Below are 56,507 nucleotides of genomic sequence, written 5' to 3'. Positions count from 1 at the left end.
TGGGCCCGGCGAAATTGTCGCGGCGATAGAGCAGGCGATCCGGGGTGGCGATCTTCTCCGCCCAGTCGGTCACATGCGGCGCGCGCAGCCGGCCGATCAATTCGGCCATGGCCGGATCGGGCTTGAGCAGCTCGGAATAGACAGGCAGCAGATGATATCTGACGTCGCCGACCTTGCCCTTCTCGAGCGCGAGATCGAGCACGCCAAGAAACTTCCCGTTGGAGCCGGCATTGGTGACGAGCGTGGTGCCGCCGGCATTGGTCACGGCAATCGGCTGCGGCACGGCGTCATGGGTATGGCCGCCAAGGATGACGTCGATGCCGGTGACGCGGCTTGCGAGCTTGAGATCGACGTCCATGCCGTTGTGCGAGAGCAGGATGACCGCATCGACCTTGTCGGTGCTGCGCAGGCCGTCGACGTGTTTCTGCAGCTCTTCCTCGCGGATGCCGAAGGTCCAGTCGGGCGTGAAGCGCTTGGGATGCGCGATCGGCACATAGGGAAACGCCTGGCCGATGATCGCGACGCGATGGCTGCCGAGCTCCTTGATCACCGAGGGCTTGAACACGCGCCCGCTGGCCTTGTCGAAGGCGGGCGCATCGTTGAACGCGGCTTCCTCGGTGAGGAAAACGTTCTGCGCCAGAAACTCGCCCTTGAAGCGCTCGAGATTGTCGCGCAGCGCCTGCTCGCCATAGGTGAATTCCCAATGGCCGGTCATCGCCTCGATGCCGAGCAGGTTGGCGACCTCGACCATGTCGCGGCCCTGCATGGTGTTGGCAAGCCCGGTGCCCTGCCAGAGATCGCCACCGTCGACGAGCACCGAGCGCTTCTCGCCGGCATCGCCGCGCAAACGGTCGATCAGCGTCTTCAGATGGGCAAAGCCGCCGAGCTTGCCGAAGCGGCCCGCGGACTTCTCGAACTCGAAGCAGGTGAAGGCGTAGGCATCGGCGCTGTCGGACCGGATGCCGAACCGCTCCAGGAAAGCGCGGCCGACCAGATGCGGTGGTCGCCCCGCCATCTCGCCGATGCCGATATTGACGCTGGGCTCGCGGAAATAGACCGGGTTGAGCTGCGCATGCGTGTCGGTGGTGTGCAGGATCCGCGCATTGCCGAACCGTTCGAGGTCGTAAATGCTCGCGGTCTCGGCGCCGCGCGCAAGCCGGGGCAGGCTGAGCGAGGTGGCGACAGCGGCTGTACTCTTCAGGAAATCGCGGCGGCGGATGGCCATCCCAGATTCTCCGCGCCTATGCTCGGCTACGACAGTTCAACGTGCTCAAGTCTAAAGCATGATCCGGAAAAGCGCGCAGCGGTTTTCCGAAAAGATCATGCTCAAACAAACAGCTCAAGCGCCATGGCGATCCTAATCGCATCGCGCTCTAGCGGATTTCCATGGCCTTCCAGGCTTCTTTTTCGGACGTCGCCTGGACAATCGACGCCTTCGCCAGCGCCTCGGCTTCCTTCGAGGCGGCAACCGCGCGGTCGAAATCGCCGCCATCGGCCGCCTTCTTGGCGGCGGCGAGCGCCGATACGGTCACGGTCCACTGGTTGCGCATGCCGGCTGCCTCCTTGGAGGCGGCCTCGGCGGCAGCATAGGCCGCCTTGTAGTCCACCTCATTGGCCGCGCGCGCGGATGGCGCGAGGCTCACGGCGAGTAGCATGGCCAAGGCAAGTGACAGCTTCATGGCCGCGCTCATGGTCGTGCCCCTGGGCCTGAAATCGGCAGGCCGTTGGCGACGTAGGAGAGGAAATACTCGACGTCGCGATATTCATCCGACTGCGGCTCCAGGGGAACCGCGCGGGTCTGGCTGTTGCAGGTGACGAAGCGGCGGCTGATCGTGCCCATGCCGCTCCATTCGGAGCGGTAGATCGGCATCGCGTTGAGGATGCCGAGCGCGGGCGCCAGGATCTCGGCGCGGATGCGCTCGCCCGGGCTCTGCACATGGCAGCTCGCGCAGGAGAAATTCAGCTGGCCGCGGCGGGTGTAGAAATAGCGCTTGCCGTTCTCGAAGGCTTCGAGCGCGCGGGGATCGTCGGGAATCTTGATGTCCATCGGCTTGCCGCGCGAGGTGAACGCCATGTAGGCGGTCAGCGAGGCCATCTCGTCCTTGACGTAGGAATAGGGGGCTTCCCCATTGGCCTCGCGGCAGCGGTTGAGCGCAAGCTCCAGCGTGACGACCTTGCCTTCCCCGGTGTCGAAATAGGGATAGTTTTGGCGGATGCCGATGCCGCCGTTCGGGAAGCAGTCGGCATAGGTCTTGCCGTTCTTGAACGGCGTCGCGAACATCTCCTTGCCGGCATCGAGCGCGAACTCGTAAGGCGGGAATTCCTCCTTCTCCTGCCACTGCCGCTTCATGTCGGCGTTCATGGAGTAGGGACCGTTGACGAAGTCCTCGTGCTTCACGTCCGCAAACTTCTGAAAGAAGAAGTTCTGGAACGTCTTGGCATCGGCAACCGGATCGACCTTGTCGGCCGCGACCACGCGCGGCGAGGTCAGCGCGAACGCGACCAGCGCGGCGCTGAGCGAGCCAAGCAGGAGCGAGGTGCGGGCCTTCATCACGAAATCTTCGCGGTGGTCGTGTCCGACGCACCCTTGTTGTCGGTCCAGGAGATCTTGAGCTCGTCGCCTTTCTTGGCGCCCTTGAAGCTGAACTTGACGTAGGGGTCCTTGGAGACCGCTGTGCCCCAATCGGCGACGAAGACGTCCTTGCCGTTGCATTCGAACTTCAGCCGCTGGATGAAGTGCGCAGGGATCAGCTCGCCCTTGGAGTCCTTGACGAGACCGGTGTCCATGGGGTGCTGGATCAGTGTCTGCACCTCGGTGATATCGCCGTTGGCGGTGGCGCGGACGCGAATGCTGGATGCCATGTCGATTGTCCTCGCTTAACCGCCGCAGCCGCCGACGGTGACCTTGACCTCTTTGGTCGCGCTGTAGAGCTTGCCGTCGGCTTCCACGATCGCGGTCACGTTGGTGGTCTTGGCCATCTTCAGGCGATTGGCAACGCTCGGCAGCGTGCCCTCGGGAATCCTGTAGGACGCCGCGAGCGCGTTCGGGTTCTCGGCAACGAAGAACGAGATCGAGGTGACCTTGTCGAGCGTCGTCGTCACCGAGATCGGCACCACGCCGCCATTCTCGGCGATCTCCGGCGCATCGAGCTTGATCTTGTCGGACAGTTCGGCGGTCTTGCCGTACAGCGCCTTGATCGCGTCGGCTTCGTTCTTCAGCTTGAACGCCTCTTCCGGATATTTGTCGTTCGCCGCCGCGAGCGCCGACGTAGCGCCGAACGGCAGATTGCCGAGGCCGAGCAGCGCGACGCCGGCTGCGCCTTGAAGGATCAGGCGCCGCGTCGGAAGAGGGCCGGTGGTGGTGGTCATCTCAAATCTCCTGGGATGCCGGAGGTCACAGGGTTTGCAGGAAATCAACGATCGCGCTGATCTCCTGTTCGGTCAAAATCCGATTCCGGCCGAACGGCGGCATCATGGTCTGCGGGTTGCGCTTGGTCTCGTCGAAGATGATCGCGACCAGCTCGTTGCGATCAGGGTATTTTGACTTGATGTCCTTCAGCTCCGGGCCGATCGTTCCCGGCAGGTCGCCGCCCTTGATCACATGGCAGGTCAGGCAGTTGCCCTTGCCGCGGTCGAAGGCGAGCTTCTGGCCCTCGGCGACAGCGGATTGCGCCCGCGCAGGGCTTGCGGCAAGGCCGGCGGCGAGCGCCAGCAGGAGGTAAAGGACGGGGGTCCGGGGAAGGGCGGTCAAGGCGTCATTCCGAGGCGTTATGTCGATGATCTCGTTCGCGAAAATATAGCGTTCCAAAGCACAAAGGGCATCGCCTGACAATCAGGACTATGCACGCGGCAAAATGGAGTTAATATCTTCCGCATTGCAACTAAAGAGATTATTTGTTCGGCGGATTCGGACCCAAGGGTAAGGTCAACGGGCGCGGGTCGCTGTTTTCGGGGCGTTTGGGCGCTCGTTCTGTTTTTTATCTCGTTCTCGTTTTTCAAGGGGACCTCAATTGGCTGACTATGTCGTCGAATTTGGCAGGGACGGCGGACGGGTCGAACCGGACGGGCGGCTCGATGCGCCGGCATTTCATCGCAATCACGAGCCGCTCTGGGCGGCGCTGGAGCAGCATCTTGCTGGTCTCACCGGCAACGTTGTCGAGGTCGGCAGCGGAACCGGCCAGCACGTGGTCCATTTCGCCCGCCAGACGCCGGACCTCGTCTGGTGGCCGAGTGATCTCAACCAGCGGCATCTGAAGAGCATCGAGGCTTGGCGGGTCCATTCGGGCCTGCAAAACATCCGCTCGCCGCTGCGGATCGATCTCACCGATCCCGACTGGTGCCCGGAGATGCGAAGCGGGCAGGCGCCGACCAGCCTTGCCGCCTTGTTCTGCGCCAACGTCATCCATATCGCGCCATGGAGCGTGGCCGAGGGCCTGTTCGCCGGCGCCGGCCGCTACCTGCGCCCCGACGGCAAGCTGTTCCTCTACGGCCCCTTCAAGCGCGACGGCAAGCACACCGCGCTCAGCAACGCCGTGTTCGACACGTCTTTACGCGAAGGCAATCCCGAATGGGGCGTGCGTGATGTCGGCGATGTCGAGAAGCTCGCAACGGCCGTGGGCCTTCGCTTGGTCGACACCATCGAGATGCCCGCGAACAATCTGACGCTGGTGTTTTCTAGAGGCTAGCTCGGGACGTCGTCATGCCCGGGCTTGTCCCGGGCATCCACGTTCTTTAGGCGGCAAAGGCAAGGCGTGGATGGCCGGGTCAAGCCCGGCCACGACGATGGGGAGGCGTCAGCGCTTCAACGCTAGCTTTCATCCCGCCACCCGATCTTCTCCTTCAAGAACCGGAAGCCGATCACCTCGAACCCGGCGCGCTCCTTGTTGTCCTTGCCGTAGCCGTGGCCGCCGGCGGCCGGCTCGTAGAACCAGGCTTCATAGCCCATCGCCTGCAGCTTCGCCGCCATCTTGCGCGCGTGGCCGGGATGGACGCGGTCGTCGCGCCGCGTGGTGGCGATCAGGATCGGCGGATAGGATTGGCCGGCCTTGACGTTGTGATAGGCGGAGTAGGTCTTCAGCCACTCCCACTCCTCCGCCTTGTCGGGATCGCCATACTCCGCGATCCAGCTCGCGCCCGCGAGCAGCTTTGTGTAGCGGCGCATGTCGATCAGCGGGATGGTGCAGAACAACGCGCCGAAGCGCTCGGGATAGCGCACCAGCATGTTGGTGATGAGGATGCCGCCGTTCGATCCGCCTTGCGCGGCGATGCGCTTTGCACTCGTCACGCCGCGGCGGACGAGATCGGCGGCCACGGTCGCGAAATCGTCATGCGAGAGCTTCTTGCCGGCGAGGCGGCCGGCATCGTGCCAGCGCGTGCCGAACTCGCCGCCGCCGCGTAAGTTCGCCTGCACCGTCGTGCCGCCGCGCTCCAGCCACAGCTTGCCGAGCGAAGCGTTGTAGTACGGCTTCACGGAATGCCCGAAGCCGCCATAGGCGCTCATGTAGACCGGCGCATCGCCGGTGTCGGTCGTCGGACCCGTCTGCACATAGGGAATGCGCTCGCCGTCGACCGAGATCGCCTCGTGCTGGGTCACGATGAGACCGTCGGCGGTGAACGTCTTCGGCGCCTGCTTCAGCACCATCGGGCTTTCGACGCCGCGTTCGAGCAGCAGCAGCGACGGCGGCGTGAGCGGATCCTGCACATTGGCGAGCAGATCGCCATTGCTCTCGCTGGGATGGCGATCGAGCGGCCAGATGTCGACGACGCCGATCTGCGGCAAGCCGCCAAGTGTCTCGCGGTTCCAGCCGCCAGCGGACGGCGTGCAGATCTCGAAGCGCGGCTGGAGCTCGTCGAGGATCGAGAGCACGAGCTTGCCCGCGGCCCAGAACAGACCTTGCAGCGCGCGCCGCGGCGCCGGCTCGAACAGCACCGCGAAATCGCGCCTGCCGGCGAGGAAAGCCGAGAGCGAGATGCCGAGCACGGTGTCGGTGGCATAGCTGCGGCCCTCGACCGTCCAGTCCTTGCGCAGCTTGATCGCGAACCAGTCGCCATGCGCCTGCATCCAGATGCCGGTCGGCAGATCGAGCTTCGTCGGGGTGCCGGCCGCATCGCGCAGCCAGATTGCGTGATTGAAGAAGTCGATCTGGTCGATGATCCAGGCCCGCGGTGCTGCTCCGGTGTCGTCGCTCATGCCGTAGATCATCATGTGATCCGCGGCGGTCTCGATGATCACCTGCGCCTGCTCGACCGCTTGTCCGCGCCGCCACAGCCGGACTGTCCGCGCATAGCCGGAGCTCGTCGCCATGCCCTCGCCATGCGCGCTCGACAGCAGCAGCGTGTCGGCATCGAGCCAGTCGACGCCGCCCTTGGCCTCCGGCAGCGTAAAGCCGTCCGTGACAAAACTCTTCGTGGCGAGGTCGAACTCGCGCAAGGTGACGGCATCGCTGCCGCCGCGCGACAAGCTCAGGATCGCCCGCGTACTGCCCGGCATCGTGGCGATCTGGCTGAGCAGCCAGTCCTCGCCTTCGTGCGCTGCGAGCTGGTCGATATCCAGAATCGTCTCCCACGCAGGGCTCGCTTTGCGAAACTCCGCCAGCGTGGTTCGCCGCCACAGCCCGCGCGGGTTGGTGGCGTCCTTCCAGAGATTGTGCAGATCGCTGCCGCGGCGGCTGACATAGGGGATGTTGTCGGGACGATCATAGATCGCGGCGAGGATGTCGCGGTCGCGTTCGAACGCCGCGCCGCCGAAGGCGGCGAGCGTCAGCTGATTCTGCCGCTCGACGAAATCAAGCGGCTGCTTGCCTTCGATCTCCTCCAGCCACAGCCAGGGATCGTCGTCGGGAGCGCTGAGCGTGGGCCTGTCGTCGACGGACATGAACGAAACTCCGAAAAATCGCGGCGGATAGGATTTGATTGAGCGCAAGCCGTCAAGGCCGCGCTCCGGTATCATCGGCCTGATTGCGTCAGAGGCATGGCCCGCGCCCGTTTGCGCCGGTTGCCCGCCCTCCCGCGCCCCTCCATAGTGCCCGGAATCAACGCGCTCCTCGAGAGCCCCTTGGGGCGGAAATGCCGATGCTAGACGTGACTTCAGCCAACGAGATCGCCGACGATTCGCGCGTGCGTGCCAATGTGGTGCGCCTTGCGGCGGCGCAGGCGCTGACCGGCGCCAACTCCGCGGTGATCTTCGCCACCGGTGCGATCGTCGGCGCCACGCTCGCGCCCGACATGTCGTTCGCGACCGTGCCGATCTCGATGTATGTGGTGGGCCTCGCCGCCGGCACGCTGCCGACCGGCGCGATCTCGCGCCGCTTCGGCCGCCGCGCCGCCTTCGTCGTCGGCACCGGCCTTGGCGCGCTGACGGGCCTGCTCGGCTGCTTCGCCATCCTGCACGGCTCGTTCGCGCTGTTCTGCCTCGCGACCTTCCTCGGCGGCCTCTATGGCGCAGTGGCGCAATCCTATCGCTTCGCCGCCGCCGACGGCGCCAGTGCCGCGTATCGGCCCAAGGCCGTGTCGTGGGTGATGGCCGGCGGCGTGTTCGCCGGCGTGCTCGGTCCGCAGCTCGTGCAATGGACCATGGATGTCTGGTCGCCTTATCTGTTCGCCTTCAGCTTCCTGGTGCAGGCCGCCGTCGCACTGGTCGCGATGGGCATCGTCGCCGGCGTCGATATGCCCAAGCCCGCGCCGGCCGATCTGCACGGCGGCCGGCCGCTGCTCGAGATCGTGACGCAGCCGCGCTTCATCGCCGCCGCGCTGTGCGGCGTCATCTCCTATCCCGTGATGAATCTGGTGATGACCTCGGCGCCGCTCGCCATGAAGATGTGCGGCCTGTCCGTCTCCGATTCCAATTTCGGCATTCAATGGCACATCGTCGCCATGTACGGCCCGAGCTTCTTCACCGGCGCGCTGATCGCCCGCTTCGGTGCTCCCAGAATCGTCGCTGCCGGTCTGCTGCTGGAAGCGGGCGCCGCCGGCATCGGCCTCTCCGGTCTCACCGCGATGCACTTCTGGGCGACGCTGATCGTGCTCGGCGTGGGCTGGAATTTCTCCTTCATCGGCGCCTCCGCGCTGGTGCTGGAGACGCACCGCCCGCAGGAGCGCAACAAGGTGCAGGCCTTCAACGATTTCCTCGTGTTCGGCATGATGGCGATCGGCTCGTTCTCTTCGGGCCAGCTGCTTGCCAATTTCGGCTGGTCCGCGGTGAACATGGTCGTGTTCCCGCCGGTGGTGCTGGGCCTTGCCGTGCTCTCACTGGTCTCCTGGGCGCGCCGCCGCAAGGCGCGGCTGGAGACGGCGATGGGCGAGTTCCCGGACGCGGTGTGACACATGATCCGGAAAAGTGCGCAGCGGTTTTCCGACTAGATCATGCGCAACAAGTTGGCGGGAGATTGTCAGCAGCATCGATACTTCGATCCAGGTCGAAGTGATTTTCGGGAGTAGGTTACTAAATGTCGTCATGGCCGGGCTTGTCCCGGCCATCCACGTCTTAGGACGCTGAGGAAAGAACGTGGATGCCCGGGCATAGGCGAGCGGAAGCGACGCCGTCCTTCAGATGGCTATGCCCGGACATGACGGAGTAAGCGGCGATGCTCGATAATCCTCAACAGCCACCCATCGACGAATCCTCACTCCGCTACGAAGGCTGGCGCATTGTCGCCGTCTGCTTCCTGCTCGCGACCTTCGGTTGGGGGCTCGGCTTCTACGGCCAGAGCGTCTATGTCGCCGAGCTGCAGCGCGCGCGGGGCTGGCCGGCCTCGCTGATCTCGTCCGGCACCACGTTCTTCTATCTGTTCGGCGCGCTGCTGGTCGTCTTCGTCGGCGAGGCCGTCCGAAAATATGGCCCGCGGCTCTGCCTGATCGCCGGGACGCTGGCGATGGCGGCCGCTGCGGTTGCGATCGGCGCGGTGCGCGAGCCCTGGCAGCTTTATCTCGCCGATGCCGTGCTTGCCTTTGGCTGGGCCGGCACGAGTCTCGCCATGATCACCAACACGATCAGTCTCTGGTTCGACCAGAAGCGCGGCATGGCGATCAGTCTTGCGCTCAATGGCGCGAGCTTCGGCGGCATCGTCGGGGTGCCCTTGCTGGTGATGTTGATCGGCCATATCGGCTTTGCCAGCGCGATGTATGCCGCCGCCGGCGCCATGCTGGTGCTGCTGGTGCCGGTGATCCTCATTCTTGTAGGCCGTCCGCCCGATCTTCACGGCTGGCAGGCGACAGCGAAAGCGAAGCCGCAATCGTCGACAGAGATCCGCGCCTGGGCGCTGCGCGATCTCGGCTTCCTCACGGTGACCATTGCGTTCGCGCTGGTGCTGTTCGCGCAGGTCGGCTTCATCGTGCACCTGATCTCGTTCCTCGATCCCGTCATCGGCCGCGAGCGCGCCGCGGTTGCCGTCGCGGTGCTGACCGCGATGGCCGTGGTCGGCCGCGTGCTGTTCTCGCTGGTGATCGACCGCCTCAACCAGCGGCTGGCGTCGGCGATCTCGTTCCTCAGCCAGGCCGCGGCGCTTGTCGTCGTCATCAACCTCCACAACGACTACGCGCTGATCGCGGCCTGCGCGGTGTTCGGCTTCTCGGTCGGCAACCTCATCACGCTGCCGTCCCTGATCGTGCAGCAGGAGTTCGACCCCGCCTCGTTCGGCGTGTTGATCAGCCTGAACACCGCGATCAACCAGGTGACGTATGCGTTTGGGCCCGGAATCGTCGGGGCCTTGCGCGATTGGTCCGGCGGCTATTCGCTGCCGTTCTATCTCTGCATTGCGCTGGAGATGGTCGCCGCAGCGCTGATCATGGTGCGGCGCGCGCCACAAGCGAAGCTCCCGTAGGGTGGGCAAAGGCGCGAAGCGCCGTGCCCACCACCTGTATCTATATCGCGAGATTGGTGGGCACGCTTCGCTTTGCCCACCCTACGAGATCGTGCCCTTACGGCATCATGCCTCGCGTTGCCTCAAGAGGTCCTCCACATCCAGTCGCTTCGTGAACATCGCAAGCTTTCCATCCGGCCCGAACGGCCATTGCTCTCGCGGCTTGTCCCAATACAGCTCCACGCCATTCTGGTCGGGGTCGCGCAAATACAGCGCCTCGCTGACGCCATGGTCGCTCGCCCCGTCCAGCGCGATGCCCGCCGTCACCACCCGATGCAGCGCATCCGCCAGCGCTGGCCGGGTCGGATAGAGGATCGCGGTGTGAAACAACCCGGTGGTGCCGGGCGGCGGCGGCGAGCCGCCCTTGCTTTCCCAGGTGTTGAGCCCGATGTGGTGATGATAGCCGCCCGCCGAGATGAAGGCCGCGCCGGAGCCCATGTGCTGCATCAGCTCGAATCCGAGCACGCCGCAGTAGAAGCCAAGCGCGCGATCGAGATCGGCGACCTTGAGGTGGACGTGGCCGATCCTGGTGCCGGCGGCGACGGCGGTTGTTTGCGACATGTGGCTGCTCCGTTTCTGAACTCCACATAGGCCGGGCTTTGGGACGGCGCTACCGGCTCATCCCGAAACCCTGCGTTTCCGGATGCGAAACTACGACAGCTCCGACACCTCGCCCTCGGGCAGGCCAAATTCAAACGTGTTCAGCGTCATCGACACCATCGTGTAATAGCCGCACAGCCCGATCACCTCGACCACGCCGCGTTCGCTGAGCAGCTTCACCGCCGCATCATAGAGACCCTTCTCGACGCCGTGGCCCTCATGCAGCGACTTTGCGAGATCGTAGATCATCTTGCCCTTGGGATCGTCGAACTCGGGCGTGCGGCGGTCGCGGATCGCGTCGATGATATCAGGATCCATGCCGCCCGCGAGCGCGAGGCGCTTATGCGCATACCATTCGTAATGCGCGGTCCAGTGCCGCGCCGTCACCAGGATGGCGATCTCCGAAAGCTTGGCCGGGAAGATCGTGTCGTAGCGCAGCACCTCGCCGAGCCTTGTGGCGTGACGGGCCATGTCGGGACTGTTGAGCCAGGCCATCATCGGCGCCGGCGGCCTGCCGCGCTTACCGGCAATCGACTCGTCATAGGTCTGCCGCTGGCTCTCGTTCATTTCGCCAGGCGAAAGAAGTTTCAGGCGCATTCTCGTTTCCTCTTTGTTTTCAAGCACCGCCGTGGCCGCGACTATAGCGGAATGCGGCTGCGGAAGTGGTTGAATTCCGCAGTGCGATGGCCCAGAGTCGCCGCCAACAAGTCGATTTTGATTGATGGAAACGACCATGAGCGACACTGACAACGCCGATCTCGAGAAATTCCGCACCGAGACGCGCGCCTGGCTGGACGCGAACTGCCCGCCGGAGATGCGCAAGCCCGTGACGTCGGACACCGACGTGTTCTGGGGCGGGCGCAACGCAAAGTTCTCGTCCGAGCCACAGCGCATCTGGTTCGAGCGCATGCGCGACAAGGGCTGGACCGTGCCGGATTGGCCGAAGCAATATGGCGGCGGCGGCCTCAGCGCCGCCGAGCACAAGGTGCTGCGCGCCGAGATGGCCAAGATGGGCGCGCGCCCGCCGCTGTCGAGCTTCGGCATCTGGATGCTCGGGCCGGCGCTCCTGAAATACGGCAACGACGCGCAGAAGCAGGAGCATCTGCCGAAGATCGCGGCGGGCGAGATCCGCTGGTGCCAGGGCTATTCCGAGCCGAACGCCGGCTCCGATCTCGCCTCGCTCCAGACCCGCGCCGAGAGCGACGGCGACGATTTCGTCATCACGGGTTCGAAGATCTGGACCTCCTACGCCAATTACGCCGACTGGATCTTCTGCCTCGTCCGCACCGATCCCGCGGCCAAGAAGCACGACGGCATCAGCTTCATCCTGTTCGACATGACCTCGAAGGGCGTGACGACCAAGCCGATCCTCTTGATCTCCGGCTATTCGCCGTTCTGCGAAACTTTCTTCGACGGCGTTCGCGTGCCGAAGTCGCATGTGGTCGGCACGATCAATCGCGGCTGGGACGTCGCGAAATATCTGCTGCAGCACGAGCGTGCGATGATCTCCGGGATGGGCGAGCGCGGCGTTGGCCGTCCGCTCGGCCAGATCGCGGCCGACTCCGTCGGCTCGGATGCGCAAGGCAAGCTCGACGATGCGATGCTGCGCGGGCAGATTGCGACGTTCGACGTCGATGAAGCCGCGCTCGCCGCTTGCGCCGAGCGCGCGGTCGATCTCGCCAAGGCCGGGCAGGCGCATCCGGCGTTCTCCTCGGCGATGAAATATTACGGCACCGAGCTCAACAAGCGCCGCTACGAGATCCTGATGTCGGCCGGCGGCGTCGATGCGCTGGAGTGGGAGAGCGAGCGCTCCAAGCAAGGCGCCCGGCCGCGCGCATGGCTGCGCACCAAGGCCAACTCGATCGAGGGCGGCACGAGCGAGGTCATGCTCGGCATCGTCGCCAAGCGCATCCTCGATTTGCCGGGGGCGTGAGGCTTTCCGTCGTTCCGGGGCGTCGCGAAGCGACGAACCCGGAACCTCGAGATTCCGGGTTCGATGCTGCGCATCGCCCCGGAATGACTTCGACAAATATGCATTCCGCCAGACGTTAGAGACTGAACACCATGGCCCTCGTCCTCACCGAAGAACAATCGATGCTCCGCGACTCCGCGCGCGGGCTGATCAGCGACAAGGCGCCGGTGTCGCATCTGCGATCCCTGCGCGACTCCAAGGACCCCACCGGCTTCTCCAAGGAGCTGTGGCACTCCTTCGCCGAGATGGGCTTTGCCGGCCTCCTGGTGCCTGAAGAGTTCGGCGGCAGCGGCCTCGGCGTCATGGAGGCCGGAATCGTCATGGAGGAGATCGGCCGCACCTTGATGCCGTCGCCCTTCCTCGCCACCAGCGTGGTCGCGGCCTCGGCGCTGAACCGCGGCGGCAATGCCGCGCAGAAGTCGGACTATTTGCCGAAGATCGCGAACGGCTCGCTGCTTGCGACGCTCGCGATCGACGAGGGGGCAAAGCACCGCCCGCTCCAGACGAGCTTGCAGGCCGTGCGCGCCGGCAATGGTTTCAAGCTTTCCGGCGCCAAGGCGCTGGTGGTCGACGGCCACGTCGCCGATCTCCTGATCGTCGCCGCGCGCACCTCTGGCTCCGCCGGCGAGCGCGACGGCCTGACGCTGTTCCTGGTGAACCCGAAGGCCAAGGGCATCTCGATCGAGCGCACCATCATGGTGGATTCGCACAACGCCGCGCGAATCGAGTTCTCCAATGTCGAGGTCAATGCCGACAGCGTGCTCGGCGAGGTCGATCAGGGCGCTGGCCTGCTCGACGGCGTGCTCGATATCGGCCGCGGCGCGGTCGCAGCCGAAATGGTGGGCTTGAGCGACGAAGTCTTTGGCCGCACCGTCGAGTACCTCAAGAACAGAAAGCAGTTCGGCAAGCTGATCGGCGAATTCCAGGCGTTGCAACACCGCGCCGCCGAACTCTATGTCGACATCGAAATCACCCGCGCCGCCACGATGAAGGCGCTACAGGCGCTGGATGCAGATGTCGCCAAGGCCGCCTCAGCCGTGGCCGTCGCAAAAGCGCGCGCCGGCACCACCGCGACCCGCGCGGTGCAGGAGGGCGTGCAGATGCATGGCGGCATGGGCATGACCGACCAGTTCGACATCGGCTTCTTCATGAAGCGCGCACGGGTGTGCGAGGAGTTGTTCGGCGACGCGAACTACCACACCGAGCAGCTCGCGCGGGCGCGGGGGTATTGAGGCGAGGCGCGTGCGACAAGGTACTCTGCGCTCCCTCCCCCCTTGCGGGGGAGGGCGGGGGAGAGGGGTAGCCCAGGAAAAGGTCTGTCAGCTCACGTGGAGGACGAAGGGATAGAGTGTGCCGTGTGGCACCCCTCTCCCTAACCCTCCCCCACAAGGGGGGAGGGAACGCAGCGTACGCTTTGGCAACACCGTCAACGCAATGACGGCGGATAGAGCCCGCTCACCGCATCGGCGGCGCGTACTGCACGCCACCCGCGTTCCACAGCTGATTCATGCCACGCGGGATCTTCAGCTTCGACTTCTCGCCGATGTTGCGCTCGTACATCTCGCCGTAATTGCCGACGTTGCGGATGATGCGGACCACCCAGTCCTTGGTGAGGCCGAGCTGCTCGCCGTAATTGCCTTCGGTGCCGACGAGGCGCATCACCTCGGGCTTCTTCGACTTCAGCGCCTCGTCGATGTTCTCGGAGGACACGCCGAGCTCCTCGGCGTTGATCATGGCGTAGAGCGTCCACTTCACGATCATCATCCAGTCGTCGTCGCGCTGGCGCACGACGGGGGCGAGCGGCTCCTTGGAGATCATGTCCGGCAGGATCATGTGGTCGCCGGGCTTCGACAGGTTCAGCCTGAGCGCATAGAGCTGGGAGACGTCGGCCGAGAGCGTGTCGCACTTGCCGGTGTCGTAGCCCTTCACCACGTCGTCCAGCTTGTCGAACTTCACCTCTTCATACTTCATGTTGTTGGCACGGAAGTAGTCGGCGACGTTGAGGGCGGTGGTGGTGCCGGTCTGCACGCAGACCTTGCTCCCGGTCAGGTCCAGCGCGGTCTCCTTGTTGCGCGAGCGCGGCAACATGAAGCCTGCGCCGTCGTAATAGGCGACCGCCGGGAAATAGAGGTCGTAGTCGAGCTCGCGCGCCATGCTCCAGGTCGAGTTGCGCGAGAGGATGTCGACCTTCCGGCTCTGCAATTCCTTGAAGCGCTCGCTGGCGTCGAGCGGCACGAACTTGGCCTTGCTCGGGTCGTTGAAGATCGCAGCCGCCACGGCGCGGCAGAAATCGACGTCGAAGCCGGTCCAGTTGCCCTTGTCGTCGGGGATCGAGAAGCCCGGCAGGCCCTTGTTGACGCCGCACAGCACCTCGCCACGGCGCACCGTGCGCTTCAGGGTGCGGGTGTCGTAGAACTCGTAGACGATGGCCAGAACGGCGACCAGCACGGCGACCGCGAGCCCGATCAGCAGGCCGCCTCGAAATGTGCGCATCATGTTGCTCTCTCGAAAAATCGGGAAAAGGAATCTTGGGGGAGGGCGCAGGGCATGATCGGGGAGATCATGCCCTGACGGTAGCCTTAGAGTTCAGGCTTCTGCCGGATGACGACCTTGGTGCCGACAGGGACGCGATCGTAGAGATCGGCGACGTCGTTGTTGACGAGACGGAAGCAGCCCGAGGACACCTTGGTCCCGATCGTGTCGGGGCGATTGGTGCCGTGGATGCGGTAGACGGTGGTGCCGAGATACATGGCGCGCGCCCCGAGCGGATTGCCTGGGCCGCCGGCCATGAAGCGCGGCAGATAGGGCTGGCGCTGGATCATCTCCGGCGGCGGCGTCCAGTCCGGCCATTCCTTCTTGTTGGTGATGGTCACCAAGCCCTGCCACTGGAAACCATCGCGGCCGACGCCGATGCCGTAGCGGATCGCGCGCCCGCCGGGCTGAACCAGATAGAGGTGCCGTTCGGCGGTCGAGACGATGATGGTGCCGGGTGCCTCGGTGGTGCGGAAATAGACCACCTGCTTCTGCCATTCCGGATCGAGCTGATAGCTGTCATCGGCGACCAGGCCCGGCTCGTCGCCGCGGTCCGGCTGCTGGGCGAAGGCCTGCGGCGCGGACAGGAACAGTCCCATCGCAGCCAAGAACGTCCCGGTCAGGCGACGAAAATCGGTCATGTGAAGCTCTCCCCGCTGCCACAGCGCAAATCATTCGGAACCATCAAATCTCAGGGGCAAGTTCATGGCAAGTTGATGGCGCGCCCGGCAGGTATGTCACGAGAATACCTATGGTTTTTTGACGGGCCCCGGGCAATGCCACAAACAGGGGATGGCGCGAAAAGCCGTATTTGTCGCGGCGAAGGCGGTGCACTCCCTCCCCCGCTTGCTGGGGAGGGTCGGGGAGAGGGTACCTCCGCGATGGGACACTCCCCCAGAGGAGAGAACCCTCACCCGCCGTGCTCTTCGAGCACGTCGGCCTCTCCCGCAAGCGGGAGAGGCTGAGCCCGGGGCCAGACCACCTGCATCAAGATGCATCGAGTCAGATCTTATTGCTCTCCGCCGCGATCCCCAGCCGCCGCACGATCTCGGCCCCGACGGCGCGGGCCTCGATCCGCGAGCCGATGCGCGGGCTGCGAAACCGTCGTCCCGAGCGCAGGCGGATCGTGACGATGCAGTGCTCGTCCTCCGAGCGGCCGCGACGGTCCACGCTGATCGTCTTCACGTCGCGCCCCTCGATATGGTCCACGCGCGGCGTACCGTCGCCCCACAAGCGTTCGACGCGGATATCGCTCTCGCGGATGATCCAGAACGCGCCGGTCACGAGATTGGCGTAGCGGTACACGGCGAACGCCGCGAGCGCACCGAGCGGCAGCAGCAGGATGTCGACATGGCTGGGCGGCCACCCGCGCCAGAGCTTGTAGGCGTAGGGCACGGCGGACAGTGCGACGGCGATCAGCGCGACGATGCGGATGTCTCGCGCGGAAAACGGCTCGAGCGGCTCGCCAAGAAGCATCTCGGGATTGCTGGCATCGAGTGGATTGCGAGGTGCCTCGACATTGGGGACCTCGAACTGCGTGGCGATCCGCGCCACGGTGTCGTGCACATGCGTGACGTCGGAGATCGGCGGGGAGGTAAGGCGCTCGCCCGAAGCGAGCGTAAAGACGAGCTGAAAGCGGGCTTTCACCCGCTTGCTGCCGGGAACTTGCAGTCCGCTGATGTCGTCCTTCCCGACGACCCGCGTCTGGAGCTTTCCGAACGGACGCTGCCGCCCGATCAAAATCTCGTTCGGTGTGATGATCCACACCACCGCCGGCGCCATCATGATGCCGATGACGAACCCTGTTCCCACGAGCAGCGCGACCACGGAGATGATGATTTCCAGGGGATCGTGCGTGAACAGGCCCGGCGTGAAGCACAGCGCGACGGCGGCGGCAGAGCCGGCCATGACCAGCCGCTGCGCGATCGAGGAGCCTTCACGAAGGCGGATGTCGGTGCTGGTGGTCGCGTCGGCCATTGCGGGCGGCTGATTCCGTCGCCCGCGAAACTCCACGGACGGGTCCGTGGAGTCAAGCTGCAACCGAAAGCCGCTGATGCGGTATCAGCTGTTGACGTTCAGCAGCCCGGCGACGGTGCGGTCGATCTGGTCGTAGGCGCCTTCGCCCTCATGCTGGAACACGATCTTGCCGCTCTGGTCGATGATGTATTGCGCCGGCCAATACTGGTTGCGATAGGCGTTCCAGGTCTTGGAGTCATTGTCCTGCGCCACCGGATAGGTGATGCCGTGGCGCTTCAGCGCGGCCTGGACGTTGGAGGCGGAGCGCTCGAACGGGAATTCCGGCGTGTGCACGCCGACCACGACGAGACCCTTGTCCTTGTATTTGGCATAGAGATCGGTGACGTGCGGCAGCGTGTTGACGCAGTTGACGCAGCCATAGGTCCAGAAGTCGACCAGCACGACCTTGCCGCGCAGGTCGGCGATGCCAAGCGGTTTCGAGTTGAACCAGGTGTTGATGCCGGTGAAGTCAGGCGCGGCCTGTTGGCTCGCGGCCGCCACCTGGACCGGCGTTGCCGCGGCGGCGACGACAGGCGTTGCGCGCGCGGCCTCGTCGCAGATGCCGGGGATGACGGCGCCGGTGACGGCCATGCCGACCAGGGCGGCGGAAACGGCGAGCAGTTTGACAGTCATGGACGTGTTCTCCGTTGGGATGATCACAGGCCGATCTGGCCGGTGGGATAGAAGCCGGTGAGCCACGCCACGATCAGCGTGTCGTATTGGAAGTAGGCGGCGACCGCGAAGCCGATCACGACGACGCCAAAGCCCTGCTGCAGCCGCGGCGAGATCCGCGCGAGGCTGCGCACCCGCGTGGTCGCGGCCTGTCCGCCATAGGCGATCGCCAGCATCGGGATCGCCGCGCCAATCGCATAGGCGACCAGCAGCGTGCCGGCCCAGGCCAGATTCTTCGAGGTCGCAACCAGCGTCAGGATCGAGCCGAGCACGGGCCCTGCGCAGGGCGTCCAAACCAGGCCCAGCGTGGTGCCGAGGACGAGCCCGCCAAGCGCGCCCTCGCGCTGCGTGGCGCTCGCAGCGCCAAGGTCGAGCCAGCCATTGAGCCGGATCGACAGCCATTCGAACGGCGCCGGCCACAACATCAGCAGGCCGAAACCGAGCAGCAGAATCGCAGCGGCCTCGCGCAGCACATTCGGATCGAAATCGAATGCCCGCGTGAGCGCGCCGAGCAGCAGCGCGACGGCGGAGAACGAGACGACGAAGCCGAGCGCGATCATCGCTGGCCGCAGATGCCCCGCGCGCCCGATCGAGGCGCCAAGCAGGATCGGCAGCATCGGCAGGGTGCACGGCGCGGCGATGGTGAGGATGCCGGCGAGGAGAGCGAAGAGCAGTTCGAGCATGGAGCCCTCGTGATGGAGGTCACGAGGGCAGTTCGGGCGCGATGAGCCAGTCGTTACGCTGTGTCACACGTTCGTGACGGGGCGGTTGTTTCCAGTCTGGCTCGCAGGCGGCGATGCGGGGCACCCCGCCAGCCGCAGCGACGGTGCGCTCCCTCCCCCCTTGCGGGGGAGGGCGGGGAAAGGGGTGGCCCAGGAAATGGTCTATCGGCCTGCGATCGTGCCGCGGGCACGAATCGTTGGAGTCCCCGTGGGGCACCCCTCTCCCTGCCCCTCCCCCGCAAGGGGGGAGGGAATGAGAGAGCGGTACCCACCTAACCCAGCGGGAGAGGCGGGAGGTCCGCGGCAGCGCCTCAGGCCCAAACAGAAAACGACCCGGACGGGGGCATCGTCCGGGTCGCTGGAGGTCCTTGGGAGGTTTAACGAAAACCGTATGTGAGCTTTATAGGAGGGAAGTTTTTCCGCCTGATGTTGTGCTTCGTTTCAATTGTTTCGTCGGCGGTAACACTTCCGTGTCCGGGGACAGGGCCTGGGTTTCGGTCCTATCCCGTTGAATTCCTTGGATTTACGCGGCGAAACGATCGACGCCGGCGCCCTTAAGCAAATCGGCCAGCTGCTTGCGGGCGTAGAACATGCGGGTCTTCACCGTGCTCTGGGGGATGCCGATGATCTGCCCGACCTCCTCCACCGACTTCTCGTGGTAGTAGACGAGGTTGATGATCTCGCGATGCGCGGGCGACAGTTTTGCGACGCAGGCGCGCAGGATGGCGCTGGTGTCGCTGCGGTCGAGCGAGGTCTCCGGCGTGTCGGTGTCGTCAGGGATCTGGCGCACGTCCTCCTGGTCGATGTCCTCGAAGCGCCGCTGGCGCATCGCGGTCAGCGCCTTGAAGCGTGCGATCGAGAGCAGCCAGGTCGAGACCTGCGAGCGACCCTGGAATTGGCCGGCAGTCCGCCACACGTCCAAGAACACCTGGCTGACGAGGTCTTCCGCTGTGGTGGCATCGCGCACGATGCGCAGGATGAAGCGATAGACCCGCACATTGTGTCGGCAATAAAGGATGTGCATGGACGTCCGGTTGCCGTCGGCAATGCTCTCCAGAAGCATATCGTCCGAGGTCGCTTGAGCGGCAATGATGCTCTGGCTGGCCTGGGCGTTGATGGCGATGACGTTCGGCATTGACTTAGCTCCCCGGTGCGCCGCAACCGAGCGGCGTTTCCTTGGACCAAAGTGTTAATCAGCCAACGTTTCGGGACGTCTGCACGAAAAGCGGAAAATGGTTTCGTGCGCCGCCAAATTGTTTCGTCGAAAAGGGCACGACGAAACATTCGAGGCAAAAAATCGTGGATTTTCAATGTACGGAAAATACGGGGGTGACGATTTGGCGGCGCCTTGTGCCGTTAGGAACGAATTTGCGGCTCTTGCGTTCGGTCGCGCGGCACCTACGAGGTGTCGTCCCGGGGCGCGAAGCGAGCCCGGGACCCATAACCATAGCGAGGGGTTTGGCGAAGACTCGGAGTTACGAGCTCCGCGTCATAACCACGGCCTGTGGTTATGGATCCCGGATCAGCGCTTCGCTGCGCTACGCTTGTCGGGGACGACAGCGGAGTGTGAGCCTGCTTACGCCTTCTCGCCCGCGGGCGAGAACAGATAGCCGCCGCCGCGGATGGTGCGGATCACGGCGGGCTTGGTCGGGTCGGGCTCGATCTTGCGGCGGATGCGCATGATGCGCAGGTCGACCGCGCGGTCGAAGGCTTCGGCGTCGCGCGCATTGGCAAGCTCGAGCAGGCGCTCGCGCGACAGCACGCGCTTCGGATTGGCCGCGAACACTTTCAACAGTCCGAACTCGGACGCGGTCAGCGGATGCTCGTTGCCCTCGTCGTCGCGCAGGGCCTGCGCTTCGAGATCGAGCCATTTGGTGCCGAAGCGCACCAGCTGGTCCTTGTCGGATTTCGCCGCCGCGGCTTCCGCCGCCGCCGCCTTCACCGGCGTGCTCCGGCGCAGCACCGAACGGATGCGCGCCATCAGCTCGCGCAGCTCGCAGGGCTTTGCGACATAGTCGTCGGCGCCGAGCTCGAGGCCGACGACGCGGTCGATCGGGCTCGCCGTCGCGGTGAGCATGATGACCGGCACGTTGATGCGGCTCTTGAGGTCGCGGATGATCGAGAGGCCGTCTTCCTCCGGCATGTTGAGGTCGAGCACGACGAGATCGGGCATGCTGCCCTGGATCGCGGCGCGCAGCGACTTGCCGCCATCGCACAGCGTCACGGTGAAGCCGTGCATCTTGAGGTAATCGCCGACCATCTCCCGGGCCGGGGCCTCGTCGTCGACGATCATGATGTGCTGGCTTTGGGTCATGTCACTTCAGAATCCAGGATCTTGGATCTCGGTACTCAAATCACGGCATCTCGGTCGCGGGCAGGGTGATGGTGAAGGTCGCGCCCTTGCCGGGGCCCTCGCTCTCGGCCGTCACCTCGCCGCCATGCATGTCGATAATACGCTTGACGATGGAAAGCCCAAGCCCCGTCGAGCTCTCGCCCGCGGTCGGCTTGGCGGACAGCCGCTGGAACCGGCCGAACAGGCGGCCGAGATCTTCCGGCGACAGGCCGGCGCCTTCGTCGTTGACCCGGATGATGGTGTCGCTGCCCTCATGAGTGACCGCGACGCCGATCTTGCCGCCGATCGGCGAATACTTGATCGCGTTGCTGATGAGGTTGTCGATCGCCTCGCGGATGCGGTCGGTGTCGCACATGGTGACGATGTTGGACGGCGCGGTAACGCTGATCATCTGCTGCTTGTTGACCGCGAGCGGCTGGTTGGCGTCGGCGACCTCCTTCACCAATGCTGCGACGTCGACCGGCTCGCGGCGGATGGTGATGTCGAAGGCATCGGCCATCGCGTCCGAGATCAGATGGTCGACCATCGTGGTCAGCCGCTTGGTGGCGTCGCGGATGTGATCGACTTGGGAGACGACGCCGCTGGCCGACGCACCGGTCGAGATCAGCTCCTTCAGCATCTCGGTACGGCCGAGGATGACGCCGAGCGGGTTCTTCAGATCATGCGCGACGGTGCCCAGAATCTCGTTCTTGAAGCCGTTGGCGCGCTGCAGCCGCAGCCATTGCGCCGAGAGGCGGCGGTTGGCCTGCATCAGGGCGCGGGTGCGCTGGGCGACGCGGTCCTCCAGCTGCGTGTTGGCGTCCTGGAGCTGCTGGTAGAGGATCACGTTGTCGAAGGCGATCGAGAGCCGGCTGGAGAAGATCTCGACCAGCGAGCGGTCGGTCTCGGACAATTCGCGCTCGGCCTGCAGCAGCACCACCACCTCGCGGCCAGATCCGGTGCGCAGATAGATCACGCTGCGATGGTCGGCGAACTCGTTCTTGCGGCGCTGGAACGCGGCTTCCACGAGCTCGCGCAAGTCAGGGTCGAGCGCCCGCGACGAGGTGGTGCCGATGAAGCGGCTGTAGCAGCCGCTCCCCGCAAGCACCGAGAGCTCGGGATCGACGCCGCCATTGTCGCGCAGCACCAGTATACCGGCGCAGTCGACATTGAGCAGCGAGGCGAGCTGGGTCAGCACGCCCTCGGCGAGCCGCTGCATCGACTTGAAGTCGTACAGCGTCGAGGCCGCGTCGATGATGATCTCGAGCCCGCGCCGCGTCTGCACCATGCGCTCGAGCTGCTGATAGGAGCGCAGCGCCGCGGTCAGCGAGGTGAACAGCTTGTCGGCGGTGAGCTCGGTCTTGGCCTTGTAGTCGTTGATGTCGTACTGCACGATCACGCGCCGCTCCGGCGCCTGGCCGGGCTGGCCGGTGCGCAGGATGATGCGCACGGTCTCGTTCTTGAGCTCGTTGCGGATGAACTCGACCAGCTCGAGGCCGGCGACGTCGGTCTCCATGATGACGTCGAGCAGCACCGCGGCGATGTCGCCGTGCTCGGCCATCAGCTTGCGGCCTTCGGCCGCGGAATGCGCCGAGAGGATCTCCAGGCTCTGGCCGTTGAGGCTGTAGTCGGACAGCGCGAAGCGGGTGCCGTCGTGCACGGCCGGATCGTCGTCGATGACGGCGATCTTCCATCTCCGTGCGTTCTGGTCCTCCGGCGCGGTACCGGTGTCGTCGATCAGGTGGAGGACATCGTCCTGTTCGGCCATTGAGAAGTCCCGTCAGTCTCTGTGCTTTGCGCGCCGCCCTTGGCGACCCGCGGCATGATAATCCGAAAAGTAGTGCCTTGTCCCAGCTTGGATTCCAGCATCATGCGTCCGCCAAGCTGCTGGGTCACCAGGTTATAGACGATATGAAGGCCGAGTCCCGTGCCACCTTCGTTGCGCCGGGTGGTAAAGAATGGGTCAAAGGCCTGGCGCTGCACGTCGGGGGTCATGCCCGCCCCGTCATCGGTGAAGATGATCTCGATGTCCTCGGTCCCGCGCGGCCGCGCCGAGATCGTGATGGTGCCGGCGCGCCCGTCGGCGAAGGCATGGTTGGCGGCGTTGAGGAAGAGATTGGTCAGGATCTGGCCGTAGGAGCCGGGATAGCCGTCGAGCAGCAGCCCCTCGGGCACGTCGACCTTGAGCGTGATCGGCGAGCGCTTCAGCACCGGCCTCAGGCTGGCGATGATCTGCTCGGTTGCTTCGCTGAGTGAGAACTGCCGCCGCTCGGCATGGGAGCGGTCGACCGCCACCTGCTTGAACGACTGGATCAGCTCGCCGGCGCGGGTGAGGTTGGCGACCAGCTGCTGCGAGGCATCGCGCGAGGACTGCACGAATTCGTCGAGCTGCGAGCGGCGCAGACCGCCCTCGCCCTTGAGCTGGGCCTCGAAGATCTCGGTGCGCCGGGCAAAGCTCGAGGCCACCGTCAGGCTGATGCCGATCGGGTTGTTGACCTCGTGCGCGACGCCGGCGACGAGGCCGCCGAGGGCTGCGAGCCGCTCGGCGTCGATCAGGTTCTGCTGCGCAGCGTTGAGCTCGAGCAGCGCGCTCTCGGCTTTCTCCTTGGAGGCGCGCAGCTCGTCCTCGGTCTGGCGCTTGGCGATCGCGTTCTCGCGGAATACCTCCACCGCGCGCGCCATGGCGCCGACCTCGTCGCGCGCCTTGGTGCCCTGCACCTCGCGATCGAGATCGCCGAGCGTGATGGCGCGCATCGCCGCCATGATCTGCTGCAGCGGCAGGCGGATCGACAGCGCGATCAGCACGCCGGCGGTGAGGATGATGCCGAGGAAGATCACCGCGATCGACAGCACGCGGCGGGAGATGTCGGCCAGCGTGCGGTCGAAGGTCTCCTGCGCCTTCTGCTCGCGCTGGCGCATCTTGGTCGAGAGATCGTCGATGGCGCCGATCGCCTCGGCCTGGCTGGCGTCGATCGTGTTGCGGAGCAGCTCGGTGCGGCTCGCGAGCTGCTCGGACAGCTTTGCAAAGCCCTCGCGCAGCGCCGTGGTGCGGGTCGCGAGCTTTTCAAGCGCCATCTTCTGCAGGTCGTTGTCGGCGAGATCGAGCATGACCGGGATGGTCTTCTCGATCGTCTCGGTGTTGTGGCGCGCGTCGTCGGCGGCGCCTGACGACTGCGACAGATAGTAGGAATTGGCGGCGACCAGCATCGCGGTGAAGGCCTCGCGGGACTTGCCGAGCGAGGGCCAGATCAGCGCGTCGCGATGGCCGGTGGCGCCTTCGATGATGGAATAGAGGCCGGCCATGTCCTTGGCCGGGCCCTGCACCTGCTCCTCATAGGTTTTGGCAATGGTGGCCTGCACGCTGCGCAGCTCGCCAAAGCCGTTGAGGAAGCGGTCGGTGGTGCGCTCGAGCTCTTCGACCGAGCCGGACAGCATCGGGTCCTTGGCGGCGCGATTGGTCAGCGTGCCCAGCACCGCCTCGCGCAGCAGCAGGATCTCGGCGAACAGGTCCGGGCTCGGCTGGTTGATGTAGCGGTGGATCAGGTTCTGCAGCCGCCCGGTCTCGCTCTCGAGCAGCGCCAGGATGCGGTCGGACTCGCGCACCTGGCGGACGTCGCCCCAGGCCGAGCCCAGCACCTGCGCGCCGTTCCAGATCATCCCGACCAGCACCACCACCACGGCGGAGTTCAGGGCCGCGATCGACAGGATGCGCCAGCGGATCGGCACCGCCCGGAGCAGGCCGACGAGACGCGCGCGCAGCCGCCCGATCGGGCCGGGGGCCCGGTCTGGATGATCGCTGTGTCCAAGCGCGGCCAACGCGGCTCACTCCACCTTGCGAATGCGTTCGATCAGCGCGGCCGCGGCGGGATCGCGCGCGGCCTTGGCGTAGATCGGCGCCATCGCGTCCTCTAACGGCTTGCGGTCGATGTCCTTGACGACGGTGATGCCGGCGGCTTCCGCCTTGCGTTGCGACTGTTCCTCGAGGTCGCGCCACTTCTCGCGCATGAAGCGGCTGGAGCGAAGCGCCGCCTCGCGGAAGATCTTCTGATCGTCCACCGAGAGGCTCCGCCAGGCCTTGAGCGAGATCACCAGCACCTCCGGGCTCATCGTGTGCTCGGTCAGCGTGTAATGGCCCGCATATTTGTAATGGTCCGTCGTCACGAAGGATGGCCAGTTGTTTTCCGCCCCGTCGATCAGATGCGTCGCAAGCCCGGTGAGCACCTGCCCGTAGGGAAGCTCGACCGGCACGGCGCCGAGCGAGCGGATCATGTCGCTCATCAACTCCGATTGCTGCACCCGGATCCTCAGGCCTTTGAGATCCGCAATGCTCGTCACCGGACGGTCGCCGTTGTAGATCGACCGCGCCCCGGAATCGTAGAACGCGAGCCCGACGAAGCCGTAAGGCTCGAAGCTGCCGAGGATCTCGTTGCCGATCGGTCCGTCCAGCACCTTCTGCATGTGCTCGATGGACCGGAACAAGAACGGCATGGCGAGCACGTTCATGGCCGGAACGAAATTGCCGATCAGCGCCACATTGGTCCGGTTGAGGTCGATCGCGCCGGCCCGGGTCTGCTCGATGGTCTCTTTTTCCTCTCCGAGCTGGCGGGAGTGGAATACCTTGATCTCGTGCCGGCCGCCCGTGCGTTCGCTGATCAGGGCGCCCATGTAGCGCAGCGCCTGGACGGTCGGATAGTCTTCGGTCTGGGTGTCGGCGGCGCGGAATTCGCGCGCCGCGGCGTCCGTCGCACAGATGGCGAGCAGAAGCGCAACGAAGATCACCCCGGTCCGCGAGAGTTCGGCACGGTTTAGCACTGGCACACTCAACCCCTCAGAGATGGAGTCTATGGCAGGAGCAAAAGGTTCAATGCAATCTAGCAGATGGTTAAGGGAAGGCCATCCCGGCGGAACCGCTGCCGATTGTGCGGCGCGGTCGAAGCGCATTGGCGGTTGAAACCGCCAATGCCGGGCCTTAAGCAAAGGCTGCCGCTTTGGTCGTGCGGGCACGGGAAGAGCCATGGTGACTTCAGCATTGCGCCTTTTGCAGGTCGTTGCCGCCGCTGCGGTCCTCGCATTCACGCCACGGGCACAAGCGGCAACCGACATCGCCTGGTGGCACGCGATGTCGGGCGAGCTCGGCAAGCAGCTCGAAAAGCTCGCCGCCGACTTCAACGCCTCGCAATCCGATTACCGCATCGTCCCGACCTACAAGGGCAATTACACCGAGACGGTGACGGCGGCGATCTTCGCTTTCCGCTCGCGCAGCCAGCCCGCGATCGTCCAGGTCAACGAGGTCGCCACCGCCACCATGACGGCCGCCAAGGGCGCGATCTATCCGGTGTTCAGCCTGATGCGGGACCAGGGCGAGCCGTTCTCGCTGAACGATTACCTGCCCGCGGTCTCCGGCTACTACACCGACGCGAGCGGCAACCTGCTGTCCTTCCCGTTCAATTCCTCGACACCGATCCTCTACTACAACAAGACCATGTTCCGCGACGCCGGCCTCGATCCGGAGACGCCGCCAAGAACCTGGCCCGAGCTCGGTGCCGCCGCAAAGCGCCTGCGCGAGCGCGGCGCGGTGTGCGGGTTCACCACGTCCTGGCCGTCCTGGATCCATGTCGAGAATCTTTCCGCCTTCCACAATCTGCCGCTGGCGACCCGCACCAACGGCTTTGCCGGCCTCGATGCGGCGCTCACCATCAACAATCCCGTTGTCGTCAAGCACGTCGCCCAGCTCGCCGAATGGCAGCAGACCAAGGCGTTCGACTATAGCGGCCGCGGGCAGGCGGCCGAGCCGCGCTTCCAGAAGGGCGAGTGCGGCATCTTCATCGGCTCCTCGGCGACGCGCGCCGACATCAAGGCGAATTCGAAATTCGAGATCGGCTACGGCCTGATGCCATACTGGCCCGACGTGAAGGACGCGCCGCAGAACTCGATCATCGGCGGCGCCACGCTGTGGGTGCTGCGCGACCGGCCGCGCCAGGAATACAAGGGCGTGGCGCGGTTCTTCGCCTATCTGTCGCAGCCCGGCGTGCAGGCCGCCTGGCACCAGAACACCGGCTATTTGCCGATCACCCGCGCCGCCTACGAGCTGACGCGCGCGCAAGGTTTTTACGAGCGCAATCCGGGCTCGGCGATCTCGTTCGAGGAGATCACGCTGCATCCGCCGACGGAGAACTCGAAGGGCATCAGGCTCGGCTCCTTCGTGCTGATCCGCGGCGCGATCGAGGACGAGCTGGAGCAGGCCTTCGCCGGCCAGAAGAGCGCGCAATCGGCGCTCGATTCCGCGGTCGAGCGTGGCAACAAGCTGCTCCGCCAGTTCGAGCGCGCCAGCCCCGAGCGCTAAAGCTGACGGGCCGCTCGCGCACCACGCGCGACCTTCATTCACCGGCCAGCCCGACCGGACATCACGCAACCCGGAAGTGTGCGCGATCTCACACGCAACGGCTTCGCCGCCTGCGATAATCCCGCATGCGTGACGCCAGGCTGGCGCCAGTGCATGCCGCTCGCCGGCAGGAATGATCTCGAGATTGTTTCATCCATCTATATTCGGAAAGTGCAATGGAGATCCTCAATGCCCTGCACATGTTGCATCATCCCGAACGACGTTCTCACCAGGCTTTCCCAGGACAAGAAGCTGTCGGCCCCGCTGCGCAAGCAGTTGGTCGACACGGTCCAGATCAGCCATGAACTGCGCGAATTGCGCAATCAGGCCGCGCGATTGACCAGCGTTGCGGCGGCGCGTTCTGCCGGCCTCGTGACGCTGGCTACAGTGCCGGCCGTCACGGTCTACGACTGCAAGCACACGCAGACGCTCCCGGGCACGCCGGTGTCGAAGCCGAAGACGTCCTCCGACGGGTCGGTCAAGCGCACCTTCAACCAGACATCAAAGGTCGCGAAATTCTACCAGCAGGTCTTCAACCGCAATTCGATCGACGATCACGGCATGACCATGATGTCGTCGGTCCATTTCGGCGAGAACTACAACAACGCGATGTGGAACGGGTCGCAGATGATCTATGGCGACGGCGATGGCAGTATCTTCGTCGACTTCACCAGGGGCAACGACGTCATCGGCCATGAGCTCACCCATGGCGTGACCCAGCACAGTCTGCAGCTCGCCTATAGCGGCGATGCCGGCGGCCTCAATGAGAGCATCTCCGACTGCTTCGGCTCGATGTTCCGGCAGTGGGAGGCCAAGCAGGACGTCAAGAAGGCCGACTGGCTGATCGGCAAGGACATCATGGGGCCGGCCGCCAAGAAGAAGGGTTTTGGCTGCCTGCGCGACATGGCCAATCCCGCCGCCAAGCATTGCCTCGCGCCGCAGCCGACCAAATATTCGCAAATCACGCCCGGCATGGATCCGCATTATTCCAGCGGCCCGCCGAACCTCGCCTTCTACACGGCCTGCACCACGCTCGGCGGAAACAGTTGGGCCAGGATCGGGCAGGTGTGGTACCTTGCGCTGACCGGTTTCGGGCCGGCGCCGCACATGACGATGAAGGCGTTTGCAGCGCGGACCCGGCAGGGTGCCCAGACGTTGTATCCCGGCGAGCCTCCGGTCTTCGCCGCCGTCGATGCGGGATGGAAGAAGGTCGGGCTGTAAACCGGTTGCAGCGCTGCGAAAGGAAGGAAGCGTGGATCGCTTGAAGATCGAGCGCGTCGGAGGGTTTGCCGGATTCGGCGGCCCTCACTTGAAGAGTCGCGGCGAAGTCACATTGTCGGATCTGTCGCCCGCCGATCAGCAGACGATGGAGCAATTGTTTGCCGATCCGGGCAAGATCCCCGCCGCGCATCCGGGCCAGGCCGACGCGTTCACCTACAAGATCACGCGCGGCGCCAGGACGATCGAGGTCCCCGAGCACGCGGTCCCCGCGGCCGTCAGGAACAGCGTCAAGGATGTCCTGGAATAGGATCAGATTGGCGCCGTGATGAAGGAGACGCCGCCGCCGGATTCGCTCGCGGCCTGGGGTGCCGCGGCTTCGACCGACCTTCAGGCCTACCGCGCCCTGCGCGCCGACCGCGCGCGATGGCTGCCGGTCGCACTCGATATCGCGCGCGGCCACGGTCTCGATGTCGGCGCGCCGCATGTGTTTGCAACGGGCACCAATCTCGTGGTCGGGCTCGGTGAGCGCCTGATCCTGAAAATCTTCCCGCCGATGCTGCGCGCGCAATTCGTCTCAGAGCGCGGCTCGCTGATGCAGCTTAGGGGGCATCTGGATCTGCCGATTCCCGAGATCGTCGCCGAAGGCGAGCGCGACGGCTGGCCCTATCTCGTCATCACGCGCCTTGCCGGTACGCTCGGCTCGGAGGTGTGGCCGCAATTGCCGGAAGAGCAGAAGGAGCGCGTGCTGCGCCAGATCGGCGACACCATCGCCGCCGTGCAGCGCGCGCCGCTCGGTCCTCTCGCGAGCATCGAGCCGCGCTGGGACGTGTTCATGCGCGCCCAGATGCAGGGTTGCCGCGCGCGGCACGAGCGTCTCGGCCTTGCGCCGAAATTCCTCGCCGGTCTCGACGATCTCCTGCGCGACGCAGCCGAGCTGATTCCGATGGATGCGCCGCCGGTGATTCTGATCGGCGAATACATTCCGGAAAATTTCCTGCTCGCCTGCGATGACGGCGAATGGTCGCTGGCCGGCCTGTTCGACTTCGGCGACGTGCTCGCCGGCTGGCGCGACTACGATCTGCTCGGCCCCAGCGCCTTCATGGCCGCGGGCCGGCCGGGGAGGGTGCGCAGCCTGCTCGAAGGCTTCGGCTATGCGAGGCCAGACGCCGCGCTGAAGCGCCGGCTGATGGCGCTGATGCTGCTGCACCGTGCCAGCGACCTCAACAGCCACATCTGCCTCGAGGGCTGGCAGGACAAGGCGAAAGATCTGGTCGAATTGCAGGATCTGATCTGGGCGAGCTGAGCGCTCCGGCCGCACCTCTCCGTCATTCCGGGCTCGATGCTACGCATCGCCCCGGAATGACAATCGCCTCTCGAATGGGCTTCCATTTCTTTCAGCTCAATTTCTGAGCAATCTCCTATCTTTGTATGCAAGCGGGGACATGGTCGCTTCCTGCAATATCCGGCGGAAATAGAAAATCATCAGATATTTCAGTATGTTGTCGCGAGCGTAACACCTCGTTAAGCCTTGGCACGAACCTTGCGAATCCAGTTCCAACCAGAAACCTCTGAGTTGGAGCATCCCGATGAAGCGCCGCGATTTCCTCAAATCCGTGTCCGGATTGGCCGCTGGCGCGGCGCTTCCGGCGATGCCGCAGGTGATCTCTTCGGCCTACGCCGATGCCCGCTCGGAGACGCTGCTGATCGTCTCGGAAGGCGGCCCCAACAATCTCGACATCCACGGCGTCGGCACCAACGTGCCCGGCTATGAGGTCTCGTGGAATTGCTACGACCGCCTGATCAGCCATGAGATGAAGAGCGGCCCCGGCGGCGTGCCCTATTACGACCGCGACAAGTTCAAGGGCGAGCTCGCCGAAGACTTCAAGATCGACGACATGTCGGTCACCTTCAAGCTCAAGAAGAACGCCAAATTCCACGACGGCGCGCCCGTCACGGCCAAGGACGTGAAGTGGTCGCTGGATCGCGCGGTGAGCGTCGGCGGCTTTCCGACCTTCCAGATGAGCGCGGGCTCACTGACCAAGCCGGAGCAGTTCGTCGTCATCGACGACCATACCGTGCGCGTCGACTTCCTGAAGAAGGACAAGCTGACGATTCCCGATCTCGCGGTGATCGTGCCCTGCATCGTCAACTCGGAGCTGGTGAAGAAGAACGCCAGCGAGAAGGATCCCTGGGGTCTCGAGTTCACGAAGCAGCAGACCGCGGGCTCCGGCGCCTACAAGGTGACCAAGTGGACCGCCGGCACCGAAGTCGTCATGGAGCGCAACGAGGATTGGGTCGGTGGTCCGCTGCCGAAGATCAAGCGCGTGATCTGGCGCATGGTGCCGCAGGCCGGCAACCGCCGCGCGCTGCTGGAGCGCGGCGATGCCGACATCTCCTATGAGCTGCCGTTCAAGGATTTCCAGGAGATGAAGGCGAACGGCAAGCTCAACGTGGTGTCGCTGCCGTTCTCCAACGGCATCCAGTATATCGGCATGAACGTGACCAAGCCGCCATTCGATAATCCCAAGGTCCGGCAGGCCGTCGCCTACGCGCTGCCCTATCAGAAGATCATGGATGCGGTGCTGTTCGGCCTCGGCAATCCCATGTTCGGCGCGCCCAAGGACAAAGCGACGGAAGTCGCCTGGCCGCAGCCGCACAAATACAACACCGACATGGAGAAGGCGAAGGCGCTGCTGGCGGAAGCCGGCTACGCCAACGGTTTCGAGACCACGATCTCGTTCGACCTCAATTTCGCCGGCGTCAACGAGCCGCTCTGCGTGCTGGTGCAGGAGAGCCTCGCGCAGATCGGCATCAAGACCACCATCAACAAGGTGCCCGGCGCCAACTGGCGCACCGAACTGAACAAGAAGGAGATGCCGCTCTTCACCAACGTGTTCTCGGGCTGGCTCGATTACCCCGAGTACTTCTTCTACTGGTGCTATCACGGCAACAATTCCGTCTTCAACACCATGAGCTACAAGTCGGCGGAGATGGACAAGCTGATCGATGGCGCGCGCACCGCCGCCGCCACCGGTGACACCGCAACTTACGATGCCGACGTGAAGGGTTTTGTCGATCTCGCCTACACCGACATCCCGCGCATCCCGCTGTACCAGCCCTTCGTCAACGTCGCGATGCAGAAGAACATCAGCGGCTATCAGTACTGGTTCCACCGCAGGCTCGATTACCGCGCGATGGCGAAGGGGTGAGCAGGGCGAATGGTGAATGGCGAGTAGCGAATAGGGGGTGGCGAATGCAAATGGTTGGCTCTGAGAATCCATTCGCCACTCGCTATTCGCCATTCGCACAAGCGGAGCGCGCCCCATGCTGACCATGATCGGCAAGCGCCTGATGTTTGCGATTCCCTCGCTGATCGGCGTGGTCATCGTCACCTTCCTGCTGACGCGCGCGCTGCCCGGCGATCCCGCCGCCTACTTCGCCGGTCCCGCCGCCACCAAGGAGGCGGTCGAGCAGATCCGCAAGAAGCTCGGTCTCGACCGGCCGCTGATCGAACAGTTCTTCCGCTACACCAACGATCTCGCCCATGGCGATTTCGGCAACTCGCTGACCACGGGCCAGCCCGTCGCCGCCGAAATTCGCAACCGCCTGCCCGCCTCCGCCGAGCTGACACTGCTCGGCCTGATCGTCTCGATCGTGATTGCCATTCCGCTCGGCGTGCTGGCTGCAACACGGCCGGGATCATGGATCGATCATCTCTGCCGCGTGACAACGACAGCCGGCGTGTCGCTACCGGTGTTCTTCACCGGCCTCGTGCTGGTCTACGTCTTCTATTTCCGCCTCGGCTGGTCGCCGGCGCCACTCGGCCGTCTCGACGTGTTCTACAGCGCGCCGCCGACGGTGACCGGCTTCTATCTGATCGACACGCTGCTCGCGCGCGACTTTGAGGCCTTCCGCTCGGCGCTGAGCCAGCTCATCCTGCCGGCGACGACGCTGGCGATCTTCTCGCTGGCGCCGATTGCGCGCATGACCCGCGCCTCGATGCTGGCGGTGCTGGCATCCGAATTCGTCCGCACCGCGCGCGCCAGCGGCCTGTCGCCGACGACCGTCATCGTCACCTACGCCTTCCGCAACGCCATGCTGCCCGTGATCACCACGCTCAGCATGGTGTTCTCGTTCCTGTTAGGGGCCAACGTCCTGGTCGAGAAAGTGTTCGCCTGGCCCGGCATCGGCTCCTATGCGGTGGAAGCGCTGATCTCCTCAGACTTCGCGCCGGTGCAGGGTTTCGTGCTGACCATGGCGGTCATGTACGTTCTGCTCAATCTCGTGATCGACATCTTGTACGGCGTAATCGATCCGCGCGTCAGACTTGAAGGCTAGGGGAACGAAATGAGCTCCGTTGCGCCTGCTGTTGAACCCGTCGGTCCCGCGCGGACCTCTGGACTCGCTGCCATCCTCGAACAGACCCGCTACGTCCTCAGCGAGAACAAGGTCACCGGCTTTGCCTTCGCACTGCTGATCCTGATCCTGATCGCCGCGATCTTCGGCCCCTATGTGGTGCCCTACGATCCGCTCGCCTCCGACACCGCCGCCGCGCTGAAACCGCCGTCGGCGGCGCACTGGTTCGGCACCGACCAGCTCGGCCGCGACATTTTCAGCCGCGTCATCGTCGCGACGCGGCTCGATACGTTCATCGCGGTCGCTTCCGTGGCGCTGGTGTTCCTGATGGGCGGCCTCGCCGGCATCGCGGCGGGCTACTTCGGCGGCTGGACCGACCGCATCGTCGGCCGCATCGCCGACACCATCATGGCCTTCCCGCTGTTCGTGCTGGCGATGGGCATCGTCGCGGCCCTCGGCAACACCGTGCAGAACATCATCCTCGCCACCGCGATCGTGAACTTTCCGCTCTACGCCCGCGTCGCGCGCGCCGAAGCCAACGTCCGCCGCAACGCCGGCTTCGTTCAGGCCGCGCGCCTCTCCGGCAATGGCGAATTCCGCATCCTGCTGGTGCATATCCTGCCGAACATCATGCCGATCATGATCGTGCAGATGTCGCTGACCATGGGCTACGCCATCCTCAATGCCGCCGGCCTGTCCTTCATCGGCCTCGGCGTCCGTCCGCCGACCGCCGAATGGGGCATCATGGTCGCCGAAGGCGCAGGCTTCATGGTCTCGGGCGAATGGTGGATCGCGCTATTCCCCGGCCTCGCGCTGATGATCGCCGTGTTCTGCTTCAATCTCCTCGGCGACGGCCTGCGCGACATTGTCGATCCGCAGCGGAGGACGTGATGGCGAACGTTCGGTCGAAATTCTCCAATGATTCTAATCACCGTTCTACTGTGCATGGGGTTGTTTTCGAACGCTTGAGTGACGTGAGGCCTGCATGACCGCCCAGCCGCTGCTCGACGTGCAGGACCTCACCGTCGAATTCACCACCCGCCGCGGCATCGTCAAAGCCGTGCAGCACGTCAACATCTCCGTTGCCAAGGGCGAGACGCTCGCCATTGTCGGCGAATCCGGCTCCGGCAAGTCGGTGACGTCCTACGCGGTGATGCGCATCCTCGACCGGGCGGGGCGGATCGCCGAAGGCTCGGTGATGTTCTCCGGCATTGACGTCAAGGCCGCGAGCGAAGACCAGATGCGCGATTTGCGCGGCCGCGAAGTCTCGATGATCTTCCAGAACCCGCGCGCCGCGCTGAACCCGATCCGGAAAGTCGGCGGCCAGATCGAGGACGTGCTGCGCACGCATGTGCAGCAGGCCCAGGTCACAGATGGCGGCGAGAAGGCGATCGAGGCGCTGGAGCAGGTCAAGATCGCCCGCCCGCGCGAGCGCTACCATGCCTATCCATTCGAGCTATCAGGCGGCATGTGCCAGCGCGTCGTCATCGCGCTCGCGCTCGCCTGCAATCCGCAGCTGCTGATCGCGGACGAGCCGACCACCGGCCTCGACGTCACCACGCAGAAGGCGGTGATGGATTTGATCGTCGAGCTGACCAAGCGCCGTGCGATGTCGACCATCCTGATCACGCACGATCTCGGGTTGGCTGCCGCCTATTGCGATCGTGTCGTGGTGATGGAGAAGGGCCGCGTCGTCGAGACCGCCAAGGCCGCCGACATCTTTGCCAACCCCCAGCACCCCTACACGAAAAAGCTGATGCGCGCGACGCCGCGGCTCGGCGTGAGCCTGCGGGATCTGCTGCCGGAGGAAGAGGGCGCAGCCGTCATGGCCGGGCCTGACCCGGCCGTCCATCACGCTTCGGAAGATTCGTCTCGGTCGATGGACCCCCGGGTCAAGCCCGGGGGTGACGAGAATCCAAAGCCGCTCCTCCTCATCGACAAGCTCGTGAAAGAGTATCCCCGTCAGGGCGCCACCGCCGTGCTCGGCAAGCTCTTCGGCCGCAAGCCGCCTGTCGAGCCGGACGTGTTCCGCGCCGTCGACGGCATCAGCTTCTCGATCGGCCATGGCGAGAGCGTCGGCCTCGTCGGCGAATCCGGCTGCGGCAAATCGACGACCTCGATGATGGTGATGCGCCTCCTGGACCAGACCTCGGGCCTGATCCAGTTCGACGGCGAGGACATCTCCGGCATCGCGCCGTCAGCCTTCGCCCGCCTGCCGCAGCGCAGCCGGATCCAGATGGTGTTCCAGGATCCGACCGACAGCCTCAACCCTCGCTTCACCGCCGCCCGCGCCATCGCCGATCCGATTCTGCAGCTCGGCGACGTCAAGGGGCGCGACGCGCTCCGCGCCCGCTGCGAGGAGCTGGCGACCATGGTCGGCCTGCCGCATAATCTGCTCGATCGTTTCCCGCACCAGCTCTCCGGCGGCCAGAAGGCCCGCGTCGGCATCGCACGCGCCATCGCGCTGCACCCAAAGCTCGTCATCCTGGACGAGCCGACCGCGGCGCTCGACGTGTCCGTGCAGGCCGTGGTGCTGAACCTGCTTCAGGATCTCAAGCAGCGGCTAGGCATGAGTTATTTGTTCGTCTCGCATGATTTGAATGTGGTGCGCTTGCTGTGCGATCGTGTCATTGTGATGCGGACGGGACGGATCGTCGAAGAGGGTTCTTCCGAGCAGGTCTTGAGCGATCCGCAGGACGACTACACCAAGGAGCTGCTGACGGCGATCCCGCATCCGCCGTTGCCGGTGCACTGAGAGTGCACTGAGATCAGTGTGAGAGAGTGATGGCCGAACCTCTGGACGACTACATCGACGCCGTATCGAAAGCGCTGGCGCTGCCGGTCGAGGAGGCCTGGCGGCCGGCGGTGCGCGCCAATCTCGAAGTCTCGCTGCGGCTCGCCCGCCTCGTCGACGAACTCGCGCTGCCGGACGAGACCGAGCCGGCGCCGATCTTCACGGCCTGATGCTGCCATGACCACCAAGCCAGAGATGACGGCCGCGGAAATCGCGAGCGCGGTTGCGGCCCGCAAGATGTCGGCGCTCGATGCCACCGAGGCGGCCCTCGCGCGCATCAAGCAGCACGACAGTATTCTCAATTCCTTCACCGACGTCACCGCCGATCGCGCCCGCGCCAAGGCGCGCGCGATCGATGCCGACATCGCCGCCGGCAAGACCGTCGGCCCGCTCGCCGGCGTCCCCTTCGCGGTGAAGAACCTGTTCGACGTTGCTGGCCTTCCCACGCGCGCCGGCTCGAAGATCAACCGCGACCTCGCGCCGGCCAAGCGTGACGCCACGCTGATCGAGCGCATGGAAGCCGCCGGCGCGGTGCTGGTCGGTGCGCTCAACATGGGCGAATACGCCTATGACTTCACCGGCGAGAACGTCCATGACGGCCCCTCGCGCAATCCCCACGACACCACGCGGATGACCGGCGGTTCCTCCGGCGGTTCCGGCAGCGCCGTCGGCGGCGCGCTGGTGCCGATCGCGCTCGGCTCGGACACCAACGGGTCGATCCGCGTGCCGTCGTCGTTCTGCGGTATCTTCGGGCTGAAGCCGACCTATGGCCGGCTGTCGCGGGCGCGCTCGTTCCCGTTCGTGGCAAGCCTCGACCATCTCGGCCCGTTCGCGCGCTCCGTCACCGATCTCGCGCTCGCCTATGACGCGATGCAGGGCCCTGATGCCGACGACAGCGCCTGCACGACGCGTGGGCTGGAGCCGACGCTGCCACTGATCGCCAATCCGATCTCGGATCTGCGCATTGCCATCGCCGGCGGCTACTTCCAGAAGAACGTCTTTCCGGAAGCCGTCGAGGCGGTCAGCCGCGTCGCCAAGGCGCTTGGCGCAACGCAAGTGGTCGATGTTCCCGAAGCCGCGCGCGCCCGCGCCGCGGCCTATGTCATCACCACCACCGAAGGTGCCTCGCTGCATCTCGATCGCCTGCGCAAGCGTCCCAACGATTTCGATCCGGCCGTGCGCGACCGCCTGATCGCAGGCGCGATGGTGCCGGCGTCCTTGGTCGACCGCGCGCAAAAATTCCGCCGCTGGTATCGCGGCCAGCTCGCCGAGATCTTCAAATCCGTCGACGTGCTGCTCGCGCCGGCGACGCCCTGCACCGCGCCGAAGCTCGGCCAGGTCAATTTCAATCTCGACGGCGTCGAGCTGCCGGTGCGCGCCAATATCGGTATTCACACTCAGCCGATCTCGTTCATCGGCCTGCCGGTGGTCGCGGTGCCGGTGCCGCTCGAGCCGATGCCGATCGGCGTGCAGATCATTGCCGCGCCCTGGCGAGAGGACATCGCGCTCCGCGTCGCGCACGCACTGGAAAAGATGGGCGTCGTATCCGCGCCCGCGCCGAGAGGATTGTGAAATGGAGATCGATCTCCCCGAGGTGATCGCGGAAGTCAAAGCCGCGTTCGAGCGCTATGAGCAGGCCCTCATTACCAATGACGTCGCCGTGCTCGGCGAATTGTTCCGCAATGATCCCCGCACGCTGCGCTACGGCATCGGTGAGAACCTCTATGGCTATGAGGCGATCTCCGGCTTCCGCGCCGCGCGCTCGCCGGTCGGCCTCAACCGCCGCACCGCGAAAACCGTCATCACCAGCTATGGCCGCGACACGGCCGTGGCCTCCACCCTGTTCTATCGTGACACGGCTCCCGGCAAGGTCGGCCGGCAGATGCAGACCTGGATTCGCTTCCCGGAGGGCTGGCGCGTCGTCGCCGCCCATGTCAGCATCATCGACGAGTCGAACGAGACCATGACCCCATGACGCTTGACGATCTTCCGCCCGGGACACTGCCGGCCGAGCCGGTGGTGCCTCGCGTCGACCGCGCACTTCCGTCGCTGCAGAAGGTCACGCGCGCCGAGGAATTGCGCCTCCAGCTCGCCGACGAGATCGTGCGCGGAACTCTCGCGCCCGGCGCGCCGCTGGATGAAACCGACATCGCACGGCGATTCAGCGTTTCGCGCACGCCGGTGCGCGAGGCGTTGCGGCAGCTGGTGGCGAGCGGCCTCGTCGAAGCGCGTGCCCATCGCGGCGCGGTGGTGGCGCAGCCCTCGATCGAGCGTCTCAAGAGCATGTTCGAGGCGATGGCCGAGCTCGAGGCGCTTTGCGCCGGCCTTGCCGCCGAGCGCATGTCCGCGGCCGAGCGTCACGGTCTCGAAGCCATCCACGAAGAGCTGCGGGTGCTGAGCTACGCCGGCAATCCCGACCGCTTCCACGAGGTCAACGAGCGCTTCCACAACGCGATCTATGCGGGCTCGCAGAACGGCTATATCGCCGAGATCACCTTGGCCACCCGCGTGCGCGTGCAGCCGTTTCGCCGCGCCCAGTTCCGCAATCTCGGCCGGTTGGCAAAGTCGCAGGCCGAGCACGACCGCGTCGTCGTCGCCATCATGCGCGGCGACAAGCAGGGCGCCGCCGCCGCCATGCGCGCGCATATCGAGCTGGTGCGCGGGGAGTATGAGATCTACGCGGTGTCGGTGTAGGCCGAAGGCGGATGCCGCATACTCGGTGTCGTCCCCGCGAAAGCGGGGACCCATAACCACAGGCAGTGGTGTGAGGCAAAGCTCCCACTCCGAGTCTTCGCCAAACCACTCCCTGTGGTTATGGGTCCCGGATCGGCGCTCCGCTTCGCTGCGCTTGTCCGGGACGACAGTCTTTATGAAGCTCGCGCCGTTCACACGCGCTACGCCGTCGCCTTCTCCGCCATGAACTTCCGCCAGCCGCCATATGCCGTGATGTCCCGCGCCTCGCCGAGCACCTCCGGCTCGACGAGGAACCCCTTCACGCTGCGGCCGTCGGCGAGCCGCACCGTGCCGATCGCCATCGGCGCCGGTATCGCATTCACGAACTTGCCGAACGCTGCCGCCGAGAGCGACCAGATCTCCAGCTCGATCGACGCGCCCGTCCCGGCCGCGACGCGCAGCATGCCGGGCTTCGGCGGCGTGGTCTTGAGCGCATAGAGCTTGTAGTCCGGCGCAGTCTTCGTCGCCGCGATCAGCTTGGCGTTCAGCGCCGTCAATTCTCCATTCAGCGCCATACCGGAGAGATGTGCGCCGACCACGGCGATGGAGATCTCATCGTCACCGCTTGCCGGCAGCGGTGCGAGCGGCGCCTGCGCCACGCCCTTGGCGCCAACGGTCAGCTTCGTATCCGCATGGAACACGCGTCCAATGCTTGCAAGCATAGCGTCGCGCCCCGCAGGCGCGAGCAGCGTGATGCCGAACGGAATGCCGTCGGCGCGCATCGCCGCAGGCACGGCGAGACCGCAGAGGTCGAGCAGATTGACAAAATTGGTATAGGTGCCGAGCCGGCTGTTGAGCTCGATCGGATTGGCCAGCACCTGCGCCGTTGTATAGGCGGTCGGCGCCGTCGGCAGCACCAGCGCGTCGATGTTGGCAAACGTGCGCTCGGCGATCTTGCGCAGGCCCTGCAAACGGTACAGCGCGGAGAAGGTCTCCGCCGCAGACAGCCGCGCGCCGGCCGCGGTGATCTCGCGTGTTACGGGATGAATTGCATCAGGCGCGGACGCCAGCAGATCCTTGATCACGAGATAGCGTTCGGCGACCCAGGGACCTTCGTAGAGCAGCCGCGCCGTCTCGTAGAGGGGCTCGAGATCGAACTCGACCAGCGTTGCACCCAGCCCGGTCCAGCGCTTCAGCGCGTCGGCATAAGCGGCCTCCGCCTTCTTGTCGCCGAAGAAGATCAACTGCCCGTTGCGCGGCACGCCGAGACGCAGGTTGGAGGGGAGCGCCGTGATCGCGCCAAGCGGCCGGTCGCGCGAGAACGGATCGGCCTGGTCCGGTCCGGCCATCACCGAGAGCGCGAGCGCGGCGTCGTCCACCGTCAGCGCGAAGACCGAGATGCAGTCGAGCGTGCGGCAGGCCGGCACGAGGCCCGCGGTCGAGATCATGCCGAGGCTCGGCTTCAGCCCGACGATGTTGTTGAGCATCGCCGGCACGCGACCTGAGCCGGCCGTGTCAGTCCCCAGCGACAGCGGGACAAGGCCAGCGCCAACGGCGACCGCCGATCCCGAGCTCGATCCGCCGGGAATCAGGTCCTCGCGGATCGAGTTCTTTGGGATGCCGTAAGGCGAGCGCACGCCGACGAGGCCGGTTGCGAACTGGTCGAGATTGGTCTTGCCGATGATGATGGCGCCGGCTGCGCGCAGCCGCTCCACCGCGGTCGAGTCGTGCGTCGGCGTGTACGAGAAGGCCGGGCAGGCCGCCGTGGTCGGAAAACCAAGCGCGTCGATATTGTCCTTCACCGCAACCGGCACGCTGTAGAGCGGCAGGTCAGCTGCATCCTTCGCGGCCAGCCTCTCGGCCTCTGCGATCGCGTCCTTCTCGTCGCGCAGGCTGATGAACACGGCGGGATCGTTGTGGTCCCGGATGCGCCGATAGGTCCGCGCGATCGTCTGCGCCGGCGTCATCGTGCCCGCGCGATGCGCGGCCACGATCGCGGCGATCGTTTCAGGCTGCTCAGCCCCCATGGTCACAAAACTCCGGCAACTTGTCTCAGTCGGATTGAAGCAAGCGATGTGCCATTGTGTACAATATCCGGGCAGCGCAGTCGCCCCGGATATTATCGTGAGATCAGTGACTTGGCAGCTAGGCTGATAGACGGCCACACCGCCGTGCCAACGCCCTGTAGCGGGCATTTGCCTAGGTCATGGGCAGTCTTGATCAGGTGAAGTCAGCGAGGATCCGGAGCAGCCGCTCCCGGTTCTCCTTGCCGATCCTGGCCTCGACATTCCGCTCGTGCTCGGCGGCGAGCCGTTTGAACTTTGCCAGCGCGGTTTCTCCCTGCGACGTGAGGTGCAGGGCGTGCGAGCGCCGGTCCGCCTTCGATTTGACCCGCTTCACCAGCTTGCGCTGTTCGAGGCTGTCGAGCAGGTGCACCAGCCGGGCACGCTCGATGCCGAGGCGTTTCGCCACCGCCATCTGCGACAGGCCCGGATTGGCGCCGATCACGGTCAGCACCGAATATTGCGTCGGGCGGATGTCGACCGCGCGAAGCGTCCTGATGAAGTCCTGAAAGATCCAGATCTGGAAGCGCCGCACCGCGTAGCCGGCGTGCCCGACCAGGGCGTCGAGGCCGATCTCGTCCGCATCGATCCGCCGCGCAGCACCGTTGCCGGTGCGTTTGCGGGGAGAGGTCTGGGTTGCAGTGGCTGTCACATCGTATCTCCTCGCGCGCGACCATAGCGTCCCGAGGCCCCGAGCGAAAGATTGTTGTTGACGACAACAATTGCTCTGCCCAACATTATGGCCAAAGCAGCCCGGAACGAGGCTGCGACCGATCCCTGATCCGGGCGAGGAGGAGACCATGACCGCCACCCGCGGTGACGCCACGAGCCTGTTCGCAACGCCGAAAACTGTCGCCGAGCATCGCGCCGACGGCAGCATCGTGCTGCGTTCGCCCGAGCCCTTGCGCGACAGCGCGCGCTGCATCGGCGACTGGCTGGAGCATTTTGCGCGGCAGGCGCCTGACAAGATCTTCCTTGCCGAGCGTGACAGCGCCGATACGCCATGGGCCACCGTGACTTACGCGGGGGCTCTGCGGCGGGTACGCGCAGCAGCGTCCTGGATCCTGGCGCAAGGGCTCAGCGCGGAGCGTCCCGTTGTCATTCTCTCAGACAACAGCATCGATCACGCGCTACTTGCGCTCGCGGCCCAGCATGTCGGTGTGCCCTCAGCCGCGATCTCGCCGGCCTATTCGCTGATGTCTAGGGATTTCGACAAGCTGAAGAGCATGATCGCGCTGCTTGAGCCGGGCGCGATCTATGTTTCTAGCACCAAGCCGTTTGCGGCGGCGCTCGCTGCAATCAAGCCTTTGCACAGCGCGCAGATCATCAGTGGTAATGCCGGCGACGCCGATGCGCTCGCCTTCCGCGCCATCGCAGCAACGCCGGAAACGCCCGATGTCACAACGGCCTTCGCCGCGGTGACGCCCGATACGATCGCAAAATTCCTGTTCACCTCGGGTTCGACCGGCACGCCCAAGGCGGTGATCAATACCCAGCGCATGCTGACCTCGAGCCAGCAGGCCAAGGCGCAGACCTGGACCTTCCTCGAGCAGAGCGGTGGCGATCTCGTCATCCTCGACTGGCTGCCCTGGAGCCATACCTTCGGCGCGAACCACAATTTCAACCTCGTGCTGCGTAACGGCGGCTCGCTCTATATCGACGGCGGCAAGCCGGCGCCCGGTCTCTTTGCGACCTCGCTCGCCAATCTGAAAAGCGTGATGCCGACGGTCTATTTCAACGTGCCGCGCGGGTTCGACATGCTGATCGCGGCGCTGCGCGGCGATGAAGAGCTGCGCCGCCGCTTCTTCAGTGAGGTGAAGTTCGCCTTTTATGCCGGCGCAGCCTTGCCGCAGAATCTCTGGGATGCGCTCGAGCAGCTCTCGATGGAGACCGTCGGCCGCGCGCTGCCGATGGTCTCGGCCTGGGGCTCGACGGAAACGTCACCGCTCGCCACCGACTGCCATTTCCTCGCCGAGCGCTCCGGCAATATCGGCGTGCCGATCCCGGGCACCGAGCTGAAGCTCGTCACGTCGGGCGACAAGCTCGAGGTGCGCGTGCGCGGCCCCAACGTCACGCCGGGCTATTGGAAGGCGCCCGAGCTGACAAAGCAGGCCTTTGACGACGAGGGCTTTTACCTCATCGGCGATGCCGTGAAGCTTGCCGATAGCGCGCGGCCGGAGCGAGGCCTGTTCTTCGACGGCCGCGTCGCGGAGGACTTCAAGCTCAATTCCGGCACCTGGGTTAGCGTCGGCACGCTGCGCGTCGCCGGCATCGCCGCGCTGGCGCCGCTCGCGCAGGACATCGTCGTGTCAGGCCATGGCGGCGACGAGGTGCGCTTCCTGGTGTTCCCGAACGTCGCGGCGTGCCGCGCCCATGCGGGTTTGCCCGAGACGGCAGGCGTGAATGAGGTGCTTGGACACGAGAAGGTGAGAGTCGCGATCGCGCAGGGCCTCGCAAGACTGAAGCAGCAGGGCGCAAACTCCTCCGGCCACGCCACTCGCGCCCTGTTGCTCGCCGAGCCGCCCTCGGTGGATGGCGGCGAAATCACCGACAAGGGCTACATCAATCAGCGCGCCGTGCTGACGCGGCGGGCGGATGCGGTGGCGCGGCTGAACGATGATGTGTCCGGAGCGTGGGTGGGGCTGTAGCGGTCGACGCAATAAAAGCTCTCGTGCCCCGGGCGCAGCGCAGCACGCAGTGTTGCGCTGCTGAGCCGGGGCCCATCTCTCATAGCGCGTAGCTGCATGGGTCCAGGCTCTGCGCTGCAGCGTTTGACGCTGCAGCGCCCGGGACACGAGAGCGGGGCAAACTACGCCAGCCATCCTGCCGCAATATCTTGCCTGATTCTTTTGTTGCCTCGGCAACTAATTTGTGCGAACCATTCCGGCCAAGGACGACGGCGGGGGAACCGCCGCGTCTGATGCTGGAGGAAACGATGCGCGGCCGGAATGGTGCTGTCGGCAAATGCCGGCGCATGCCTGGGAATGACGGGGGATGGCGCCCGGCGTGCGGCTTGTCAGGTCTCGGTGCTGCCGGTCACCGCGTCGAGATTCTCGTGCAGGCGGCGGACCAGGCCGATCAGCACCTCGCGCTCGTCCTTGTTGAGGCAGGACAGCAGGCGCCGTTCGCGGTCCAGCGCCGCGACGATCACCTTGTCATGGGTGGAGCGGCCCTTTGCCGTCAGCGAAATCGAATGGGTGCGGCCGTCGTTGGGGTCGGTGCGGATCGAGACCAGCCCGCGCTTCTCGAGCCCCGCCAGCGTTCGGCTCACCGGACCCTTGTCAAATCCGATGACGTGGCAGATGCGCGAGGCCGGAATGCCGGGCTCGATCGCCAGCAGCGACATGATCCGCCATTCCGTGACGTTGACGCCGAACTGCCGCTGGTAGAACGCGGTCGCGCTGTTCGACAGCTTGTTGGCGATGAAGGTGATGAGAGCCGGGACGTAGCGATCGAGGTCGAGCGTCGGTCCGGCTTCGACGGACGCGGGTCTTGGGCGGGATCGGGTCGAAGGCGTCGGCATGTCGGGATTTTGACTCGCAAGCTGCCTTTAGACCTAAGGGCATGCGGCCGCGTTTCACAAGATCAAAGTGAGGGAGGACTTCAATGAGCGCAATCGGCTCCCCAGCGGCGAGTGGTTCATCGGCCGTCCCGCATCTCGACGTCGATCCGTTCGACATGAAGTTTTTTGCAGATCCCTATCCCACACACGAGCTGCTGCGGGAGACGGGACCGGTGGTCTATCTCGACAAGTGGAACGTCTACGGCGTGGCGCGCTATGCCGAGGTCCATGCCGTCCTGAACGACCCCGCGACCTTCTGCTCCAGCCGCGGCGTCGGCCTGTCCGACTTCAAGAAGGAGACGCCATGGCGGCCGCCGAGCCTGATCCTGGAGGCCGATCCGCCGGCGCACACCCGCACCCGCGCGGTGCTGTCGAAGGTGCTGTCGCCGACCGTGATGAAGCAGGTGCGCGATCGCTTTGCCGCCGCGGCCGAGGAGCGGGTCGATGCGCTGCTGGACAAGCGCAGCTTCGATGCGATCACGGATCTCGCGGAAGCCTACCCGCTGTCGATCTTCCCGGATGCGCTCGGGCTGAAGCCGGAGGGGCGCGAGCATCTGATCCCCTATGCGAGCGTCGTGTTCAACGCATTCGGCCCGCCCAACCAGTTGCGCCAGGAGGCGATCGAACGTTCGATGCCGCACCAGGCCTATGTCGCCGAGCAGTGCCAGCGCGACAATCTCGCCCCCGGCGGCTTCGGCGCCTGCATTCATGCGCAGGTCGACGAGGGCGCCATCACGGCGACCGAGGCTCCCCTGCTGGTGCGCTCGCTGCTCTCTGCCGGTCTCGATACCACGGTCAACGGCATCGGCGCAGCGGTCTATTGCCTCGCGCGCTTTTCCGATCAGTGGCAGCGCCTGCGCGATGATCTCTCGCTGGCGCGTGGCGCCTTCGAGGAGGCGGTGCGGTTCGAGAGCCCGGTGCAGACCTTCTTCCGCACGACGACGCGGGATGTCGAGATCTCCGGTGCGCGGATCGGCGAGGGCGAGAAGGTGCTGATGTTCCTCGCCGCCGCCAATCGCGATCCGCGGCGTTGGGACAAGCCTGATAGCTACGACATCACCCGCCGCGCCTCCGGCCATGTCGGCTTCGGTTCCGGCATCCACATGTGCGTCGGCCAGCTCGTTGCCCGTCTCGAAGGCGAGGTGATGCTGACTGCGCTGGCGCGCCGCGTCGCAAAGATCGAGATCACGGGCGAGCCGAAGCGCCGCTTCAACAACACGCTGCGCGGGCTCGACAGCCTGCCTGTCACCGTCACCCCCGCCTGACGAGGAGTTTCATGTCTGCCATCACCTTCATTCATCCCGATGGAAAGTCCGACCGCGTCGAGACCTCAGGCGGCGAAAGCGCCATGCAGGCCGCGACCCGCCACGGCCTCGACGGCATTTTGGCGGAGTGCGGCGGCAATGCCATGTGCGCGACTTGCCACGTCTATGTCGACGAAGCCTGGCTCGCGCGTCTGCCCGCGGTCGCCGACGACGAGGACGCGCTGCTCGACGGCACCGCGGCCGAGCGGCTGCCGAACAGCCGGCTGTCCTGCCAGATCGCGATCACGCCCGCGCTCGACGGGCTCGTGCTGAGACTGCCGGAGCGGCAAGTCTGACGCTCAAGGATCTAATTTTCAAAACATAGGCCGGCAACGACCGGTGCGACATCCAAAGGGGAGGGAACGATGAAACATCTGAAGTGGACGCTTGCGCTGGCCGCCAGCCTGATGGGCGGAGCGGCGAGCGCCGAGATCTCGGACAACGTCGTGCGCGTCGGTGTGCTCAACGACATCTCCGGCATCTTTCAGGACACCAATGGCATGGGTTCGGTCGAGGCCGCGCGCATGGCGGCGGAGGATTTCAACGGCGGCGGCAAAGGCATCAAGGTCGAGATCGTCTATGCCGATCACCAGAACAAGGCCGACGTCGGCAACGCCATCGCGCGCAAATGGCTGGATGTCGAGGGCGTCGATGCCATCGTCGACGTGCCGAACTCGGCCGTCGGCCTTTCGATCAACACGCTGCTGCGCGACAGCCGCATGACCTTTTTGGCGTCATCCACGGCAAGCTCGGATCTCACCGGCAAGGCCTGCTCGCCGAACACCATTCAGTGGGTCAATGACGCTTGGGCGACCGGGAACACTACCGCAGCCGCGATGATGTCGCGCGGCGGCAAGGATTGGTATTTCCTCACGGTCGACTACGCACTCGGCAAGGGCATCGAGGCTGAAGCGCAAAAGTATATCGAGGGCCACGGCGGCAAGGTGCTTGGCTCCTCGAAACATCCGCTCGGCACCTCCGACTTCGCCTCCTTCTTGTTGCAGGCACAGGGCTCGAAGGCGCAGGTGATCGGCCTTGCCAACGCCGGCGGCGACACCATCAACGCGGTGAAGCAGGCCGCCGAGTTCGGCATCCAGCAGGGTGGGCAGAAGCTCGTCGCCTTCCTGCTCTTCATCAACGACATCCACGGTATGGGCATCAAGGTCGCGCAAGGCCTCCAGCTGATGGAAGCCTTCTACTGGGACATGAACGATGATACCCGCGCTTTCGCAAAACGTTTCGCCGCGCGGCCCGGCATGAACGGCAAGATGCCGAGCGGCAACCAGGCTGGCGTCTATGCCTCCACGCTCGCCTATCTCAACGCGGTCGCGGCGAGAGGCAGCGATAATGCCAAGGACGTCGTGCCCGAGATGAAGAAGTTTAAGGGCAAAGACAAGCTGTTCGGCGACACCACGATCCGCCAGGACGGCCGCGTCGTGCATCCGATGTATCTGTTCGAGGTGAAGAAGCCGGAGGAGTCGAAATATCCGTACGACTATTACAAGCTGGTCTCGACGATTCCCGCGGATCAGGCCTTCCGCCCGCTGGCGGAGGGCGGGTGTGACCTGGTGAAGTAGGGGCCGCTGGCGCGATCCTCTTTCACCTCTCCCCGCTCGCGGGGAGAGGTCGGATCGCTCTTGCGATCCGGGTGAGGGGGTACAGGTCTTACATCCACGTCACCCGTGGAGAGAGGCCCCTCACCCCAACCCTCTCCCCGTAAGAACGGGGAGAGGGAGACGAGTCATCCCACCACCTTGCTTGACCCCTGCGTGATCAGCCGCGCCGCGCGCTGGTCTCGCGCGTAGATCCACAGCCAGCTCAGCGCAACGCTGAGGCGGTGGCGCAGGCCAATCAGGAAGTAGATGTGGGCGATGCCCCAGATCCACCACGCGATGGTGCCGCGCAGCTTGACCTTGCCGAAATCGATCACGGCGAGGCGCTTGCCGATCTGGGCGAGGCTGCCGGCGTGCTTGTAGCGGAACGCGCCCTTGTTCTCGCCGCGCAGCCGCGCCTTGATGGTCTCGGCGACGTGACGGCCCTGCTGCTTTGCCGCCGGCGCGATGCCGGGCACCGGCTTGCCTTCCCAGGCATTGATGCTGACGGTGTCGCCGATCGCGAAGATCTCGGGATGGCCGGGAATGGTGAGGTCGTCCTCGACCTCTACGCGCCCGGCGCGATCGGCTGGCGCACCGAGCCATTCCGCAGCGGGCGAGGCGCGCACGCCGGCGGCCCAGATCCGGGTCTTTGCCTCGAGCAGCTTGCCGCCGAACACCACGCCCTCACGATTGATCTCAGTGACGGCCTGCCCGAGCACGACCTCGACGCCGATGTTCTCCAGCGAGGCCTGCGCATAAGCGGAGAGATCGTCGGCAAAGCCCGCGAGCACGCGCGGGCCGGCCTCGATCAGCACCACGCGCGCCTTCGTCGTGTCGATGTTGCGGAAGTCGGCGGGCAGGGTGTGATGCGCCATCTCGGCGATGGTGCCGGCAAGCTCGACGCCGGTCGGGCCGGCGCCGACAATCACGAAGGTGAGCCGCGCGGCGCGCTTGGCCGGATCGGTCTCGCGCTCGGCGCGCTCGAACGCCACCAGGATGTGGCGGCGCAAGGTGGTGCCGTCCTCCAGAGTCTTCAGGCCGGGTGCCCATGTCTCCCACTCGTCGTGGCCGAAATAGGCGTGGCGCGCGCCGGTCGCGAGCACCAGCGTGTCGTAGGGCACCTCGCTGCCGTCGTCGATCAGCACGCAGCGGCGTGCGGCATCGACGCCGCTTACTGTCGCGAACAGCGTCGTCACCTCGCGCCGGTCGCGCATCAGGTGCCGGATCGGCCAGGCGATCTCGCTGGTCGCGAGCGAGGCCGTCGCAACCTGGTAGAGCAGCGGCTGAAACAGATGATGGTTGCGGCGGTCGATCAGTATGATCTCGACCGGCGCGCCCGCGAGCCGGTAGGTCGTCTCCAACCCGCCGAAGCCGGCTCCGACGATGACGACGCGATGCGGTGTCGTGGTCATGATGCGCCCTCGAATCTAGCTGCTCTCTTCCTTCATTTAAGTGCGGATCGGGCGCCGCGGTCCAATAGCCGTCATCAATCGTCGCATAGGCCGGATGTATCGATCGGCCGCGAAAAAGCGCCGCAGGCTCGGCCAGGCCTTGGCCGAAGTGAGTAGAATTATATTTCTTGCCATCGGCGATTGGGGCGAAATATGGTGCAGGGGCGGGCGCTGAGCCATTGGCGGCGCGACAGATTTTGCGTTCAATAGAGACAGGCCCCGGGGCGGCGATCACCCCGTTTCCGGGATCAATAATAAGGAGGGGAGTGGTTATGAGGACGGCATTCTGGCTGGCGGGCGCGGCGGCGCTGGTGCTGGCGAGCCCGGCATTCGCCGGCGACACCATCAAGATCGGTTTCGTTTCGACCTTCAGCGGCCCGACCGCCGTAATCGGCAACGACATGCGCAACTCGTTCGAGCTGGCGCTTGATCACCTCGGACGCAAGATGGACGGCAAGCCGGTCGAGGTGATCTACGAGGACGACGGCCAGAAGCCTGACGTGGGCAAGCAGAAGACCGAGAAGCTGGTGCAGTCCGACAAGGTCGATTTCATCGTCGGCTACATCTGGTCGAACGTGCTGCTGGCCTCGCTCAAGACCGCGGTGGATTCGAAGACCTTCCTGATCTCGGCCAATGCCGGCCCGTCGCAGCTCGCGGGCGAGCTGTGCTCGCCTTACGTGTTCTCGACCTCCTGGCAGAACGACCAGACGCCGGCCGCCATGGGTCTCTACATGAACCAGAAGGGCGTCAAGAGCGTGTTCCTGATCGGCCCGAACTACGCGGCCGGCAAGGACATGCTGGCGGGCGTGAAGAGCACGTTCAAGGGCGAGATCAAGGGCGAGGAATACACGGTGTGGCCGAGCCAGCTCGACTTCTCCGCCGAGCTCTCCAAGGCGCGCGCCTCGGGCGCCGAGTCGATCTTCGTGTTCTATCCCGGTGCCGCCGGCGTGCAGTTCCTCAACCAGTACGCACAAGCCGGTCTGAAGAGCACGATGCCGCTCTACACGGCGTTCACCGTCGACGAGCTTTCGCTGCCGCTGCAGAAGGAGAATGCGCTCGGCGTTCCCGGCGCGCAGGAATGGGTCAACGACCTCCCCAACGAGCAGAACAAGCGCTTCGTCGCCGACTACCGCAAGAAGTACACGGGCTTGCGACCGACCTATTACGGCGCACAGGCCTATGATGCGGCCCAGCTGATCAACAGTGCGGTCGTCGCCGTGAAGGGCGACACCAGCAAGAAGGACGCGATGAAGGCCGAGATGGAAAAGGCCAACTTCAAGTCGCTGCGCGGTGCGTTCAAATACGGCAACAACCACATCCCGGTGCAGAGCTTCTACCTCCAGGACGTGGTGAAGGATGCCGAAGGTCAGCTCGCGCTGAAGACCGTCGCCACCATCGTCGAGAACGACCAGGATCGCTTCCACGACAAGTGTCAGATGAAGTAGCTACGAGCGACGCTCTCTCTTCCCCTCTCCCCGCAGGCGGGGAGAGGTAAAGGACCTTACACCCTCGGCATGCTCGCGGGCCGCACCTCGCGGGCCTGCGCCGCGAGCCTGATGCCGGCATTGGCCGCGCCAAAGCCCTGGTAATTCCTGCGTTCGACGATCTCGAAGAAGAAGCGCTCATCGAAGATGTGGGTGTAGACCTGGAAGAACTCGCCGTCACCCTCGCGGTCGTAGAGGATGTGGTTGGCGCGCAGCTGCGCCATCAGCTCGGGGGCGAGATCGTATTTGGCTTCGATGTCGTCGTAGTAGTTGTCGGGGATGTCCAGGAAATCCGCGCCGCGCTTGCGCATCTCCGCCACCGTCGCGAAGATGTCGTTGCAGGAGAACGCGACGTGCTGCACGCCTGAGCCGAAGAACTCCGAGATGAAGCGCGCCGGCAGCGTCCGGTTGGCAGAGGAGCCGTTGAGGACGAAGCGCAGGCTCTGGTCGGCGTTGATGATGGCCTGGCTTTGCACGAGGCCGCGGGGGTCGGCGATCTCCATCTGCGGCAGCCGCTTCAGGTCGAGGATGCCGGTGTAGAACAAGAGCCAGGACAGCATCTCGTCATAGGGCATCGACTGCGCGATGTGGTCGACGGCGAGCAGGGCATCCTTGGCGGCATCGCTCGCGACCGGCTCGAAATCTGTGTCCCAGTTCTTGCCGGCCTGGTCGAGGAAATACAGGAGACTGCCACCAACGCCGTGGATCGCGGGAATCTCCAATTCGCCGGGACCGACCGGCTGGTAGAACGTCCGCGCCTTCAGCGTCTCGGCGCGCTGCATGGCAAGGCCGGCATTGTCAACGTCGAGCGCGATGGCGCAGACGCCGGGGCCGTGTGTGACGTAGTGCGAATGCGCAAAGCCGTCGGTCTCGCAATTGATCACGAGCTCGACCTTGCCCTGCGACCAGCGCTCCACCGCCTTGCTGCGATGCTTGCCGCTCTTGCGGAAGCCGAGCTGCGAGAACAGGCGGGCGAGGTCGCCGGCCTTGGTCTCATTGACGGCAAACTCGATGAACCCGGTGCCGCCGCTTTTCGCTTTCGGTGCCAGCGGCTCGCCGGCGAACTTTGGCCAATCCGGCGCGAGCTGGTCCTCCAGCAGGATCAGCGAGCGCAGGCCGTCCACCGCGGTCTGTGCGGCCGAGCCGGCGCGGAACTGGTCGTTGAAGATCTCCAGCGACAGCGGCCCGGCATAGCCGGTCGCCGCGATCGCCTTCATGAACTCGCCGACCGGCAGGTCGCCCTGGCCGGGGAAGGAGCGGAAGTGCCGGCTCCACGACAGGATGTCGAGCTCGAGTTTTGGTGCGTCGGCGAGCTGCACCAGGAAGATCTTGTCACCGGGGATCGAGGCCATCGCGCGAACCGGGAAGCCCGGCGCCAGCGCGTGAAAGCTGTCGAGGATGACGCCGATCGCGGGATGATCGGCGCGGCGCACGATCTCCCAGGCATCGCGGTAGTCGTTGACGTGGCGGCCCCAGGCCAGCGCCTCGTAGCCAACGCGCAAGCCACGCTTGGCCGCCTGCTCGCCAAGCTCGCGGAAATCATCAGCTGCGCGGTCGATGCCGCCGAGCGAGGCGGGCGACACGTTCGAGCAGATCAGCAAGAGATCGGTGCCGAGCTCCTGCATCAAATCGAACTTGCGCATCGCGCGGGCAAAATTGCGCGTACGCTGCGGCTCCGGCATGCCCTCGAAATCGCGGAACGGCTGGAATGCGCAAACCTTGAGATTGAGATCGCCGCAGAGCTTTGCGATGTCGCGCGGGCCCGAACCGAACGACAGCAAATCGTTCTCGAAGATTTCGACCTCGTCGAAGCCGGCTGACGCGATGGCACGGAGCTTTTCGTCCAGCGCCCCTGAGAGAGAGACGGTCGCGATCGAGCGCTTGTTCATGCTGCCTGCTCCATGATCCGCCCCGGTGAGATAGTCTGGACCGTGCGCGCGGCCTCGGTGACGGCTTCGACGACGGCGAGCGTTCCCATCGCGTCCTCGGCTGAGATCAGCGGCTGTTCGTGGCCGGCGATGACCGCGCAGAAATGGCGGAGCTGCTCGACCAGCGGATCGAAGGCAGGCGGCGCAACGCTCTCGCGCGACAGCGGCGCGTACCAGCCGGGCTCTCGCACATAGGACCACAGCTCCATATTCGGCACGGACAGCGATCCCGCGGTGCCGGAGAAGATGTAGCAGGGCTGATCCTGCTTGGGGTATGCAGCGTTCTCGCCCGAGGAGAGCTCCCAGCTCCACGGCGCCGGCGTCGTATCCGATACGGTGACGGTCCCCAGCGCGCCACTTGCAAAGCGCAGCAGCAGCGCTGCGGTGTCCTCGACGGTAAATCCGCGCGCCTTGTTCGAGGTCAGCGCCTGCACCTCGGCGATCTCGCCGCAGATGAAGCGGAGATTGTCGATGTCGTGGATGAGGTTGATCAGCAGCGGTCCGCCGCCTTGCTCGCGCCGCCAGGCCACCTCGAAATAATCGTCGGGCTTTTTAAGTAGCCATAGGCCGACCACGGCGGTGAGCTGGCCGAGCTTGCCGGTCGTCACCGCCTCGCGTGCGGCCTTGATGATCGGATTGTGCCGGCGGTGATGACCGACCAGCATCGGCACACCGGTGCGCTTGATCGCGGCGCAGAGGCGCTGCGCGGTGGCAACGGTCTCAGTCACCGGCTTCTCGATCAGCGCCGGCACGCCCGCCGCCGCGCAATCGAGCGCCATCGGCAGGTGCAGCGTGTTAGGCGAGGCGATGACGAGGCCGTCGGGCTTCGCTTGTTCCAGCAGCGCGCGGTGGTCCGCATACCAGGGCACGCCGTGCGACCGCGCATAGTCCTTCGCGGCCGGCGAGGGGTCGGCAATGCCTGACAGCACGCAATCCGGCGATGCCGCGATCAATTCGATATGGCGGCGGCCGATCAGGCCGGCGCCGGCGACCGCGATACGCATTCGCGCGCTCATGCCGCACTCTCCTCCATCGCGCCGCCGAGGAAGAGCTGGCCGATGCGGGGATCGTTCAGGATGCGGTCGGCCTTGTCGACCATGCGGGTCTGGCCGAGCTCGAGCACGATGCCGAAATCGGAGATTTCCAGCGCCGAGCGCGCGTTCTGCTCGATCATGAGGATCGTGACGCCGCGGTCACGCAGGCTTTTGAGGATATCGAAGGTCTGCTGCACCATCAACGGCGACAGGCCGATCGAGGGCTCGTCGATCAGCACCAACTTCGGTTCGAGCAGCAGCGAGCGGGCGATCTCGAGCTGCTTCTGCTCGCCGCCCGAGAGCGTCGAGGCCTGCTGTGTCGATTTGCGGCGCAGTGCGGGAAACAGGTCGAGCGCGGCCTCTATCCGCATCGGCAGGTCGATGCCTTTCCCGGCGGCGACGCCGCCGAGCTCGATATTGTGGCGCACCGACAGCTCCGGAAAGATGTTGCGGCCCTGCGGCACGTAGCAGATGCCAGCGTTGAGCAGTGCGCGCTGGCTCAAATTGGTGACGTCGCGGCCGGCGAAGTTGATCTTGCCCTCGCGCAGCTTCAGAAGGCCGAAGATCGCCTTGAACACCGTCGATTTGCCGGCGCCGTTCGGGCCGATGATGGTGGTGATGGTCGCCTGCGGCACGGCGAAGCTCGTGCCGTTCAAAATCGTCATCTTGCCGTAGCCGCCGACGAGATTGTGAACCGAGAGGATCGGGTCGCTCATGGCTCGCTCTCCCTAATGTCCGAGATAGGCTTCGATCACGGCGGGGTTTTTGCGCACCTCGTCGGGCCGTCCCATCGCCAGCACCTTGCCCTCCGCCATCACCATCACGCGCGAGCACAGCGACATCACGAACTCCATGTTGTGCTCGATCACGACGAAGGTCGCGTTCTTCTCGCGGTTGATCGCGACCAGGCGGTCCTTGAGGTCCGCCAGCATCGACGGATTGACGCCGCCGGCGGGCTCGTCGAGCAGCACCAGGCGCGGCCCGCCCATGAACGCCATGGCGGCGTCGAGCAGCTTTTGCTGGCCATAGGAGAGGCCGCCGGCCGGCTCGTCGGCGAGATGATCGAGCTTGAAGAAACCGATCATCTGGTTGGCGGCGTCGGTCAACCCGGCATCGGAGCGGCCGACGAGGCGCGAGGCCATGTTGCCCTGGTGTTCCTGCCCGGCGAGGATCAGGTTCTCGCGCACCGAGAGCTTTGGGAACACCTGCAACAGCTGGAAGGTGCGGCTGACCCCGAGCTTGTTGAGCTCGGAAGGACGGAGGCCCGTGACGGTCTTGCCGTCGAGCTTGACCTCGCCGCCTGATGGCGTGAGCTGGCCGAGGATGCAGTTGAACAGCGTGGACTTGCCGCAGCCGTTCGGACCGATCAGGCCGAGGATCTCGCCCTCGCGCACGTCGAACGAGACACCGTCGACGGCGCTGATGCCGCCAAAGTTCTTCTTGATGTCAGTGACTTCGAGGACCGCACTCATTGCGCCGTCTCCAGCCTGGATTTGGCGACGGCGCGGAGCGCGGACGCCGCCTTGGTGCGCCGCGCGGCCATGTAGCGATCGAGGATTCCCAGAATGCCGGTCGGCGACCAGATCAGCAGCAGCATCACCGCGACCGCATAGAGCATCAGGTAATAGCCTTCGGTGAAGCGCAACCATTCCGGCAGCAGCACCGCGATCATCGCCCCCAGGAACGGGCCGAAATAGAAGCCGGCACCGCCGACGATCACCATCATCAGAAGATCGAGCGAGAGCGACAGGTTGAAGGGAACAGGGTCGATATATTGCGTCAGCGGCGCATAGAGCGCGCCGGCGACGCCGCCGAGCGCCGAGCCGATCGCGAACGCCATCAGCGTATAGCGCCGCGTGTCGATGCCGAGCGATTGCGCGCGCAAGGGATTTTCGCGCAGCGCCATGAAGGCGCGGCCCCAGGGTGAGCGGATCAGCCACCACACCGCGAGCGAGACGATCGCGAGCGAGCCGAGGCAGACATAGTAGAACGGCAGCGGTTTGTTGGTGGCAATCCCGAAGATGTGCGGCCGCGGGATGTTGGAAATGCCGTAGATGCCGCCGGTGAGCCAGCTCTCGTTGCGGAACACGAGGAAGGCCAGCGTCGAAAAGGCGAGGGTGACGAAAGCGAGGTAATGGTGTTGCACGCGCAGCGCGGGGTAGCCGAGCACCCAGCCGACCGCGAAGCTAAGGATGATCGCGACCAGGATCGCAGCCGGCAGCGGCCAGCCATGGGTGGTCATGATCGCCGCTGCATAGGCGCCGATGCCGACGAAGGCGCCCTGCGCCAGCGAGACCTGTCCGGCATAGCCGAGCGTGAGGTTGAGGCCCATCGCGGCGATGGTCATCACGGCCCACTGGCTCAGGATGAACAGGCCGTAGCGGTTGAAGTTCATGGGGACGATGATCAGGCCGGCGATAACGATGAGGCCGAGCGCGATCTTCAGGGGTTTGGCAAAGCCGCTCATACCGTGCGCTCCTCGGCGCGGCCGAGCAATCCTTGCGGCCGGAACAGGATGACGACGATCAGGAAGATCAGCGGCACCGCCGCGCGGTACTGCGTCGAGACATAGCTTGCCGCGAGATTGTCGAGCACGCCGATCAGGAGGCCGCCGGCGATCGCGCCGCGCACCTGGTTGAAGCCGCCGACGATCGCCGCGATGAAGGCGGCCTGGCCCAGCACTTCGCCGGAGGAGAATTTTGCGAGGTAGATCGGCGTGATCAGCAGCGAAGCCAGCGCGACCAGGAAGGCGTTGATCAGGAAGGTCAGGAGGATCATGCGCTCGACCGGAACGCCGATGATGCGCGCCACCGTCGGGTTCTGCGCTGCTGCCTGCATCTGGTGGCCGAGCGAGGTGCGGTTCAGTAGCGTCGTCAGTCCGAGGACGGCAAGGATGGCGACGACGAGGACGCCGATGCTTTGCAGTGAGACGGCGTGGCCGAGGATGGAGATGTCACCGGTCGGCACGATCGACGGGAAGGGCGAAGCTTCCGCGCTGAAGAATTGTTTGACGGCTTCCTTGATGCCGATAGCGAGCGCCATGGTCGCGATTGCCAGCGGCAACACACCGTGGCGCATCATGGGATCGACCAGCAGCATCTTGAAGGCGAGGCCGAGCAGGATCATCGAGAGCAGGATGCCGAGGATGATGGCGAGCCAGAACGGCGCACCGGCATGCATCGCCGCCAGCATCAGGAACGCCGGCAGCATCACGAACTCGCCTTGCGCGAAATTGATGGTCTGCGAGGTCTGCCACAGCAGCGTGAAGCCGACCGCAACCAGCGCGTAGATGGCGCCGGTGGCCAGTCCTGCGACCAGTAGATCGAATAGGTTGGACATGTTCCCCTCTTTCCTCTCCCCTCTCCCTGCTCTTTCTCCCCGTTCTTACGGGGAGAGGGCAGGGGTGAGGTGCCTCTCTCCGCGAATTCAATTGTCACCGTGACTGCGGAAGCACCCTCACCCCACCCTCGCCCCGCGAAGAGCGGGGAGAGGGAGAGCAGAGATCTCTCCCCGCATCCGCCTTCGCTAAAGCTTCGGCGAGACGGGCGCGGGGAGAGGCGAAGAGCCTCATTTCACCTTCGGCAGCACCTGCTTCACGACCTGCTTGCCTTCGACCACCTCGACCAGAAAGCTCTGGCGATCGATGTCGCCGTTCGCATCGAAGGTGACGTCCATCAGGATGCCGGGCTCCTCCGAGGCCTTGATCGTCAGTCCATGCAGCGTGTCGGCGAACGCCTTGGAATCGACCTTGCCCATCTTCTCGGTGGTGGCCTTCACCATGTAGACGGCGAGATAGCCCTTCAGGCCGTTATGATCGGGGACGTAATTGTACTTCTTCGAAAACTTCTCGCGGAACGCCTTGATCAGGTCGACCGGCGCGTCGGTGGTGAGGCCGACATGCCCGCGCGCGCCGTTGGCAGCATCGCCCGCGAGCTCGATCACCTTCTGGCCGATCAG

General features: G+C 65.1%; 52 protein-coding genes (2 of these 52 only partly in view). 22 read left to right on the top strand and 30 right to left on the bottom strand.

The genetic code is table 11. From position 1 onward, the window contains the following. The 6 genes from soxB to soxX all read right to left on the bottom strand — a co-directional run. Positions 1 to 1,225 carry the 5' portion of a thiosulfohydrolase SoxB gene (gene soxB, locus WN72_RS45685; RefSeq protein ID WP_092212028.1) on the bottom strand. 521 nt of this gene lie to the left of the window's left edge, so only the first 1,225 of its 1,746 coding nucleotides appear in the window; it begins with the start codon at positions 1,223 to 1,225; the stop codon falls past the left edge of the window. Positions 1,226 to 1,373: 148 nt separating this feature from the next. Continuing rightward, on the bottom strand, positions 1,374 to 1,679 hold the full coding sequence (locus tag WN72_RS45680; protein ID WP_027563201.1) for a hypothetical protein: 306 nt from the start codon (positions 1,677 to 1,679) through the stop codon (positions 1,374 to 1,376). An 8-nt stretch (positions 1,680 to 1,687) separates the two neighbouring features. After that, positions 1,688 to 2,551, bottom strand: coding sequence for a sulfur oxidation c-type cytochrome SoxA (gene soxA, locus WN72_RS45675; protein WP_167380577.1), 864 nt, complete (start codon positions 2,549 to 2,551; stop codon positions 1,688 to 1,690). Continuing rightward, positions 2,551 to 2,862 (bottom strand): thiosulfate oxidation carrier complex protein SoxZ, encoded by a 312-nt coding sequence (soxZ, locus tag WN72_RS45670; RefSeq protein WP_027563199.1) that lies wholly within the window; start codon positions 2,860 to 2,862, stop codon positions 2,551 to 2,553. The genes soxA and soxZ overlap by 1 nt, the downstream gene beginning before the upstream one ends. Before the next feature lie 15 nt (positions 2,863 to 2,877). Then, positions 2,878 to 3,369 (bottom strand): thiosulfate oxidation carrier protein SoxY, encoded by a 492-nt coding sequence (gene soxY, locus WN72_RS45665; protein ID WP_027563198.1) that lies wholly within the window; start codon positions 3,367 to 3,369, stop codon positions 2,878 to 2,880. A 25-nt stretch (positions 3,370 to 3,394) separates the two neighbouring features. Then, positions 3,395 to 3,751, bottom strand: coding sequence for a sulfur oxidation c-type cytochrome SoxX (gene soxX / locus WN72_RS45660; protein WP_027563197.1), 357 nt, complete (start codon positions 3,749 to 3,751; stop codon positions 3,395 to 3,397). Between the two features lie 259 nt (positions 3,752 to 4,010). Between soxX and WN72_RS45655 the strand changes: the two genes are divergently transcribed. Then, positions 4,011 to 4,685 carry a DUF938 domain-containing protein gene (locus WN72_RS45655; RefSeq protein ID WP_092212031.1) on the top strand — a complete coding sequence of 225 codons (675 nt, stop codon included), beginning with the start codon at positions 4,011 to 4,013 and terminating at the stop codon, positions 4,683 to 4,685. Between the two features lie 122 nt (positions 4,686 to 4,807). Here the strand turns inward: WN72_RS45655 and WN72_RS45650 are convergent, their stop codons facing one another. After that, positions 4,808 to 6,874: a prolyl oligopeptidase family serine peptidase gene (locus tag WN72_RS45650; protein WP_167380578.1), complete on the bottom strand. Its 2,067-nt coding sequence runs from the start codon at positions 6,872 to 6,874 to the stop codon at positions 4,808 to 4,810. Between the two features lie 197 nt (positions 6,875 to 7,071). On the opposite strand from WN72_RS45650, the gene WN72_RS45645 reads away from it, so the two are divergent. After that, positions 7,072 to 8,319: an MFS transporter gene (locus WN72_RS45645; protein ID WP_167380579.1), complete on the top strand. Its 1,248-nt coding sequence runs from the start codon at positions 7,072 to 7,074 to the stop codon at positions 8,317 to 8,319. A 263-nt stretch (positions 8,320 to 8,582) separates the two neighbouring features. After that, the gene (locus WN72_RS45640; RefSeq protein ID WP_092212037.1) at positions 8,583 to 9,818 is read left to right on the top strand and encodes an MFS transporter; all 1,236 of its coding nucleotides are present in this window, start codon (positions 8,583 to 8,585) and stop codon (positions 9,816 to 9,818) included. A gap of 105 nt (positions 9,819 to 9,923) precedes the next feature. On the opposite strand, the gene WN72_RS45635 is transcribed toward WN72_RS45640, so the two are convergent. Together WN72_RS45635 and WN72_RS45630 are read right to left on the bottom strand one after the other, a co-directional pair. Next, positions 9,924 to 10,418, bottom strand: a complete 495-nt coding sequence (locus WN72_RS45635) for a VOC family protein (RefSeq protein ID WP_092212039.1) — start codon at positions 10,416 to 10,418, stop codon at positions 9,924 to 9,926. Positions 10,419 to 10,508: 90 nt separating this feature from the next. Further along, on the bottom strand, positions 10,509 to 11,054 hold the full coding sequence (locus tag WN72_RS45630) for a carboxymuconolactone decarboxylase family protein (RefSeq protein WP_092212041.1): 546 nt from the start codon (positions 11,052 to 11,054) through the stop codon (positions 10,509 to 10,511). Positions 11,055 to 11,190: 136 nt separating this feature from the next. On the opposite strand from WN72_RS45630, the gene WN72_RS45625 reads away from it, so the two are divergent. Both WN72_RS45625 and WN72_RS45620 read left to right on the top strand, forming a co-directional pair. Continuing rightward, complete coding sequence (locus tag WN72_RS45625) at positions 11,191 to 12,390, top strand: acyl-CoA dehydrogenase family protein (protein WP_167380580.1); 1,200 nt, start codon at positions 11,191 to 11,193, stop codon at positions 12,388 to 12,390. 131 nt (positions 12,391 to 12,521) lie between these two features. Beyond that, on the top strand, positions 12,522 to 13,661 hold the full coding sequence (locus WN72_RS45620; RefSeq protein ID WP_092212045.1) for an acyl-CoA dehydrogenase family protein: 1,140 nt from the start codon (positions 12,522 to 12,524) through the stop codon (positions 13,659 to 13,661). Positions 13,662 to 13,884: 223 nt separating this feature from the next. Here WN72_RS45620 and WN72_RS45615 read toward each other — a convergent pair whose 3' ends face one another. From WN72_RS45615 to WN72_RS45570, 10 genes are all read right to left on the bottom strand, one after another. Continuing rightward, positions 13,885 to 14,922 carry an amino acid ABC transporter substrate-binding protein gene (locus tag WN72_RS45615; RefSeq protein ID WP_027563188.1) on the bottom strand — a complete coding sequence of 346 codons (1,038 nt, stop codon included), beginning with the start codon at positions 14,920 to 14,922 and terminating at the stop codon, positions 13,885 to 13,887. Between the two features lie 86 nt (positions 14,923 to 15,008). After that, complete coding sequence (locus WN72_RS45610; protein WP_092212047.1) at positions 15,009 to 15,602, bottom strand: L,D-transpeptidase family protein; 594 nt, start codon at positions 15,600 to 15,602, stop codon at positions 15,009 to 15,011. 361 nt (positions 15,603 to 15,963) lie between these two features. Then, the gene (locus WN72_RS45605; RefSeq protein ID WP_167380581.1) at positions 15,964 to 16,938 is read right to left on the bottom strand and encodes a hypothetical protein; all 975 of its coding nucleotides are present in this window, start codon (positions 16,936 to 16,938) and stop codon (positions 15,964 to 15,966) included. An 84-nt stretch (positions 16,939 to 17,022) separates the two neighbouring features. Next, entirely contained in the window at positions 17,023 to 17,610 is a 588-nt protein-coding gene (locus tag WN72_RS45600; RefSeq protein WP_027563185.1) for a thioredoxin family protein, read from the bottom strand. A gap of 23 nt (positions 17,611 to 17,633) precedes the next feature. Next, positions 17,634 to 18,332: a cytochrome c biogenesis CcdA family protein gene (locus WN72_RS45595; RefSeq protein ID WP_027563184.1), complete on the bottom strand. Its 699-nt coding sequence runs from the start codon at positions 18,330 to 18,332 to the stop codon at positions 17,634 to 17,636. Between the two features lie 562 nt (positions 18,333 to 18,894). Continuing rightward, entirely contained in the window at positions 18,895 to 19,506 is a 612-nt protein-coding gene (locus tag WN72_RS45590; RefSeq protein ID WP_027563183.1) for a sigma-70 family RNA polymerase sigma factor, read from the bottom strand. Between the two features lie 441 nt (positions 19,507 to 19,947). After that, the gene (locus WN72_RS45585; protein ID WP_027563182.1) at positions 19,948 to 20,685 is read right to left on the bottom strand and encodes a response regulator; all 738 of its coding nucleotides are present in this window, start codon (positions 20,683 to 20,685) and stop codon (positions 19,948 to 19,950) included. 40 nt (positions 20,686 to 20,725) lie between these two features. Continuing rightward, positions 20,726 to 22,471, bottom strand: a complete 1,746-nt coding sequence (locus WN72_RS45580; protein ID WP_092212051.1) for an ATP-binding response regulator — start codon at positions 22,469 to 22,471, stop codon at positions 20,726 to 20,728. Continuing rightward, positions 22,441 to 24,519 carry a sensor histidine kinase gene (locus WN72_RS45575; RefSeq protein WP_231164168.1) on the bottom strand — a complete coding sequence of 693 codons (2,079 nt, stop codon included), beginning with the start codon at positions 24,517 to 24,519 and terminating at the stop codon, positions 22,441 to 22,443. The genes WN72_RS45580 and WN72_RS45575 overlap by 31 nt, the downstream gene beginning before the upstream one ends. Positions 24,520 to 24,525: 6 nt before the next feature. Further along, positions 24,526 to 25,521 carry a TRAP transporter substrate-binding protein gene (locus WN72_RS45570; protein WP_027563179.1) on the bottom strand — a complete coding sequence of 332 codons (996 nt, stop codon included), beginning with the start codon at positions 25,519 to 25,521 and terminating at the stop codon, positions 24,526 to 24,528. Between the two features lie 196 nt (positions 25,522 to 25,717). On the opposite strand from WN72_RS45570, the gene ugpB reads away from it, so the two are divergent. The 12 genes from ugpB (at position 25,718) to WN72_RS45510 (ending at position 38,150) form a co-directional block, all read left to right on the top strand. Beyond that, positions 25,718 to 27,046 carry a sn-glycerol-3-phosphate ABC transporter substrate-binding protein UgpB gene (gene ugpB, locus WN72_RS45565; RefSeq protein WP_092212053.1) on the top strand — a complete coding sequence of 443 codons (1,329 nt, stop codon included), beginning with the start codon at positions 25,718 to 25,720 and terminating at the stop codon, positions 27,044 to 27,046. Between the two features lie 228 nt (positions 27,047 to 27,274). Beyond that, on the top strand, positions 27,275 to 28,306 hold the full coding sequence (locus WN72_RS45560) for a M4 family metallopeptidase (RefSeq protein WP_092212055.1): 1,032 nt from the start codon (positions 27,275 to 27,277) through the stop codon (positions 28,304 to 28,306). A gap of 31 nt (positions 28,307 to 28,337) precedes the next feature. Next, positions 28,338 to 28,613: a protealysin inhibitor emfourin gene (locus tag WN72_RS45555; protein WP_143130516.1), complete on the top strand. Its 276-nt coding sequence runs from the start codon at positions 28,338 to 28,340 to the stop codon at positions 28,611 to 28,613. Positions 28,614 to 28,631: 18 nt separating this feature from the next. Next, positions 28,632 to 29,609 (top strand): aminoglycoside phosphotransferase family protein, encoded by a 978-nt coding sequence (locus WN72_RS45550; RefSeq protein WP_167380582.1) that lies wholly within the window; start codon positions 28,632 to 28,634, stop codon positions 29,607 to 29,609. 283 nt (positions 29,610 to 29,892) lie between these two features. After that, positions 29,893 to 31,515, top strand: coding sequence for an ABC transporter substrate-binding protein (locus tag WN72_RS45545; protein ID WP_027563174.1), 1,623 nt, complete (start codon positions 29,893 to 29,895; stop codon positions 31,513 to 31,515). Positions 31,516 to 31,630: 115 nt separating this feature from the next. Beyond that, on the top strand, positions 31,631 to 32,644 hold the full coding sequence (locus WN72_RS45540) for an ABC transporter permease (protein ID WP_092212061.1): 1,014 nt from the start codon (positions 31,631 to 31,633) through the stop codon (positions 32,642 to 32,644). 9 nt (positions 32,645 to 32,653) lie between these two features. Next, complete coding sequence (locus WN72_RS45535; protein ID WP_027563172.1) at positions 32,654 to 33,553, top strand: ABC transporter permease; 900 nt, start codon at positions 32,654 to 32,656, stop codon at positions 33,551 to 33,553. A gap of 94 nt (positions 33,554 to 33,647) precedes the next feature. Further along, positions 33,648 to 35,417, top strand: coding sequence for a dipeptide ABC transporter ATP-binding protein (locus WN72_RS45530; protein WP_092212063.1), 1,770 nt, complete (start codon positions 33,648 to 33,650; stop codon positions 35,415 to 35,417). Between the two features lie 29 nt (positions 35,418 to 35,446). Further along, positions 35,447 to 35,626: a DUF4089 domain-containing protein gene (locus WN72_RS45525; RefSeq protein ID WP_027563170.1), complete on the top strand. Its 180-nt coding sequence runs from the start codon at positions 35,447 to 35,449 to the stop codon at positions 35,624 to 35,626. A 7-nt stretch (positions 35,627 to 35,633) separates the two neighbouring features. Then, positions 35,634 to 37,028 carry an AtzE family amidohydrolase gene (locus WN72_RS45520; protein WP_167380583.1) on the top strand — a complete coding sequence of 465 codons (1,395 nt, stop codon included), beginning with the start codon at positions 35,634 to 35,636 and terminating at the stop codon, positions 37,026 to 37,028. 1 nt (position 37,029) lies between these two features. Further along, a complete protein-coding gene (gene hpxZ / locus WN72_RS45515; protein ID WP_092212067.1) occupies positions 37,030 to 37,431 on the top strand; it encodes an oxalurate catabolism protein HpxZ in 402 nt (133 codons plus the stop codon). After that, the gene (locus WN72_RS45510) at positions 37,428 to 38,150 is read left to right on the top strand and encodes a GntR family transcriptional regulator (protein WP_027563167.1); all 723 of its coding nucleotides are present in this window, start codon (positions 37,428 to 37,430) and stop codon (positions 38,148 to 38,150) included. Before hpxZ ends, WN72_RS45510 begins: the two co-directional genes overlap by 4 nt. Positions 38,151 to 38,350: 200 nt before the next feature. On the opposite strand, the gene atzF is transcribed toward WN72_RS45510, so the two are convergent. Both atzF and WN72_RS45500 read right to left on the bottom strand, forming a co-directional pair. Then, positions 38,351 to 40,156: an allophanate hydrolase gene (atzF, locus tag WN72_RS45505; RefSeq protein WP_092212069.1), complete on the bottom strand. Its 1,806-nt coding sequence runs from the start codon at positions 40,154 to 40,156 to the stop codon at positions 38,351 to 38,353. 193 nt (positions 40,157 to 40,349) lie between these two features. Further along, a complete protein-coding gene (locus tag WN72_RS45500) occupies positions 40,350 to 40,844 on the bottom strand; it encodes a MarR family winged helix-turn-helix transcriptional regulator (protein WP_092212071.1) in 495 nt (164 codons plus the stop codon). Between the two features lie 148 nt (positions 40,845 to 40,992). Between WN72_RS45500 and WN72_RS45495 the strand changes: the two genes are divergently transcribed. Further along, positions 40,993 to 42,840, top strand: a complete 1,848-nt coding sequence (locus tag WN72_RS45495; protein ID WP_167380584.1) for a feruloyl-CoA synthase — start codon at positions 40,993 to 40,995, stop codon at positions 42,838 to 42,840. 368 nt (positions 42,841 to 43,208) lie between these two features. On the opposite strand, the gene WN72_RS45490 is transcribed toward WN72_RS45495, so the two are convergent. Beyond that, entirely contained in the window at positions 43,209 to 43,715 is a 507-nt protein-coding gene (locus tag WN72_RS45490) for a MarR family winged helix-turn-helix transcriptional regulator (protein WP_092212075.1), read from the bottom strand. Positions 43,716 to 43,798: 83 nt separating this feature from the next. Here WN72_RS45490 and WN72_RS45485 point away from each other — a divergent pair, with 83 nt between their 5' ends. The 3 genes from WN72_RS45485 to WN72_RS45475 all read left to right on the top strand — a co-directional run bounded on the left by WN72_RS45485 (position 43,799) and on the right by WN72_RS45475 (position 46,635). Next, positions 43,799 to 45,019, top strand: a complete 1,221-nt coding sequence (locus tag WN72_RS45485) for a cytochrome P450 (protein ID WP_027564123.1) — start codon at positions 43,799 to 43,801, stop codon at positions 45,017 to 45,019. An 11-nt stretch (positions 45,020 to 45,030) separates the two neighbouring features. Continuing rightward, positions 45,031 to 45,354 carry a 2Fe-2S iron-sulfur cluster-binding protein gene (locus tag WN72_RS45480; RefSeq protein ID WP_027564124.1) on the top strand — a complete coding sequence of 108 codons (324 nt, stop codon included), beginning with the start codon at positions 45,031 to 45,033 and terminating at the stop codon, positions 45,352 to 45,354. Between the two features lie 69 nt (positions 45,355 to 45,423). Further along, positions 45,424 to 46,635 carry an ABC transporter substrate-binding protein gene (locus WN72_RS45475; protein ID WP_092212077.1) on the top strand — a complete coding sequence of 404 codons (1,212 nt, stop codon included), beginning with the start codon at positions 45,424 to 45,426 and terminating at the stop codon, positions 46,633 to 46,635. Between the two features lie 164 nt (positions 46,636 to 46,799). On the opposite strand, the gene WN72_RS45470 is transcribed toward WN72_RS45475, so the two are convergent. Further along, positions 46,800 to 48,065 (bottom strand): NAD(P)/FAD-dependent oxidoreductase, encoded by a 1,266-nt coding sequence (locus WN72_RS45470; RefSeq protein ID WP_092212079.1) that lies wholly within the window; start codon positions 48,063 to 48,065, stop codon positions 46,800 to 46,802. A gap of 311 nt (positions 48,066 to 48,376) precedes the next feature. Here WN72_RS45470 and WN72_RS45465 point away from each other — a divergent pair, with 311 nt between their 5' ends. Next, entirely contained in the window at positions 48,377 to 49,549 is a 1,173-nt protein-coding gene (locus WN72_RS45465) for an ABC transporter substrate-binding protein (protein ID WP_027564127.1), read from the top strand. A gap of 56 nt (positions 49,550 to 49,605) precedes the next feature. Here the strand turns inward: WN72_RS45465 and WN72_RS45460 are convergent, their stop codons facing one another. The 7 genes from WN72_RS45460 to WN72_RS45430 form a co-directional block, all read right to left on the bottom strand. Continuing rightward, positions 49,606 to 51,477: a bifunctional sugar phosphate isomerase/epimerase/4-hydroxyphenylpyruvate dioxygenase family protein gene (locus tag WN72_RS45460; RefSeq protein ID WP_027564128.1), complete on the bottom strand. Its 1,872-nt coding sequence runs from the start codon at positions 51,475 to 51,477 to the stop codon at positions 49,606 to 49,608. Continuing rightward, entirely contained in the window at positions 51,474 to 52,532 is a 1,059-nt protein-coding gene (locus WN72_RS45455; protein ID WP_092212081.1) for a Gfo/Idh/MocA family protein, read from the bottom strand. Before WN72_RS45455 ends, WN72_RS45460 begins: the two co-directional genes overlap by 4 nt. After that, a complete protein-coding gene (locus WN72_RS45450; protein WP_092212083.1) occupies positions 52,529 to 53,266 on the bottom strand; it encodes an ABC transporter ATP-binding protein in 738 nt (245 codons plus the stop codon). Before WN72_RS45450 ends, WN72_RS45455 begins: the two co-directional genes overlap by 4 nt. A 12-nt stretch (positions 53,267 to 53,278) precedes the next feature. Next, a complete protein-coding gene (locus WN72_RS45445) occupies positions 53,279 to 54,022 on the bottom strand; it encodes an ABC transporter ATP-binding protein (RefSeq protein ID WP_027564131.1) in 744 nt (247 codons plus the stop codon). Beyond that, positions 54,019 to 55,017, bottom strand: a complete 999-nt coding sequence (locus WN72_RS45440) for a branched-chain amino acid ABC transporter permease (protein ID WP_027564132.1) — start codon at positions 55,015 to 55,017, stop codon at positions 54,019 to 54,021. The genes WN72_RS45445 and WN72_RS45440 overlap by 4 nt, the downstream gene beginning before the upstream one ends. Continuing rightward, on the bottom strand, positions 55,014 to 55,889 hold the full coding sequence (locus tag WN72_RS45435) for a branched-chain amino acid ABC transporter permease (RefSeq protein ID WP_027564133.1): 876 nt from the start codon (positions 55,887 to 55,889) through the stop codon (positions 55,014 to 55,016). The genes WN72_RS45440 and WN72_RS45435 overlap by 4 nt, the downstream gene beginning before the upstream one ends. A 228-nt stretch (positions 55,890 to 56,117) precedes the next feature. Then, positions 56,118 to 56,507, bottom strand: the end of a protein-coding gene (locus WN72_RS45430) for an ABC transporter substrate-binding protein (protein ID WP_027564134.1). Its footprint extends 741 nt past the window's final position; the window shows 390 of its 1,131 coding nt (coding positions 742-1,131); the start codon falls outside the window, past its right edge — the gene reads right to left on this strand; its stop codon occupies positions 56,118 to 56,120.

It is taken from the genome of Bradyrhizobium arachidis (genome assembly GCF_015291705.1).
Lineage (GTDB): Bacteria > Pseudomonadota > Alphaproteobacteria > Rhizobiales > Xanthobacteraceae > Bradyrhizobium > Bradyrhizobium arachidis.
This window is presented reverse-complemented; position numbering and strand designations above follow the sequence as displayed.

Excerpts from the sequence above, each read along its gene's own strand:
- WN72_RS45680 (WP_027563201.1), bottom strand. The coding sequence starts at position 1,679 with ATGAAGCTGTCACTTGCCTTGGCCATGCTACTCGCCGTGAGCCTCGCG.
- soxA (WP_167380577.1), bottom strand. The coding sequence starts at position 2,551 with ATGAAGGCCCGCACCTCGCTCCTGCTTGGCTCGCTCAGCGCCGCGCTG.
- soxZ (WP_027563199.1), bottom strand. The coding sequence starts at position 2,862 with ATGGCATCCAGCATTCGCGTCCGCGCCACCGCCAACGGCGATATCACC.
- soxY (WP_027563198.1), bottom strand. The coding sequence starts at position 3,369 with ATGACCACCACCACCGGCCCTCTTCCGACGCGGCGCCTGATCCTTCAA.
- WN72_RS45650 (WP_167380578.1), bottom strand. The coding sequence starts at position 6,874 with ATGTCCGTCGACGACAGGCCCACGCTCAGCGCTCCCGACGACGATCCC.
- WN72_RS45645 (WP_167380579.1), top strand. The coding sequence starts at position 7,072 with ATGCTAGACGTGACTTCAGCCAACGAGATCGCCGACGATTCGCGCGTG.
- WN72_RS45640 (WP_092212037.1), top strand. The coding sequence starts at position 8,583 with ATGCTCGATAATCCTCAACAGCCACCCATCGACGAATCCTCACTCCGC.
- WN72_RS45635 (WP_092212039.1), bottom strand. The coding sequence starts at position 10,418 with ATGTCGCAAACAACCGCCGTCGCCGCCGGCACCAGGATCGGCCACGTC.
- WN72_RS45630 (WP_092212041.1), bottom strand. The coding sequence starts at position 11,054 with ATGCGCCTGAAACTTCTTTCGCCTGGCGAAATGAACGAGAGCCAGCGG.
- WN72_RS45625 (WP_167380580.1), top strand. The coding sequence starts at position 11,191 with ATGAGCGACACTGACAACGCCGATCTCGAGAAATTCCGCACCGAGACG.
- WN72_RS45620 (WP_092212045.1), top strand. The coding sequence starts at position 12,522 with ATGGCCCTCGTCCTCACCGAAGAACAATCGATGCTCCGCGACTCCGCG.
- WN72_RS45615 (WP_027563188.1), bottom strand. The coding sequence starts at position 14,922 with ATGCGCACATTTCGAGGCGGCCTGCTGATCGGGCTCGCGGTCGCCGTG.
- WN72_RS45610 (WP_092212047.1), bottom strand. The coding sequence starts at position 15,602 with ATGACCGATTTTCGTCGCCTGACCGGGACGTTCTTGGCTGCGATGGGA.
- WN72_RS45605 (WP_167380581.1), bottom strand. The coding sequence starts at position 16,938 with ATGGCCGACGCGACCACCAGCACCGACATCCGCCTTCGTGAAGGCTCC.
- WN72_RS45600 (WP_027563185.1), bottom strand. The coding sequence starts at position 17,610 with ATGACTGTCAAACTGCTCGCCGTTTCCGCCGCCCTGGTCGGCATGGCC.
- WN72_RS45595 (WP_027563184.1), bottom strand. The coding sequence starts at position 18,332 with ATGCTCGAACTGCTCTTCGCTCTCCTCGCCGGCATCCTCACCATCGCC.
- WN72_RS45590 (WP_027563183.1), bottom strand. The coding sequence starts at position 19,506 with ATGCCGAACGTCATCGCCATCAACGCCCAGGCCAGCCAGAGCATCATT.
- WN72_RS45585 (WP_027563182.1), bottom strand. The coding sequence starts at position 20,685 with ATGACCCAAAGCCAGCACATCATGATCGTCGACGACGAGGCCCCGGCC.
- WN72_RS45580 (WP_092212051.1), bottom strand. The coding sequence starts at position 22,471 with ATGGCCGAACAGGACGATGTCCTCCACCTGATCGACGACACCGGTACC.
- ugpB (WP_092212053.1), top strand. The coding sequence starts at position 25,718 with ATGGTGACTTCAGCATTGCGCCTTTTGCAGGTCGTTGCCGCCGCTGCG.
- WN72_RS45560 (WP_092212055.1), top strand. The coding sequence starts at position 27,275 with ATGCCCTGCACATGTTGCATCATCCCGAACGACGTTCTCACCAGGCTT.
- WN72_RS45550 (WP_167380582.1), top strand. The coding sequence starts at position 28,632 with ATGAAGGAGACGCCGCCGCCGGATTCGCTCGCGGCCTGGGGTGCCGCG.
- WN72_RS45545 (WP_027563174.1), top strand. The coding sequence starts at position 29,893 with ATGAAGCGCCGCGATTTCCTCAAATCCGTGTCCGGATTGGCCGCTGGC.
- WN72_RS45540 (WP_092212061.1), top strand. The coding sequence starts at position 31,631 with ATGCTGACCATGATCGGCAAGCGCCTGATGTTTGCGATTCCCTCGCTG.
- WN72_RS45535 (WP_027563172.1), top strand. The coding sequence starts at position 32,654 with ATGAGCTCCGTTGCGCCTGCTGTTGAACCCGTCGGTCCCGCGCGGACC.
- WN72_RS45530 (WP_092212063.1), top strand. The coding sequence starts at position 33,648 with ATGACCGCCCAGCCGCTGCTCGACGTGCAGGACCTCACCGTCGAATTC.
- WN72_RS45525 (WP_027563170.1), top strand. The coding sequence starts at position 35,447 with ATGGCCGAACCTCTGGACGACTACATCGACGCCGTATCGAAAGCGCTG.
- WN72_RS45520 (WP_167380583.1), top strand. The coding sequence starts at position 35,634 with ATGACCACCAAGCCAGAGATGACGGCCGCGGAAATCGCGAGCGCGGTT.
- hpxZ (WP_092212067.1), top strand. The coding sequence starts at position 37,030 with ATGGAGATCGATCTCCCCGAGGTGATCGCGGAAGTCAAAGCCGCGTTC.
- WN72_RS45510 (WP_027563167.1), top strand. The coding sequence starts at position 37,428 with ATGACGCTTGACGATCTTCCGCCCGGGACACTGCCGGCCGAGCCGGTG.
- atzF (WP_092212069.1), bottom strand. The coding sequence starts at position 40,156 with ATGGGGGCTGAGCAGCCTGAAACGATCGCCGCGATCGTGGCCGCGCAT.
- WN72_RS45495 (WP_167380584.1), top strand. The coding sequence starts at position 40,993 with ATGACCGCCACCCGCGGTGACGCCACGAGCCTGTTCGCAACGCCGAAA.
- WN72_RS45490 (WP_092212075.1), bottom strand. The coding sequence starts at position 43,715 with ATGCCGACGCCTTCGACCCGATCCCGCCCAAGACCCGCGTCCGTCGAA.
- WN72_RS45485 (WP_027564123.1), top strand. The coding sequence starts at position 43,799 with ATGAGCGCAATCGGCTCCCCAGCGGCGAGTGGTTCATCGGCCGTCCCG.
- WN72_RS45480 (WP_027564124.1), top strand. The coding sequence starts at position 45,031 with ATGTCTGCCATCACCTTCATTCATCCCGATGGAAAGTCCGACCGCGTC.
- WN72_RS45475 (WP_092212077.1), top strand. The coding sequence starts at position 45,424 with ATGAAACATCTGAAGTGGACGCTTGCGCTGGCCGCCAGCCTGATGGGC.
- WN72_RS45470 (WP_092212079.1), bottom strand. The coding sequence starts at position 48,065 with ATGACCACGACACCGCATCGCGTCGTCATCGTCGGAGCCGGCTTCGGC.
- WN72_RS45465 (WP_027564127.1), top strand. The coding sequence starts at position 48,377 with ATGAGGACGGCATTCTGGCTGGCGGGCGCGGCGGCGCTGGTGCTGGCG.
- WN72_RS45460 (WP_027564128.1), bottom strand. The coding sequence starts at position 51,477 with ATGAACAAGCGCTCGATCGCGACCGTCTCTCTCTCAGGGGCGCTGGAC.
- WN72_RS45455 (WP_092212081.1), bottom strand. The coding sequence starts at position 52,532 with ATGAGCGCGCGAATGCGTATCGCGGTCGCCGGCGCCGGCCTGATCGGC.
- WN72_RS45450 (WP_092212083.1), bottom strand. The coding sequence starts at position 53,266 with ATGAGCGACCCGATCCTCTCGGTTCACAATCTCGTCGGCGGCTACGGC.
- WN72_RS45445 (WP_027564131.1), bottom strand. The coding sequence starts at position 54,022 with ATGAGTGCGGTCCTCGAAGTCACTGACATCAAGAAGAACTTTGGCGGC.
- WN72_RS45440 (WP_027564132.1), bottom strand. The coding sequence starts at position 55,017 with ATGAGCGGCTTTGCCAAACCCCTGAAGATCGCGCTCGGCCTCATCGTT.
- WN72_RS45435 (WP_027564133.1), bottom strand. The coding sequence starts at position 55,889 with ATGTCCAACCTATTCGATCTACTGGTCGCAGGACTGGCCACCGGCGCC.